The following is a 57348-nucleotide window of genomic DNA, read 5'->3' on the forward strand; positions in this document are numbered from 1 at the left end:
CCGCTACGAGAAACGCGCCTACATCTACCTCGGCACCGTCACACTCGCAGCCCTCGCCATCTGGCTCCGAACGTGATCCGAGAAACAGTGCCTAGGCCCGTCCCCCGTGGACAACAACTGGTGGCTCTTCGGCCTCACCGTCGGCGGCTTCCTGCGCGCGGCGGGCATCGAGACCGTCCGTGCGCAGGCCGCCATCGACCGCGCACTGACCCGTATCGAGGACTGGTACCGCGGCGACGGCTGGTACTCGGACGGCGACAACCGCGCTTTCGACCACTACAACGCCTGGGCGATGCACTTCTACCCGGTCCTGCACGCCCACCTCTGCGCCGACCGGACGCTCCTGGCCACCTATGGCGCCCGCCTGCACGCGCAACTGGACGGCTACACCCGCCTCTTCGACGCCAACGGCGCCCCCCTGCCGTTCGGCCGCTCCCTCACCTACCGCTTCGCCGCCACCGCCGCCCCGTGGCTGGGTGCCCTCACCGACCACACCCCGCTCACCCCCGGTGCCACCCGCCGCCTCACCTCCGGGACCCTGCGCCACTTCCTCGACCGGGGAGCCGTCGCCCAGGAGGGCCTGCTACCGCTCGGCTGGTACGGCCCCCACACGCCGATGCTCCAGCACTACTCGGGTCCGGCCTCCCCCTACTGGGCGGCCAAGGGCTTCCTCGGCCTCCTGCTCCCCGCCGGCCACCCCGCCTGGACCGACCCCGAGGCCCCTCTTCCCGCCGAAACCGCGGACACCGCCCGGCCCCTCGGCCCCACCGGCCTGCTCCTGCAGTCCACCGCCTCCGACGGCCTGGTCCGCCTCCACAACCACGGCAGCAACTCCACCCTCGGTGCCCCCGACCCCCACTACGACCGCTTCGCCTACTCCACCCGCACCGGCCCGACCGCCGCCGACCAGCCCCCGTCCGTCGGCCAGCCCCCGCCCGTCGGCCAGCCCCCGTCCGTCGGCCAGCCCCCGCCCGACAACCACTTCGGCCTGCTCCTCGACGGCCGCCTCACCACCCGCGGCCCCGCCACCCCGCACACCACCGGCCCTGACCGGGCCTCCTCCACCCACACACCCCGGCACGCCGACGGCAGCGCCCTCCCGGGCATCCGGATCCTGTCCGCCACCCTCGTCCACGGCCGCGCCGAACTCCGCGTCCACCTGGTCACCGGAGCCGCCCCCGGCACCCGCGTACGCCAGACGGGCTGGGCCACCACGCCCGACGGCCCCACCGCTCAACTCCACCCCGTGCACGGCTACGACACCCCGCCCCGCCTCACCCCTACGGGGAGCACCCTCATCGGCCCCGGTACCCGGACCGCCGTCCTGGAGGGCAGCACCACCCCGGACCCCGGGGGCGCCCTCTTCGTAGCCCTGGCATCCCTGACGGGGGACCCGGACCCCGCCCCCGTACACACCCTGGCGACCACACACCTCACGGGCCACGGCATCCAGGTCACCTGGCACGACGGGGCCCGCGCCCAGCTGGCCCTGCCCCGCCCGCCCACGGGAGAGGACGGGCGGGAGGGACCGGGGCGCGGGAGCTGAGGGACCGGCACCGGCCCCCGGCCCCCGGCCCGCAGGACGTCACACCGCGTCAGCGCGGCCCGTACTTCCGGCCGGTACGGGACGTCAGGCCGCCCAGCACCCCACGGGGCGCCAGCTTCACGGCGCCCATGAGCGCCTTGTACCGCGGGTCCGGAATGGAGAGGGACTTCCCCCGCGTCAGGTCCTTCATCGCGGCGTCGACCAGCTTGTCCGCGTCCAGCCACATCCACCCGGGGATGTTGTCCGTCCCCATCCCGGCCCGCTGGTGGAACTCGGTCCGTACGAACCCCGGACACAGCGCCATCAGCCGGACGCCGCTGCCCGCCAGATCCCGCGCGGCGCCCTGGGTGAACTGCACGACCCACGCCTTGCTCGCGCCATAGGTGCCGCGCGGCACGAACGCCGCCACCGACGCCACATTGACCACCGCGCCCCGCCGGCGGTCCCGCATCCCGCGCACCGCGGCCGTGGTCAGCCGCAGCACCGCCTCGCAGTGCACCTTCAGCATCGTCAGCTCGTCGGCCATCGGGACTTCGAGGTATTCGCCCTTGTTGCCGAAACCGGCGTTGTTCACCAGCAGATCCACCGGCTGCTTGGGGTCCGAGAGCCGCGCCTCGACGGCGGCGATGCCCTCCTCGGTGGACAGATCGGCGCTCAGCACCCCGGCCTCGATGCCGTGCCGGTCGTGCAACTCGGTGGCCTGTTCGCGCAGTCGCTTCTCGTCGCGCGCGACCAGCACCACGCTGTGGCCGTCACTCGCGAGCCGCCGGGCGAACGCCGCCCCGATGCCCGCCGTCGCTCCCGTGATCAATGCAGTCGTCATACGGGCACGCTATCCGCCCGGGGCACGTCGCCCGGGCCCCTCCCCCCGGCGACGCGGCCGCCCGCGCGGACGAGCAACCCGCCCTCCGGCAACCGGGCCAAAGGGACCGCCGCTCCCGGCCCGCACGGCCCGCTGCCGCCTGGCTCCCTGCGGCCGGCGCGACTCCCGCTGCCGCCTGGCTCCCGGGGGCCCACCCGACTCCCCCTGCCACCCGGCTCCCGGGGCCCGCGCGACTCCCGCTGCCGCCCGGCTCCCCGGCCCCCGGCGTCCGGCGCCCTGACCCCTTCCCCCGGGGGACCCCCACGCCCCCCCCGCGGACGCCTCGCACCGCCCCCGCCGACGCCTCGCACCACCCCCACGGCCACCCCGCGCCGTCCCCCCGCGCCGCCCCCGCAGTCAACCGCCCTGCCGCTCGACGTACTTCAGCGCCTTTTCCCGGGCCTCCTCCCCGAGCGCCCCGCCCGCCTCGAGCAGCCGCGGCAGCAACTCCCGCCGGATGGTCAGCGCCTGGAAGGACAGCCCGATCGTCACCTCGTGATCCGGGCGGTGCACCACCTCCACCGCGTCCCCCGCGCGGATCTCGCCCTCCTCGACCACCCGGAGGAACGCGCCGGGCACCGCGGCCTGGGTGAAGCGTTTGATCCAGCCGTGCTCGCCCATCCACCCGTGGAACGTACGGCAGGGGATCCGCGGTGCACTGACCTCCAGCAGCAGCTGCGGGCCGACCCGCCAGCGTTCGCCGATGAGGGCGCCGGTGACGTCGACGCCCGACGTGGTGAGGTTCTCCCCGAAGTACCCGTTGGCCAGCTCGCGGCCCAGCTCCCGCTCCCACTCGTCCAGGTCCTCGCGCGCATAGGCATAGACGGCCTGGTCGTCACCGCCGTGGAAGCGCAGGTCGACCACCGCGTCACCGGCCAGCCCGCTGCCCCCGGTGCCCTGGGGACCGGGGGCGGTGACCCTCACCGGGCCGTCCACGGGCCTCTTGTCGATACCCGTGCCGCCCTCGGCATCGGTGTGCTCGGACGGGACGGGCCGTCCCACATTCACGGTCAGCAGCTTCATGCGGTGCTCCGTTCTCGATCGGCGTGGTGGCGGGAAAGGGAAAGGGGGACCGTCGGGGTGTCCCCTCCTCACGCATGCCCTCGATCCGGGGCGGCGCCGGCCCTCCTGTCCAAAAGGATGAACTCCTATTTCCCCGGTCAACCCAAGACTCGCTTATGCTCGAAGCATGATCGAGGCCCGTCATCTCCGTGTGCTGCGTGCCGTCGCCACGACCGGTTCCTTCTCCGCCGCCGCGCGCGAGCTGGGCTGCACCCAGCCGGCCGTCAGCCAGCAGATGAAGGCCCTGGAGCAGTCCGCCGGCACCCCGCTGCTGGTCCGTGCGGGCCGCGAGATGAGGCTGACCCAGGCGGGTGAGGCGCTCGTACGCCACGCCGTGGGCATCCTGGCCGGGCTCACCGCCGCCGAGGAGGAGATCGCCGCCATCGCGGGCCTGCGCGCGGGACGGGTGCGGCTGGTGTCCTTCCCCTCCGGCAGCTCGACGCTGGTGCCGACCGCCCTCGCGAAGATGCGCGCCGACCACCCGGGTACCCGGGTCTCGCTGGTCGAGGCCGAGCCGCCGCGCTCCATCGAGATGCTGCGCAACGGCGACTGCGAGATCGCGCTGGCCTTCCGCTATCCGGAGGTGCGCGGCGCGGACCCGGCGGCCGGGGCGGAGTGGGACGACCTGGTGGTCCGGCCGATCCTGGCCGACCGGCTGATCGGCCTGGTGCCGGACGGCCACCGGCTGGCGAAGGCGGGCGCCGCGCGGTTCGCCGAGCTGGCCGACGAGGCCTGGATCGCGGGCTGTCCGCGCTGCCGCAGGCATCTGGTCGAGGTCTGTGAGAGCGCGGGCTTCACCCCGCGCATCGACTTCGCGACGGACGACTATCCGGCGGTGATCGGCCTGGTCGGCGCGGGCCTGGGGGTCGCCGCGCTGCCGGAACTCACCTTGGAGTCGGTACGCCCCAAGGGGGCCACGGCCATACGGATGGAGCCCGCCGTGCACCGCGAGATCGTCGCGCTCACGCTGCCGGATCTGGCGAAGGTCCCCGCCGTCGCGGCGACCCTCGACCGGCTGGCGGATGCCGTGGGGCGCTGAGGGAACGGAGCGCGCCCCGGCCGGCTGTCGCCGCCGGGCATGCAGAAACGTTTCTTCAGGGGCGATGCGCTCCTGAAGGTCAGGCGCCGGAGACGCCCGCGGGACCGGTCATGGAGGACGCGGGGATCAGCCGGTGGCGGGCCCGGCCCATCAGCTCCTCGCGTTCGTCCTCCGTCAGGCCGCCCCACACCCCGTAGGGCTCGCGGACGGCCAGCGCATGCGCCGCGCACTGGGCCCGTACCGGGCAGCGCATGCAGACCTCCTTCGCCGATGTCTCACGCGCGCTGCGGGCCGCTCCGCGTTCACCCTCGGGATGGAAGAAGAGGGAGCTGTCCACGCCGCGGCAGGCGGCGAGCAGCTGCCAGTCCCAGAGGTCTGCGTTCGGGCCCGGGAGGCGGGAGAAATCTGCCATTGCTTGTCCCCTCGAAGCGGTGCTGATTCGGCCTCGGTGCTCACGACGGTACATCTACTGTCGAAGTAGATGTAAATATGACTCATTGCGAATCTAGTCATAGTCACCATGAAAATGGAAGAAAGAGAGCCAAATAGGGCATAGGGTGCACGCGCGGATGCCGGTCGCCCGATGAGTCGTCTGCGTATCCGGCTCCTCACGGAGCGTGCTGAACTCGGTCGCCGAAGCCGTAACTCTTTCGGGTGACCGTCGTTGAGAGTGCGGAGGCGATTGGCAGAGGTAGCCGTCGGGCAGATGTCCGAGGCCGCCAATCGCACAGGTGACGATACGTACCAGCCTGGAGGCTCAAGGTGACGCGCATCAGCTGCGGAGGGCGGTCATGACATCCGTCCTCGTCTGCGACGACTCCCCGCTTGCCCGAGAGGCGCTCCGTCGGGCGGTGGCAACCGTGCCCGGCGTCGAGCGTGTGACGACCGCGGCCAACGGCGAGGAAGTCCTCCGCCGCTGGGGTGCCGATCGCTCGGATCTGATTTTGATGGACGTACGGATGCCCGGTCTCGGCGGTGTCGAGACCGTGCGCCGGCTGCTGTCCGCCGATCCGGGCGCCCGGATCATCATGCTCACGGTGGCCGAGGACCTGGACGGTGTCGCGCTCGCGGTCGCCGCCGGTGCCCGCGGCTATCTGCACAAGGACGCCTCGCGCGCCGAGCTGCGGGCGACGGTGACCCAGGCGCTGGCCGACCCGACGTGGCGGCTCGCCCCGCGCCGGCTGCGGTCCGCCGAGATGGGTGCCGCGCCGACGCTGACCGCGCGCGAGATCCAGGTGCTGGAGGGCATGAGCCACGGCCGTTCGAACGCCGAGATCGGCCGTGAGCTGTTCTTGTCGGAGGACACGGTCAAGACCCACGCGCGGCGCCTTTTCAAGAAACTCGGCGCCTCCGACCGGGCGCATGCGGTGGCGCTCGGCTTCCGCTGGGGACTGGTCCGCTAAGGCGTTGTGACGTGCAGCGATGCGGGGGAGTGAAGATCCCCGCCCGCCCTGCGGCGGGCGGGGCCGTGGGATGCCCCGCAGGCCGCCGCGTCCTGTGGCGGTCCGATTCCCCGCGCGGTGCCGCATCCTTGAGGTATGGAGTTCCTCGGGGACGGGTCGATCGGGCACGAGGGGAGGGCGCAGGACATGACAGCCGGCGCACCTGCCGCGCATAACGCTTCAGCGCACAAGTTCGGACCTGATGCCGCGGATCGTGCGGCTCCAAGGCACCATGGTCCGATGCGTGATGACGGGAAGCAGGAAATCGGCGCTCTCGTCGCACGTGCTGTCGAGGGGGACCAGCGGGCCACCCACGATCTGCTGGCCCATGTGCACCCCCTCGCCCTGCGCTACTGCCGCACCCGGCTGTCGAGGCTGCCGGGTGACGCACGGCACTTCGTCGAGGACCTGGCGCAGGAAGTCTGTGTCGCGGTGCTCTGCGCGCTGCCGCGCTACCGCGACACCGGCAAGCCCTTCGAGGCGTTCGTCTTCGCCATCGCCGGCCACAAGGTCGCCGATCTGCAGCGCGCCGCGATGCGGCATCCGGGCAGCACGGCCGTGCCGTCCGACGAGATGCCCGAGCAGCCGGATGACTCCCTCGGCCCCGAGGAGCGGGCGCTGCTGAGCAGCGACGCCGAGTGGGCCAAGAAGCTGCTGGCGAATCTTCCGGAGAACCAGCGTGAGCTGGTCCTGCTGCGGGTCGCCGTCGGGCTGACGGCCGAGGAGACCGGGCAGATGCTGGGGATGTCGCCCGGCGCGGTGCGGGTCGCCCAGCACCGGGCGCTGAGCAGGCTGCGGGCGCTCGCCGAGCAGTAGCAGATCCCCGCTGTCCACGGCGGAATATCGCCGTAGAAATACACAAGTGACAAGGCCCTCATCGCTCGTGGATTGGGACACTTCCTTAGGCCGTTAGCATGGGAGTCCGCGCTGAGGCAAGAGCATTGGGGAAGGTGTCATGAGTGACAACGTCGACGGTATGCCCGCCAAATTCGCCATGCTCGGGCTGACATACGACGACGTGCTGCTGCTGCCCGGCGCGTCGGAGGTGCTGCCCAACGCGGTGAGCACCGCTTCCCGGGTCTCGCGCAACGTCGCGGTGAACATCCCGCTGCTGTCCGCGGCGATGGACAAGGTCACCGAGGCCCGGATGGCCATCGCCATGGCCCGGCAGGGTGGCGCGGGCGTCCTGCACCGCAACCTGTCCATCGAGGACCAGGCCAACCAGGTCGACCTGGTCAAGCGCTCCGAGTCCGGCATGGTCACCGACCCGATCACGGTCCGCCCGGACGCCTCGCTCGCCGACGCCGACGCGCTGTGCGCCAAGTTCCGTATCAGCGGGGTGCCGGTCACCGATGCCGCGGGCAAGCTGCTGGGCATCGTGACCAACCGCGACATGGCCTTCGAGATGGACCGCAGCCGTCAGGTCCGCGAGGTCATGACGCCGATGCCGCTGGTCACCGGCAAGGTCGGCATCTCCGGTGAGGACGCCATCGAGCTGCTGCGCCGCCACAAGATCGAGAAGCTGCCGCTGGTCGACGACGCGGGCGTGCTCAAGGGCCTGATCACGGTCAAGGACTTCGTCAAGGCCGAGAAGTACCCGAACGCCGCCAAGGACGCCGAGGGCCGGCTGGTCGTCGGTGCGGCGGTGGGCGTCGGCGGCGAGGCGTACGACCGGGCGCAGGCGCTGGTCGAGGCCGGTGCCGACTTCCTCGTCATCGACAGTGCGCACGGCCACAGCCGCGGCATCCTCGACATGATCGCCAAGGTCAAGTCCAACATCAACGTCGATGTCGTCGGCGGCAACGTCGCCACCCGTGACGGCGCCCAGGCGCTGATCGACGCGGGCGCGGACGGCATCAAGGTCGGCGTCGGCCCCGGCTCCATCTGCACCACCCGCGTCGTCGCCGGCGTCGGCGTGCCGCAGGTCACCGCGATCTACGAAGCGGCGAAGGCCGCGAACGCCGCGGGCGTGCCGCTGATCGGTGACGGCGGCCTGCAGTTCTCCGGCGACATCGCCAAGGCCATCGCGGCCGGTGCGGACACCGTCATGCTGGGCTCGCTGCTGGCCGGCTGCGAGGAGTCGCCCGGCGAGATGGTCTTCATCAACGGCAAGCAGTTCAAGTCGTACCGCGGCATGGGCTCGCTCGGCGCGATGCAGTCCCGCGGCCAGGCCCGCTCCTTCTCCAAGGACCGCTACTTCCAGGACAACGTCCTCTCCGAGGACAAGCTGGTCCCCGAGGGCATCGAGGGCCAGGTGCCCTACCGCGGCCCGCTCTCCTCGGTCGCCCACCAGCTCGTCGGCGGCCTGCGTGCCTCCATGGGTTACGTCGGCTCCGCCGACATCCCCGAGCTCAAGGAGAAGGGCCACTTCGTCCGCATCACCTCCGCGGGCCTCAAGGAGAGCCACCCGCACGACATCCAGATGACCACCGAGGCGCCGAACTACACCCGTCGCTGAGATCCCCGGATCGAGGCGCCGGATGACCACTGAGGCGCGTCACTACACACGTCGCTAGCACGGCCCTACCGTGAAGCCCGCGGCCGCTCCCCGGCCGCGGGCTTCGGTGTGTCGGGGATACTGGAGCCGCAGACGTAGAGGGAAAGGCCACACACGTGACTGAGATCGAGATCGGGCGCGGCAAGCGCGGCCGCCGGGCATACGCATTCGACGACATCGCCGTCGTACCCAGTCGCCGCACCCGCGACCCGAAGGAGGTCTCGATCGCCTGGCAGATCGACGCCTACCGTTTCGAGCTGCCGTTCCTGGCCGCTCCCATGGACTCGGTGGTCTCCCCGCAGACCGCGATCCGCATCGGTGAGCTGGGCGGCCTGGGCGTCCTCAACCTGGAAGGCCTCTGGACCCGGTACGAGGACCCGGAGCCGCTGCTCGCCGAGATCGCGGAGCTGGACGGCGCCACCGCCACCAAGCGGCTCCAGGAGATCTACGCCGCGCCGATCAAGGAAGAGCTGATCGGGCAGCGGATCAAGGAGGTGCGGGACGCCGGTGTGGTGACCGCCGCCGCGCTCTCCCCGCAGCGCACCGCACAGTTCTCCAAGGCCGTCGTGGACGCCGGTGTCGACATCTTCGTGATCCGCGGGACCACCGTCTCCGCCGAGCACGTCTCCTCCGCGGCCGAGCCGCTGAACCTCAAGCAGTTCATCTACGAGCTGGACGTCCCGGTCATCGTCGGCGGCTGCGCCACGTACACCGCCGCGCTGCACCTGATGCGGACCGGTGCGGCCGGTGTGCTGGTCGGCTTCGGCGGCGGCGCCGCGCACACCACGCGCAACGTCCTCGGCATCCAGGTCCCGATGGCGACCGCGGTCGCCGATGTCGCCGCCGCGCGCCGTGACTACATGGACGAGTCCGGCGGCCGCTACGTCCACGTCATCGCCGACGGCGGTGTGGGCTGGTCCGGCGACCTCCCCAAGGCGATCGCCTGCGGCGCCGACGCCGTGATGATGGGCTCCCCGCTGGCCCGCGCCACGGACGCGCCCGGCCGCGGCCACCACTGGGGCATGGAAGCGGTGCACGAGGACGTGCCGCGCGGCAAGCGGATGGACCTCGGTGCGGTCGGCACCACCGAGGAGGTGCTGTTGGGGCCGTCCACGGTTCCGGACGGCTCGATGAACTTCTTCGGCGCGTTGCGCAGGGCGATGGCGACGACGGGGTACTCGGAGCTGAAGGAATTCCAGCGGGTCGAGGTGACGGTCGCGCCTCGGCGGTGACTTCCCACGTTGCCGGGTGACCCGCCGTTGTTCCTTCTGTTGTTTTTTCCCGCCTTCGGCGGGAGCGGGGTTGGTTGTGTGGGGTGGGGCCCCGGCTGGGTGGTGGGTGTCGGTGGCGCAGCCTCCGGGGTGGGTTGTCGGACTGCTTCGCTTTACGTCCGACAACCCACCCCTCCGGCCCCGCCCCCTCCCGTTCGTTGTGGGCCCCACCCCGGTGGGGGAGCAGGAGAAAACAAAAGACCAGTAGCTCGGCCCGCACCACGATGCGGGTCGAGCTACTGGTTTTTAAGAACTCTCACCCCACCGGGCGGGGGCCCCTCACCGGGCGGGAGGTGGTGGGCCGGAGGGCCTGTGTTGTGGACGTAAAGCGAAGCAGTCCACAACACAGGTCCCGGAGGTCCGCCACCGGCACCCACCACGAACAGCAAGCGGCCCCCGCCCAAACCCCGCCCCCCCCGCCGGAGGCGAGACGCGGCCCCCGCCCAAAAGCCACCCCGCCGGAGGCGAGAGGCAAGGTGCGGTTACAGACGATGGGCGGCGCCCGTCGGAGTCGCCCCCCGCGTGTCCAAAAGCAACTGCGCCTTCACGGACAGGCCCTGAAGGTCATACGTGCGGTGCGCCTGCACCAGCACCGTCAGGTCCGCGGCGGCCGCGGCTTCGTACAGGGAGTCGGCCCTGGGGACGGGCCGGCCCAGCACGTTCCACTGGGGGACGTAGGGGTCGTGGTAGGTCAGGTGCGCGCCGAGTTCCGTCAGGCGGGAGGCGATTTCGAGGGCCGGCGCGCCGGTCTGGTCGGCGATGTCCGGCTTGTAGGTGACGCCGAGCAGCAGGACGCGGGCGCCGCGGGCGGATTTGCCGTGTTCGTTGAGGAGGGTGGCGCAGCGCTGGATGACGTAGCGCGGCATCCGGCCGTTCACCTCCTGGGCGAGTTCGACCATGCGCAGCGGGTGGCGGCTTGGGGAACGGCCCTTGTGGGAGAGGCAGTTGGGGTCGACGGGGGCGGCGTGGCCGCCCACTCCGGGGCCGGGGCGGAAGGACTGGAAGCCGAACGGCTTGGTCTCCGCGCAGCGGATGACGTCCCACAGGTCGACGCCGATGTCGTGGCAGAAGACCGCCATCTCGTTCATCAGGGCGATGTTGATGTGGCGGTAGTTGGTCTCCAGGAGCTTGGCGGTCTCGGCCTCGCGGGGGCCGCGGGCGCGCACGACCTTGTCGGTGAGGCGGCCGTAGAAGGCGGCGGCGGCCTCCGTGCAGGCGGGGGTGAGGCCACCGATGACCTTGGGCGTGTTGGCGTACCGGTGGGTGCGGTTGCCGGGGTCGTGGCGGCCGGGGGAGCAGGCGAGGTGGAAGTCGCGGCCGGCGGTGAGGCCCGAGCCCTCCTCCAGGAGGGGGCGCAGGAATTCCTCCGTGGTGCCCGGGTAGGCGGTGGATTCGAGGATCACCGTGGTGTGTGGGCGCAGCTGTGCGGCCAGGGTGCGGGCGGCGTCGGCGAGGGCGGTGAGGTCCAGTGCGCGGTCCTCGCCGAGAGGCGTGGGCGCGCAGAGGACCGCGGTACGGACCCGGCCCAGGGTGGTGGGATCGGTGGTGGTGCGGAAACCGGCGGAGAGCAGCCGGCGGAGTTCGGTGGCGGACAGCGGCCCGTCGGCGCCGGAGAGGGCGGCGGTGTGCGGGTCGGGGTCGTATCCGATGGTGCCGATGCCGGCGGTGGTGGCGGCCTGGGCGAGGGGGAGGCCGAGGTGACCGAGTCCGATGACGGCGAGGTCTGCGGGCATGCTGCGGCCGTCCTTCCCGAGCGACTGCGAATGACGTGGGCGCATGACGTAAGCGGCTGGCGATCACGCATAAGTAGACTAAGCGGATATTTGACCCAGAATAGGGATTGATGGATCAAGGCGGCGGGGTGTTGTCGCCATGAGCGGAGGGTGGATACCGGAACGCGGCGCGGACAGAATCGACAGACGGGGGGTGTGGCCCCGATCACAGCGGGAGGCAGCGGTGAAGACAGCGATACTGGGACCGGCACAGCGGGCCGAGGCGCTCGCCCGAATGGCGGAGCGGGAGCTGGACGTTCTGGTGGTCGGCGGCGGAGTCGTCGGCGCGGGGACGGCCCTGGACGCCGCGACCCGCGGCCTGTCCACCGGACTCGTCGAGTCGCGCGACTGGGCCTCGGGGACCTCCAGCCGGTCGAGCAAGCTCATCCACGGCGGTCTGCGGTATCTGGAAATGCTGGACTTCGCGCTGGTGCGGGAGGCGCTGAAGGAGCGGGGGCTGCTGCTGGAGCGGCTGGCGCCGCACCTGGTCAAGCCGGTGCCGTTTCTGTATCCGCTGCAGCACAAGGGCTGGGAGCGCTGGTACGCGGGCAGCGGTGTGGCGCTGTACGACACGATGTCCATCTCGTCGGGCCACGGCCGCGGACTGCCCCACCACCGGCATCTGTCCCACAAGCGGGCCCTGCAGGTGGCGCCCTGCCTGAAGAAGGACGCGCTGGTCGGCGCGCTGCAGTACTACGACGCGCAGATGGATGACGCGCGCTATGTGGCGACGATGGTGCGGACCGCGGCCGCCTACGACGCGCACGTCGCCAACCGGGCGCGGGTGGTGGGCTTTCTGCGCGAGGGCGAGCGGGTGGTCGGCGCGCGGGTACAGGACGTCGAGGGCGGCGGCGAGTACGAGATCCGGGCCCAGCAGGTCGTCAACGCCACCGGGGTGTGGACGGACGACACCCAGGCGCTGATCGGGGAGCGCGGGCAGTTCCACGTCCGGGCGTCGAAGGGAATCCACCTGGTCGTCCCCAAGGACCGGATCCATTCGACGACCGGGCTGATCCTGCGGACGGAGAAGAGCGTCCTGTTCGTCATCCCGTGGGGGCGGCACTGGATCGTGGGGACGACCGACACGGAATGGAATCTGGACAAGGCGCACCCGGCGGCCTCCAGCGCGGATATCGACTATCTGCTGGAGCATGTGAATGCGGTGCTGGCGACTCCGCTGACCAGGGACGACGTGGAGGGGGTGTACGCGGGTCTGCGTCCGCTGCTGGCCGGGGAGTCGGATGCCACCAGCAAGCTGTCGCGGGAGCACACCGTCGCCCATCCGCTGCCGGGACTGGTGGTGGTCGCGGGCGGCAAGTACACGACGTACCGGGTGATGGCGAAGGACGCGGTGGACGAGGCGGTGCACGGCCTCGACCAGCGGGTCGCGGAGAGCGTCACCGAGGACATTCCGCTGGTCGGAGCCGAGGGCTACCGGGCGCTGTGGAACGCGCGGGCCCGGATCGCGGCGCGCGCCGGACTCCATGTGGCCCGCATCGAGCATCTGTTGAACCGGTACGGCTCGCTGACCGAGGAGCTGCTGGAGCTGGTGGTGGCCGATCCTTCGCTGGGTGAACCGCTGGCGGCCGCGGACGACTATCTGCGGGCCGAGGCGGTCTACGCCTGTACGCACGAGGGCGCCCGCCATCTCGACGACGTGCTGACCCGGCGCACCCGCATCTCCATCGAGACCTTCGACCGGGGCACCCGCAGCGCCCGCGAGGTGGCCGAGCTGATCGCCCCCGCGCTGGGCTGGGACGACGACCAGATCGAAAAGGAGATCACGCACTACCGGAAGCGGGTCGAGGCGGAGCGCGAATCGCAGCGGCAGCCGGACGATCTGACGGCGGATGCGGCGCGGCTGGGGGCTCCGGACATCGTGCCGCTGTAGGCAGCCTGTGGATCCCCTGAGGGCTGTGGATCCCTTAAGTGCTGCGGATCCCCTGAGGGCTGTGGATCCCTTAAGTGCTGTGGATCCCCTGAGGGCTGCACATCCCCTGAGGGCTCGTGGAGACTCCCTGAAGCCTGTGTGGACTTTCTAGGGGCGTCGGGGTGCGCAGAACTCCGCGGTCAGCACCGCGGTGCCGTGGGCCGGATGGGTCAGGGCGTCGGTGTTGAGGCGGTAGCTGACGATGTGGCGGCCGTCGGCGGTGCCCGCGGTCCGGGCGTAGGAGCCGTTGATGTCGCCGTTGTGGCCCCAGACCGTGACGCCGCAGGGCAGCCTGGTCGCGTACAGGCCGAGGCCGTATACGCCGTCGGTGCCCTTCTCGCTGCGTATCTGGGCCATCTGGCGCGGCGCCAGGAGCCTGCCGCCGAGCAGGGCGGCGAAGAAGCGGTTGAGATCGCCCAGGGTGGTGACCATCTCGCCGGCCGCGCCCGCCCGGCTGGGGTCCAGCGAGGTGGCGTCCACCCGCCGGCCACCGGCCTGGGAGTAGGCGCGGCCGTGCGGCTCGGGCAGTACCGGGTCGGTGCCGGGGAAGGAGGTGTGATCGAGCCGAGCGGGGACGAGGATGCGGCGGCGGATCTCCGTGGCGTACGGGTTTTTGGTGACCGCCTGGATGACCAGGCCGAGCACCAGGTAGTTGGTGTTGGAGTAGGCGTAGTGGCTGCCCGGAGGGGCCGTCGGCGGGTGGCTGAGGGCGATCCGCAGCAGTTCGGCCGGCGTGTGGCTGTCGTAGCGGTGGGCACCGAAGCCCTTGCCGAAGAGCTGCCGGGAGAGCCGGGGGTCCTGGGTGTAGTTGAACAATCCACTCGTATGGTCCAGCAGCTGGCGGATCGTCACCCTGCGTAGTTCGCTGCGGTCGCCGTCTCCCGTGGCGGGCACGCCGGGCGGGAGGTGTGCGACGGCGCTGTCGTGCAGGGACAGCCGGCCCTCGGCGACGAGTTGCAGGATGACCGTCGCGACCAGGGTTTTGGTGAGGCTGCCGGCCCGGAAGTGGTCCGGCGGGCGCATCGCGCGGCCGCTGCGCAGATCGGCCACGCCGTCCGCGGCGTAGCGCGCGTCGGGGTACCCCGCGCGGGTGGTGAGGGAGGCCGCGCCCGGGGCTCCGTCGTCGACCAGCCGGTGCAGCGCATGCCGTGTCGTCGCGGGCGGCCGGGCGGCGGCCTCGTGCGCGCGGGCGGCCGGGCGGGGCGTGGCGGTGCAGGCCGTCAGGGCGAGTACGGTCAGGGCGGCGAGGGCACCCGAACGGAGCAGCGCGCGGCGGCGGCCGGCGACCGGCGGCGCGGGGGGAAGCGCGGCGGTCGTGGCCGGGCGAGGCGAGCGCTTCGGCATCGGGACTCCCGTTCGTCGGGGCCATCATGACGGGTACGAGGTGTCGTCCGGCATAGACCCGGGCCTTCCGCATGGCCGCGGATGAGGGAGAATGAAGGCTCTGCCAGGGTGGGTTGTCCGAGTTGGGCCAGTTTGGTGATCGATGGGACGTCGAAGCTGCCAACTCGGCTGGATTGCAGAGGGGATTCAGTGGGCGACGAGGTCGAGATGGACGGCAAAGGGGGCAGGCTGCTCGCCGGGCGGTACCGGCTCGCCGATGTTCTCGGCCGGGGCGGCATGGGCACCGTGTGGCGGGCACGCGACGAGGTCCTGGGCCGCACGGTCGCGGTCAAGGAGCTGCGCTTCCCGGGCGGGGTCGAGGAGGACGAGAAGCGTCGTCTGATCACCCGCACACTGCGCGAGGCCAAGGCGATCGCCCGGATCCGGAACAACGGCGCGGTGACGGTCTATGACGTGGTCGACGAGGACGACCGCCCCTGGATCGTGATGGAGCTGGTCGAGGGCCGCTCGCTGGCCGAGGTCGTCCGCGACGACGGCCCGCTCACCCCGCGCCGCGCCGCCGAGGTCGGGCTGGTCGTGCTCGATGTGCTGCGCGCCGCGCACGCCGAGGGCATTCTGCACCGCGATGTGAAGCCGTCCAACGTCCTGATCTCCGATGACGGCCGGGTCGTGCTGACCGACTTCGGTATCGCCCAGGTCGAGGGCGACCCCTCCGTGACCTCGACCGGCATGCTCGTCGGCGCCCCCTCCTACATCTCCCCGGAGCGCGCCCGCGGCCACAAGCCGGGCCCGCCGGCCGACATGTGGTCGCTGGGCGGCCTGCTGTACGCCTGTGTCGAGGGCGTTCCGCCGTACGACAAGGGTTCCGCGATCGCCACGCTGACCGCGGTGATGACCGAGCCGGTCGAGCCGCCGAAGAGCGCCGGCGAACTGGAAGAGGTCATCTACGGCCTGCTGGTGAAGGACCCGGCCGCCCGGCTGGACGACGCCGGCGCGCGGGTGCTGCTGGAGGACGTGGTCCACGCCCCCGAGGCGAAGACGCCGGAACCCCCGATGGACGCGACCCGGGCGATGGCGCTGCCGACGGTGCCCGTGGAGCGGTCGGAGCCGAAGGCCGGGCCGAAGCCGAAGTCGAAGCCGAAGAACACGCCGAAGTCGAAGGCCGCGCCGAAGTCGCGGGTGGTGCGGGGGACGCGGTCCGCCGCCGCGCCGGTGGCGGAGCCGGCGGCCGGGAACGCGAGCACCGGCGGCGGTGGCAAGGCGGGTGCCGGCACCTCCGCGGGTGCCGGTACGTCCGCGGCTGCCACGGCTGCCACGGCGGGCAAGAGCAAGGCCGGTGGAAGCACGGCCGGTGGAAGCACGGCCGGCGGAAGCAAGACCGGCGGAGGCAAGGGGGGCAAGGGCGCCGGTGCCGGCGAGGCTGCCGCGGCGGGTGCGCCGGCGCGGACCGGGCGTCCGCAGTCCGGGGCGGCCGGTTCGACGGCCGGGGAGGCGACCGGTCCCGACGCGGCGGACGCCGGCGGTAGGGCGGGTTCGGCCGGTCCGGGCGCGGCCCGTCCGGCGGGCACCCGGCCCGGGTTCGACGCCGAGGCCGCCAAGGAGAAGGTGCGCGGCGCCCTGCAGTCCGTCCGCAGCGCCGCCGCCGCGATGGCGGCCCGTCCGGACTCCAGATCCGGCGACGGGAGCCGTCCGCCGGCGCGCGCGTCGGTGACCGACGTCGTTCCGCGCCGCACGCTGATCATCGTGGCCGTGGCCGTGGTCGTCGTCCTGGCGGTGCTGGGCACGGTGCTGGCCGCCACCCTGGGCGACGACTCGGGGAAGACGAGCGGCAAGGCGTCCGGCAAGCCGGACACGTCGTCGTCCGCGAGCCGGGCGAAGCCGTCGACGGACGCGGCCGATGCGGGTGGGGACCAGGCAAAGGACCGGACGAAGGACCAGGACCCGGCCGACCCGCAGCCGCCGAATCTCACCCCGGCCGAGGACACCGGTGGCAAGGACGACAGCGGCGGCAAGGGCGGCAAGGCCGTGCCGGGCGGCTTCACCGAGCTCTCCAACGACAAGTTCCACTTCCGTATGGCGATGCCCAAGGGCTTCCACCAGACCGACACCGCGGGGGAGGGCTCCGGCGCCATATACAGCGCCTCGGGCGGCTTCCCGCGCATCCAGATCGACTACAACGCCGAGCCCGGCACCGATGCGGCGGCCTCCTGGCGCAGCCTGGAGCCGGCCGTGCGCTCCTCCAGCGACGACTACCACCTCATCGGCATCAAGTCGGTGAAGTGGCGGGACTATCCGACCGTCGCCGACTGGTCGTTCACCCGTCGGCAGAGCGGCGAGAAGGTACGGGTCCTCGACCGCGGCTTCCGGGCCGACGACCACCACGGCTACGCCATCATGATCACCTGCAAGGCGGATGCCTGGTCGGACAAGCCGTGCCAGCAGATGATCAAGACTGCGTTCAAGACGTTCGCGCTGAAGGACTGAGCGCTGAAGGGCACTGAGTGCTGAAGGGCTACGTGCTGAAGGGCTGAGTGCTGAAGGGCTGAGCCGGGGACGGGGGACGGGCCGGTCGGGGGACCGGGGCGCGGGCCGGACGAAGCACCGAGAGGATGCGCGCGGAGAGGTTGCGCGTCGTTGCGCCGAGCGGGCCGCAAGCTCCGATGCGGGCACGTATCGTGAGACGGCGAAGACCGTACGCATCCGCAATCGGCGGGAAGACGACCGGAAGTGACCGGAGGCGCCAGCGCCGACGGGCGGCTCCGGCGCGACGGTAGACAGTGCGCGCTGCGGGGAGGCGTCGTGGACGAGTACGCGGGAAGGGTGCTCGCCGAGCGTTACCGCCTGCCGTTGCGGCCCCTCGGCGACGACGACTTCACCGAGACCCGGGCATTCGACACCTTCAGCGGACAAGAGGTGCTGATCCGTCAGGTGCCGCTGCCGGAGGTCGTCGAGGCGGAGGTGGTCGGGGCTGAGGCCGTGGGGGCGGCGACGGCAGGGCCCGGTGAGCGCAGGCCCGGCGAGCCGAGGCCCGGCGGCGGCCGCTTCGGCGCCACGCGGGGCACGGTGAACGGCACGGCCGGGGTTGCCGACCGCAGTCCCCGCGATCCCGCCGTACGACGCGCGCTGGAGGCCGCGACCACGGCCGCGCAGCTGGCCGACCACCCCCGGCTGGAGCAGGTCTTCGACGCCTTTGCGCAGGACGGCAGCCTCTGGATCGTCGCCGAACTCCTCACCGCCCGCCCGCTGTCCGCGCTGCTCGCCGCGCGGCCCCTGTCCCCGCACCGCGCCGCGGAGATCGCCGCGGACCTGCTCACCGCGCTGCGGGTGCTGCATACGAACGGCTGGCTCCACCGCAACATCACCGCCCGCACGGTCCTGGTCTGTGAAGACGGCCGGGCCATCCTGACCGGCCTGGCGGTGGGTGCGGCGCAGGAGGCGCTGTGCGGAGGCGAGGCGTCCGGCCTGGGCGGGAGCGCTTTTGGTGAGTCCGCGGCGGACCGGCCGGAGGGCGGGGAGACCGCTGCGGACCGGCCGACCGGTGAGGAGACCGCAGGGGACGGGCCCGCGTCCGACGGGCCCGCGTCCGACGGGCCCGCGTCCGACGGGCCCGCTTCCGACGGGCCCGCTTCCGACGGGCCCGCTTCCGACGGGACCGCGTCCGACGGGACCGCGGCGGACCGGCCCGCCTCCGACGGGTCTGCAGCCGGCCGGCCCGCCTCCGCCTCGACCTCGCTGACCAAGCCCGCGGCTGACGGCGCCGCCACCACCACCTCCGCATACGGCCGGCCCACCGCCGGGCTCGCCGCCGAGCGGGCCCGGCAGACGCGGCTGACCGTCATCGGCCCGGTCACCGAGCGCTGGGCACCGGAGCAGGCCGGACCGGTCCACGAGAACTGGCAGTTGGCGCCGCCGGTCGGCCCGGCCACCGACCTGTGGGCGGTCGGTGCGCTCCTCTACCGGAGCGTGCAGGGGCAGCCGCCGTTCCCGGAGGACAGCGCCGTCGAACTGGCACAGCTGGTCTGTTCGCAGCCGCCCGCGGTCGCCGAGGAGTGCGGGGCGCTGCGTCCCGTCGTCGAGTCCCTGCTGCGTCAGGACCCCGCCGACCGCCCGGCTTTCGAGGAGCTGAACGGCTGGCTGCGCTCGTTGATCCGTACGGCACCGGAGCCGGAGGCCGGGAGCCGGCTGGTGACGATGCCGGCATCGCAGGGCGCCGATCCCCGGCGGCTGCCGATCGTGCGGCGCCGCGGTGAACTCGTCAGGAAGGGGCGCCACAAGAAGACCCGGGCGTCCCGGCGGGCGCGGCCGCGGCCGGCGCCGGCCGTCGCCGGGGCGGACGGGGCGACGGCTGCCGCTGCCGCACCACCCGTCCCACCGGCGCCGGACCCCGAGCGGTCCGCCCCGCTCGCTGCCGCGCCCCGTCCGCCCCGTCCCCCGAAGCAGCCCAAGCCGCTCCGGCCGCCCAGGCAGGCCCGGGCGGAGCGGCGTGCCGAGCCGGCTGAGCCCTGGGGGTACGGCGGGGCCGCTGACGGGGAACCGTACGAGCAGCAGACGCTCGGCCAGGTCGGCCAGGTCGGCCAGGTAGGCCAGGTAGGCCAAGTCGGTCAGGGGGGCCTGGGCGACGCGCCGCTTCCCCCGGCGCGCCCGGCGCGTGCGCCGCGACCGCTCGGCCGGCTGCTGCTGACCGTCATCCTGCTTCTCCTCGTCGGCGCGGTCATCTATGCGATGGCGTTCCTGCCCAAGTCCGGTGAGGACGCCAAGACCGGCGGGGGAGGCGCGGACCGTGCGGGCACCTCGGGCGCGGCGCCCGCGTCCCCCACTCCGTCCAAGGACCGGAGCGAGGGGGACGGCGCCTCGTCGGGTACCGGCGCGCCGCGGGCCACCAGCCCGGCGGGGGCCGCCGAGGGCTTCGAGGTCCGCACCGACCCCGAGGGCTTCCAGGTCGCGGTCCGCAAGGGCTGGCAGCGGCGCGGGGCGAACGACCGGGGCCAGGTGCGGTACGTCGGCGGGGACTACGAGCTGGTGGTGGTGCCCGGCCGCGACACGACGGCACACTCCGGCACCGATCCGATGGCGTATATGCAGAACAAGGAAGCCGAGCTGGCGCCGTACCGCTCCTCCGGCTGGGCCTCGGCCTCCGGTCTGCAGCGGATCGACGTCGGGAAGACGGCGATGGCCGAGGGCACCTTCTCCTGGCGTGACGGCAGCGGACGCGAGGTGTATGTGCGTAACCTCGCGATGATCCATAACGGCCGCTACCACCTCGTACTCGTCATCGGCCCGGACAGCGGGCGGCACGAGGTGGACGAGCTGTACGAGCAGGCGACGAGCGCCTACCGGCCGCGCTGAGGCTGCCGGTGTGCTGAGGCCGGCGTCAGGGCTGAGGCGGCCGGGCGGCGGCAGGGGCCGTCACCCGCTCAACTCCCGTCACCCGCTCAACTCCCGTCACCTGCTCAGCTCCCGTCACCCTCTCAACTCCCGTCACCCGCTCAACTCCCGCTCCAGCGGAGTCCGTATGCGCGGGGTGACCCGGACGTCCCCGAGCCAGGCCGCCAGCCGGGCCGCCTCGGCCGTCACCGCCGCGGTGGCTTCGCTGCGTCCCCCGAGCTCTCGGCTTCGCCCGGGCAGGGTGGTGCCCCCACCATCCGTCAGCAGCCGCCAGACGATCTCGCCGTCCGCGCGCTGAGCCCAGCCGCCGATGATCCGGCCGTTCCACCACACCGTCGGCCCGATGTTCCCGTTGCGGTCGAAGAGCTGCGGTACATGGTCCGGGTCGAGGTACCAGTCGCGGTACTTCCAGCCCATCGCGGTGGGGTCGAGGGCCGGCAGCAGGGCGGCCCAGGGTTCGGGTGCGGCGACCGGTGCGAGGTCACCGGGCAGCGCGACGCCACAGATGCCGCCGTCCAGGTCCACCTCGACGGCGCCGACGGCGGCCAGCGCCTGCCGGGTGGCCGTGAGCGTCCAGCCTGTCCACCACTTGAGATCGTCCACGGTCGCCGGGCCGTACGACGCGAGCCAGCGTCCGGCGAGGGCGGCGCGCGCCTCGGGGGCCGGCGGCGCGGGCAGCTCGGCGAACGCGGTGCCAGGCCGCCAGCGGTAGGAACTGCTGGTCCAGCCGCCGCGCGGCCGCCCGCGCCGGATGCGGCCCTCGGCGGCCAGTACCCGCAGGATCCGGCTGGAGACGGCGACCGTGGCCTGGTACGGCTTGCCGGGGGAGTTCACGATGGTGTCGCGCAGGTCGGGCACCTCGGCGGCGAGTTCGGACGCGGTCGCCTCGCCGTGTGCGTTCAGCGCGGCCAGCGTCCGCGCCTCGACCTCGGCCAGCCGCCGTTCGTCCCACCCCGGGGCGCCCTCGGTGAGCCACTTGACCATCCCCGCCCGCTCCCTGGCGGCGATCGTCTTCGCGGTGGACGAGGCGACGACCGGTGCGACCGCGGCGCCGACCGCGAAGAGCGTGCGGCGCATGCACAGCAGCCGGACCAGCGACCCCTCGTCGTACAGCGCGCGCTCCACATCGGCCGGGTCAGGAGCGGTCAGCCGGGCGCAGGCCGCCAGATGGACGGTCGCCGGATCGGTGGCATGCAGCCCCACGACCGCATCCGCCACCTCCTCCGTACGGTCCGCCCGGTACGCGGGCGCGAGCAGGTGCCGCCGCCCGAGGCGGGCACGGCGCGCGGCGGTGTCGATACGGGGTCGCGAGTGACTCATGGGGTGACCGTAGGCGGTGTGGAGGACAGCAGGTGTCCGCATTGCGGGGCTCACGGCGGCCGGGCGCACCCGAAGAGCCGGGCGCACCCGAAGAGGGGGCGGGGTTACGGGGCTACCGAGGGCGGCGGGACAAGGCGGCGTTCGCCTTCATCAGCGCGGGGATGAAGGCGTAGGCGGCGGTGGGGACGACGATCGCGGTGAGGATCAGCGTGCGCAGCAGCAGCGGCAGGTGGGCGGTGGCAGGACCCAGCAGCCCCAGGGCGACGGTGATGGTCGGGTAGACGGCCAGCCAGGTGATCAGCGCACGGCGGTGGACGGACGGGGCGGTGGGCGTGTTCGCGGCCATGGAATCACTCCTGGTCAAGGTGGCTGGATCCCTGATCTCCAACCAGACGGTTGGAGTCTGGCACGCCCCCTCCGAGAAGTCCAACCATTTGGTTGGGGATCGGGGTAGGGTTGCCGCATGGCCTGGGACACCGCACGCACGAAACAGCTCCTGCTGGATGCCGCCGTCGAGGAGTTCGCCGAGTGCGGCGCCGACGGCGCCCGCATTGCCCGCATCGCGACCCGGGCGGGCGTCAACAAGGAGCGGATCTACCAGTACTTCGGCAGCAAGGAGAAGCTGTTCGCCGCGGTCCTCGCATCAGAGCTGGAAAAGATCGCCGCGGCTGTTCCCCTCACCGCGGGCCAGGCCGGTGACCTGGGCGACTATGCGGGCCGGGTCTTCGACTACCACCGCCGGCACCCGCATTTCGTACGCCTGCTGGCCTGGGAGGGGCTGCAGTGTTCCGACCGGATCGCCGCCGAGAGCGAACGCACGGACCACTACGCCGAGAAGATCGCTGCCGTCGCCCGCGCCCAGCAGGACGGCAAGCTCACCGGCGCCGTCGAGGCGGGCCAGCTGGTGCACGCGGTCATCGCCCTCGCGGCCTCCTGGTTCACCCTGCCCCAGCTCACCCACATGCTCCTGCCCGCCGGCACCGATGCCGCCCCGGACGGTCAACGCCAGGCCCTGGTCACCCTCGTCCGCCATCTCACGCGGTCATGACCCGCCTCGGCCGGGAGTGCGGCGGGCGCGCCGGGCGGCCAGGTCCCGGAGCGTGGTGTGGGCCATCAGTCCTTCCCGGAAGGGGGTGCGGTGTCGGCCGTGCGCCCCGTCTCCGTCATTGCTGACGCTGCGTCAGGTCCCGTACGGAGAGTGGAGGTCGACGCCTTGCCGGTCCGGCGGCGGCGGGGCTAGCCTTTTCTGACGATCCATCAGAATCTCGGGTGAGGGGACCACGATGGGGAACGTGATGGAGCCGCCGCGGGGCGGGGTGCGCGAGCCGGTTCCCGAACCACCCGCCGCCTGTGCTCTCCCCGGCGGCGATCCGCCCGGCCGGCGGCCCCTCTGCCGCCTCTTCCACGGGTAGCCCCCATGGACCTCACGTACTCACCGGAAGAGGAAGACTTCCGGGCCAGGCTGCGCGCCTGGCTCGGCGAGGTGCTGCCGCGGCTCCCCGCGAAGCCCGCCGCGACCGACTGGCCGGGACGGCGGGCGTATGACACGGCCTGGCAGCGGATGCTGTACGACGCCGGATACGCGGGCCTGCACTGGCCGCGGGACGCCGGCGGGCAGGGTGCCACCCCCACCGAGCACCTGATCTTCCTGGAGGAGACCGAGCGTGCCGGGGCGCCCTACGTCGGCGCGAACTTCGTCGGGCTGCTGCACGCGGGGCCGACCCTCGCCGTCGAGGGCAGCGCCGCACAACGCGCCCGCTGGCTGCCGCCGATCCTGCGCGGCGACGAGATCTGGTGCCAGGGCTTCAGTGAACCGGACGCCGGCTCCGACCTCGCCGCGCTGCGGACCAGGGCCGTGCGCGACGGGGACAGCTACGTCGTCAGCGGCGCCAAGATCTGGACTTCGCACGCCGAGGTCGCCGACTGGTGCGAACTCCTCGTCCGCACCGACCCGGCCGCGCCCCGGCACCGCGGCATCAGCTGGCTGGCGATGCCCATGGACGCACCGGGCGTGACGGTCCGGCCGCTGCGCACCCTGGCCGGCTCGACGGAGTTCGCCGAGATGTTCCTCGACGAGGTGCGGGTGCCGGTCGGCAACCGCGTCGGCGCGGAGAACGACGGCTGGCGGGTGACGATGGTGACGCTGTCCTTCGAGCGCGGCACCGCCTTCGTCGGCGAGGTGGTGGCCTGCCGCCGGGTGCTCGGCGCGCTGGCCCGGGCCGCGCGCGCCAACGGCCGCTGGGACGACGCGGTGCTGCGCCGCAGGCTGGGCCGGCTGCATGCGGAGTTCGCCGCGCTGTGGCGGTTGATCCAGTGGAATGTCAGCGAGGCGGCGGGGGGCCCGCCGGGCGGCGGGCGGCGGGGGAGCGGCGGTGGTGTGCCGGGGGTCGGCGGTTCGGTCTTCAAGCTCCGCTATTCGCACGTCCGCCAGGAGCTGTACGACGCGGCGGCGGAGGTGCTCGGGGCCGGCGCGCTGGACGCGGACCACGAGTGGGCCGGGGACCGGCTGTCGTCCCTCTCCTACACCATCGCGGCCGGTACCTCGCAGATCCAGCAGAACATCGTCGCCGAGCGGATCCTCGGCCTGCCGAAGGGGCGGTGACCGGGCCGGTGGATTTCCAACTCACCGCGGACCAACGGGCGTTGCGGGACGGTACCCGTGCGCTGCTGGCCGGACGCTTCGGCCGGGAACGGCTGCGGGCCGCGGTGGAAGAACCGGCGCTGGACCGTGCGCTGTGGCGCGAGTTGGGCGAGGCCGGGTTCTTCGCGCTGCGGCTGCCGGAGGCGGCCGGCGGAGTGGGGCTCGGACTGCCGGAGGCGGTGCTGGTCTTCGAGGAGGCCGGGCGGGCGCTGCTGCCGGGGCCGCTGGTGGCGTGCCAGCTGCTGGCCGGGACGGTGGACGGTGTCGCGGCCGGCGAGAAGATCGTCGGGCTGTGCGAGGCGGAGCGGGAGCCGGTGCTGTGGGAACACCCGGCGGAGTGCGATGAGTTGATCTTGGTGGAGGAGGGCGCGGGGCACGGGGATGGCGGGCCTGGGGGCGGACTCAGGGGCGCATACGGGCGCACGGGGGGCGCCTACTGGAGCGCGCAGGACCGGGTGGTCTGCGCCCCGTTCGCCTCCATCGATCCCCTCACTCCGCTCGCCCGCGTCATGGACCTGCCGCGCACCGCGCCTCTGGCCCTGGACGTCCCCCGGCTCCGCCGCGAGGCGGCGCTGCTCACCGCCGCACAGCAACTGGGAAGCGCGGCCCGCACGGTCGAGATGGCGGTGGGCCACGCCCGCGAGCGCGAACAGTTCGGTGTGCCCATCGGCTCGTTCCAGGCGGTCAAGCATCTGTGCGCGCAGATGCTGGTACGGGCGGAAATCGCCCGAAGTGCGGTATATGCGGCGTCACTCACGGAGTGTGTCCTCGATGTCACGGCCGCGAAGCTGTTGGCTGACGAGGCCGCGGTGGGTAACGCACGGGACTGCCTGCAGGTCCACGGCGGAATGGGCTTCACCTGGGAGGCCGATGTGCATCTGCACCTCAAGCGGGCCTGGTTGCGGGCCGAGCACTGGGGAGTGGCGCGCGAGGCGGAAGAACTGCTGGCGGCGGGCTTGATCGCCTGACGGCGGCGGCGCGAGGGTCGTGGTGGTGCGGGGTGGTACGCGGGTGTGTGTGGCGGCGCGTGACGCCGTGCGGTGCCAGGTCCTGGCGATGCGTATGCGATATGTCGGGCTCGCCATGCGGAAATGGTCACGGAGGGTCGATATCGGGTTGTGTCCTAGGCGTGACTCGTCACAGGGGGGAGTCGGCGTTCCGCTCGGGTACCCTCCGTGGGGTGCGAGTGGTTCTGTGGCGCAACGGGCCCGGTGTCGTCGGAAAGACGGCTCCGGGGTACGGACTGCGCGCCGCTCGCCCTTGGGCAGGGCCCGATCGCCCCCCTTGTTCGACTCCCCGCAAAGTGCGTCGCACAGTATGCAGGATGCATACTCCCTTGCGCTGGAATATGCCCGAAGCGCTTGTTGGGGTGACTCAACGTCAACCATGCTGTGCTCCACCGGGGTCACGCACCGTGACTCCGTGGAGGCGCGAGGCGATGTTTCCGCCGGTTCGGATGGTGTGAGCGGTGCAGGTGCTTCAGGTTCAGTTGGATGTACGGCCCGACCCCGCGGAGGTGGGGAGGGCCCGGCGATGGGCCAGGTCGCGGCTCGTGGGTTCCGGTATAGGGGCCGATGAGCCACTTGCGGAGACGCTGGTCCTTTTGATTTCCGAGCTCGTCACCAACGCCGTGGTGCACACCGGCGCGGCGGCCGAGCTGCGGATGTGCTTCTCCGGCTCGGGCGCCGTGGTCGGGACCGTCCGGGTCGAAGTGGTGGACGCCAGCGCCCGCCCGCCACGCCAGCGGCACGCCGACGGCGACGACACCAACGGCCGCGGCCTGGAACTGGTCGACGGCCTGGCCGACCGCTGGGGGTGGCAGCAGGATGGCGGCGGCAAGCGGATCTGGTGCGAGGTGGACCGCGGCCAGCCTCTGCTGCTGGCGTCAGGGTCCGATCTGGGGGCTTACGAACACTCTCGCGCGACGCCACGCGCCGTGACGCATCAGGCCTGATCCGCTCCGGGCGGTAACGAAAGCAGTCCAGACCAGGTGTTGACGTGGCGTGGCCAGTTGATCACCCTTGGGTGAAGCGATGCGCCGCGAGGGGACGCCGAGGTTGTGGGGGGCCGGTCATGTGGCCCGGGTCTTGGCGAGTGCGGATCGCGGCCTGGTAGGGCCCCCGTGGCAGCGGGGATGGGTGGCGGTCCGCGGTGCCGTGCTCGGGGCGCGCACGCGCGCATCGCCACCTGGCCGGCCGGGCGCCGTCGGGCCGTCGGCCGTCAGAGTCGGCGGCCCGGCGCGACCCGGCCCGGGCAGGTGGCCGAGGGTTGCCGCGGCCCGGCCGGGGACCGTCAACGGCCCGGTCAGAGGATCGCCACGGGTGCGACCGGCGCCCCGGAGCCTCCGACGAACGGTTCGGCCACCGCGGACAGCAGGAACGTCCAGCGTCCCGCCTGCGCGCAAGCCGTCGCCAGCTCCTCCAGATTCCAGTTCTGGCCCTGCGGCATGCCCATCTCGACGAGATCGAGCGCGTGCACCGGCATCCACAGGTTCTCGATCTCCGGCGGGAAGATCTCGAAGGTCAGGGTGTCGTTGGCGACCGCCGCGACATCGCGTGCGTGGAACCACTCCGGGGTGCGCAGCGACAGGCCGGGTGACGGGAACGCGTAGGCCTGGCGGTCGCCGGCGAGGTAGTGCCGCAGCTGCCCGGTCCGTACGAGGACGATATCGCCGGCCCGTACCGCCGTCCTGGCCCGTTCTTCGGCGGCGTCCAGGTCCTCCGGCGTGATGGCGTAACCGCCCGGCAGTTGCTCGGTGCGGTGGGCGCGGGCCACGTCCAGGAGGACCCCGCGGGAGACGAGGGGGGTGGCCTTCTCCACGCCGAGGCAGGTGGCGCCGTGGTGGGCGGTGACCGAGTCGGCGGGGCGGTTGTTGTAGAGCCGGCCGGAGTGGGAGACGTGGGCGAGGCCGTCCCAGTGGGTGGCGGCCTGGAGGCCCATCGTGACCACGTCGTCCGTCGTCGCGACCGTGCCGGGACCGAAGATCTCCTGGTTGATGGCGGTCATGGTGTGCAGCGGGTTGACCCGGCCGGGGATCACGCCGGTCTGTACGCCGTCCTGCCGGAGCGGGAGGGCGAGCGGGATGCGGCGGCCGCTGCGGACGCAGCCGGCGGCCTCCCGTACGACCCGTTCGGTGATCAGGTTGAGGGTCCCGATCTCGTCGTCCGGGCCCCAGCGTCCCCAGTTGTTCACGCGTCCGGCGATGTCATGGAACTCCTGCGGCAGGGGCACGGGCCCTCCTCGGGATGGCTGGGTTCGGTAGCCCCGGGGTCTTGTGTTCGTCCGGTGTCTGCTCAAAAATCTAACGGTCCGTCAGAAACTGCGGGAAGGGTCACGGCATGGGGAACTTCTTGGCCGGCAAAGTGATCGCCGTAACGGGGGCGGGCCGCGGTATCGGCCGGGCGGTGGCTCTCGCCTGCGCGGACCAGGGCGCCAAGGTGATCGTCAACGACTACGGGGTCGCCGTCGACGGCGCCGGACCCAGCAGCGAGGTCGCCGAATCGGTGGTGAAGGAGATCGAGGCGGCCGGGGGCCTGGCGGTCGCGGTGGCCGACGATGTGTCCACCATGGCCGGCGGGCAGCGGATCGTGGACACCGCGCTGGCGCAGTACGGACGGATCGACGGTGTGGTGTGCGTGGCCGGGATCCTGCGGGAACGGATGCTCTTCAACATGTCCGAGGAGGAGTGGGACCCGGTGGTCGCCACCCACCTGAAGGGGACGTTCACGGTCTTCCGGGCGGCGTCGGCCATCATGCGCCGGCAAGGTACGGGCACCCTGGTGGGCTTCACCAGCGGGAATCACCAGGGCTCGGTGTCCCAGGCCAACTATGCGTCCGCGAAGGGCGGGATCATCTCGCTGGTGCGGAGCGCCGCGCTGGGCCTGCACAAGTACGGAGTGACGGCCAACGCCGTGGCGCCCGTGGCGCGGACGCGGATGTCGGCGAGCGTGCCGGTGGAGCTGACGGAGATCGGCGAACCGGAGGACGTGGCGGCGCTGGTCGTCTATCTGCTGAGTGACCAGGCCAGGGAGGTCACCGGGCAGGTGTACACGGTTGCCGGGCCCAAGATCGCGGTGTGGGCCCAGCCGAGGGAGCTCCGCTCCGTGTACGCCGACGGGGGCGGCTGGACGCCGGAGCGGGTGGCGGAGGTGCTGCCGGGGTCGGTCGGGTCCGATCCCATGCCGATGTTGGCGCAGCTTTCGGAGATGGCGAGGGCTGCGGGGGCGAAGGCGCGGCCCAACGCGTAGGGGCTTTCCGGCGTTCTCGGCTTTCCCGCCGTGGGGGCTTCTCGCCGTTGCTCCCCCACTGCCTGAAGGGCGTGGGAGGTACCTCCAGCGGCGGGCCGGTCCGCTGCGCTTTGCCTCGGGGCGCTTTTGGCTTTCCCGCCGTGGGGGTTTGCCGCTGTTGCGCCTGCGGCGGGCCGGGTCCGCTGCGCGGGGCTGTGGGTGCGGTGACGGGCCTGCGGGGCCTGGTGCGTGGACTGCTGCGCTTTACGTCCACACACCAGGCCCCTCCGGCCCGTCCCCTCCCGTGGGTGAGGAAGTGAACGTGGGTGGGGGCGGGCGTGGGAGGTCTTCGTGGACTTTGGGTTCGGGAGTGGGGACGAGGGGTTTCGGGCGGAGGCTCGTGACTGGCTTGCGGGGCATCTTGTGGGTGTATACGCCTCGTTGGCGGGGCGTGGGGGCCCGGGGAGCGAGCACGAGGGCGCCGAGGAACGGCGGGCGTGGGAGCGGGAGCTGGGGGCCGATGGGTGGATCGGGCTCGGGTGGGAGGGCGGGGAGGGGGCGTACGGGAACCGTACGGCGAGCCTGACCCAGCAGGTGGTGTGGGCCGAGGAGTATGCGCGGGCCAGGGCGCCGGGGCGGGTGGGGCACATCGGGGAGAACCTGCTGGCGCCGACGCTGCTCGCCTACGGGGACGAGGCGCAGCGGCGGCGGTTTCTGCCGGCCATCGCCCGGGGTGAGGAGCTGTGGTGCCAGGGCTACAGCGAGCCGGACGCGGGGTCGGATCTGGCGGGGCTGCGGACGGTGGCGGTCCGGGAGGGTGCCGGCTATCGCGTCAGCGGGCAGAAGATCTGGACGTCACTGGCGGGCGAGGCCGACTGGTGCTTTGTGCTGGCGCGGACGGATCCGGCCGAGCGGCGCCATCGCGGGCTCTCGTTCCTGCTGGTGGCGATGGATCAGCCGGGGCGCATCGAGGTGCGGCCGATCCGGCAGATGTCGGGGACGGCGGAGTTCAACGAGGTGTTCTTCGACGGTGCGGTGGCCGCGCATGTGGTGGGCGGGGAGGGTGCGGGCTGGCGGGTGGCCATGGGGCTGCTCGCGCGGGAGCGCGGGGTGTCCACCCTCGTCCAGCAGATCGGGTTCGCGGCGGAGCTGGCCGAGGTCGTCGGGGAGGCGGTGCGCTGCGGTGCGCTGCGGGACCCGGTCCTGCGTGACCAACTCGTCGGCCAGTGGGCCGAGTTGAAGGTCATGCGGTGGAACGCGCTGCGCACGCTGGGAGCGGCCGGGGACGCCGGTGCACCGAGTGTGGCGAAGCTGCTGTGGGGTGGCTGGCACCAGCGGCTCGGGGAGCTGGCGATGCGGGTGCGCGGGGCCGCCGCGGCGCTGGGCCCCGCCGACTGGGCCGCGCAGGCGCCGTACGAACTCGACGCGTTGCAGCGGCTGTTCCTGTTCACCCGGGCCGACACCCTTTACGGCGGCTCGGACGAGATCCAGCGCAACATCATCGCCGAGCGGGTGCTCGGCCTGCCCAGAGTGGAGCGGATATGAGGGGCGTCATCTTCGACGGCGAACAGCCCCGGGTCGTGGACGATCTGGAGGTGCGCGATCCGGGCCCGGGCGAGGTGCTGGTCGGTATCCGGGCCGCGGGGTTGTGCCACAGCGATCTGTCGGTGGTCGACGGGACGATTCCGTTCCCGGTGCCGGTGGTGCTGGGGCACGAGGGGGCGGGGGTGGTCGAGGCCGTGGGCGCGGGCGTCGGCCATGTGGTGCCCGGCGATCACGTCGCGCTGTCGACGCTGGCCAACTGCGGGGCGTGCGCGGAGTGCGACCGGGGGCGGCCGACGATGTGCCGGAAGGCGATCGGGATGCCGCAGAAGCCGTTCCGCCGGGGCGATACCGAGCTGTTCAGCTTCGCGTCGAACTCGGCGTTCGCGGAACGTACGGTCGTCAAGGCGGTGCAGGCGGTGAAGATCGCCGAGGATATTCCGCTGGCGTCGGCCGCGCTGATCGGGTGCGGGGTGCTGACCGGGGTCGGGGCGGTGCTCAATCGGGCGAGGGTGGACCGGGGGGACTCGGTCGTGGTGATCGGGGCGGGCGGTATCGGCCTCAATGTGCTCCAGGGGGCACGGATCGCCGGGGCGTCGGTGATCGTGGCGGTGGACGCCAACCCGGCGAAGGAGACGGTGGCGCGGCAGTTCGGGGCGACCCACTTCATCGACGCGTCGGCGGTGGCGGACGGCGTCAAGGCGGTGAAGGAGATCCTGCCGACCGGCGCCGACCATGCCTTCGAGTGCGTGGGCAGCACCCGGCTGATCCGGCAGGCCGTCGACCTGCTCGACCGGCACGGCCAGGCGGTGCTGCTCGGGGTGCCGCCGGCCACCGCGGAGGCCTCGTTCCGGGTGTCGTCGATGTATCTGGACAAGTCGATCCTGGGCTGCCGTTACGGGTCGGCCCGCCCGCAGCGGGACATCGCGCTCTACGCCCGGCTCTACCGTGAAGGGCGGCTGCTGCTCGACGAGTTGGTGACGAAGACCTACCCGGTGGAGGACTTCGCGAAGGCGGCGGACGATGCCCACCACGGGCGGGTGGCGCGGGCGGTGCTGACCTTCGAAGAGGAGCGCTGACCGGTCCGAGGACGACAACGGCGGGCAGGAATGAGCGTCAGGAGCCGACCGGATCACTCCGTTACGGGCAGGCACTCGGCGAGCAGGTCGACGATGTCGCGCCAGGCTCGCTGCGCGTGCCGTCGGTGGTAGCCGACGCCGGGGCGCACGGGGTGGTCGACCGGTGGGTGGTGGAAGGCGTGCAGGGCTCCGCCGTAGACCGTGAGGCGCCAGTCGACGCCCGCGGCCTGCATCTCGGCGGTGAACGCGTCCCGCTGCGCGGGTGGCATGATCGGGTCTTCCGACCCGACCCCGGCCCACACCGGGCAGCGTATGCGTGCCGCCTCGCCGGGCCGGCCCGTGGTCAGTGCGTTGACCGTCCCGATCGCGCGCAGGTCGGTGCCGTGGCGCCCGAGTTCCAGCGCGATGGCACCCCCGGTTCCGTAGCCGATGGCGGCGATCCGGTCGGGGTCGGTCCGCGGTTCGGCACGCAACACGTCGAGCGCCGCGTGGCCGATGCCCCGCATCCGGTCGGGGTCGGCGAGCAGCGGCATGCAACGGGCCAGCATCTCCTCGGGGTCGCCCAGATAGCGCCCGCCGTGGAGGTCAAAGGCCAGTGCCACGTATCCCAGCTCGGCCAGGGCATCGGCCCGGCGGCGCTCGACGTCGCTGAGCCCCGTCCCCTCGGGCCCGATCAGGACCGCGGGCCGGCGGTCGACACCGGTGGGGAGTGCGAGGTGTCCGGTCATCGTGAGGGCGTCTGCCGGGTAGGCGACCGTGCGCGTGGTGATCGTCGTCATGAGGCCGGACTGTAGTGACCGTCCGGCCCGGCCGGGCCGGTGTTCACTGCCGGCAAACGGTGGACCGTCCCGGCTGCACCACCCGGGCACGGGCCGCCGCCGCGCCGATCAGCTCCGCGAGCCGTTGCGGAGCAGGGGACCCCGCGTAGCCGCCGCGCGCCCGGTGCTTCCGGTGCTTCCGTGCGCCGCGGGGCCGGCCGTGCTCACTCGCCCAGCTGCCCGAAGGTGCCCCGGTGGAAGAGGAGCGGGCCGGCCTCGGCGGCGGCCGGATCCGTGCCGAGGGCGTCGACCCGGCCGACCACGATCAGATGGTCGCCGCCGGTGTGCACGGCCTGGACCGTGCAGTCGATCCAGGCGGGAACGTCCGCCAGCCGGGGCGAGCCGGTCGCGGGGGCGGCCCCGTAGCGGACCCCGGCGAACTTGTCGCCGCCGCTGACCGCGAACCCCCGGCAGAGCTCGCCCTGTCCGGCGCCGAGGATGTTGACGCAGAACACCCCGGCACGGGCGATCCGCGGCCAGGTGGCCGACGTACGCGCCACCATGAACACCACCAGCGGCGGGTCGAGCGAGAGCGAGGTGAAGGACTGGCAGGCGAAACCGGCCGGTTCCGGCTCCCCGGGGGAGGTGATGACCGTGACGCCGCTGGCGAAGTGGCCCAGGACGAAGCGGAATGCGGCCGGATCCAACGGAGCACGCTCGTCGTCGCGTACGGCCCGCAGCGCGGGGCGCGGGCGTGGCCCGGCGGGTGGGGTGGCGGGTGCGGCGGCCGTGGTGGGCGCGCCGACAGAACGCAGGTACCGCACGGCCGTGGCCGCCATTGCAGCGTGTCCCATCATGCTTCCATTGAATCTGATGGCTCGTCAGATGGAAAGGTGCGCGGGCGCCGGGCGCGGAGCGCCGGCCGCGCGGGTGCCGGCCGCGCGGAGCGTCGGTCGCGCGGAGCGTCGGTCGCGGAGCGCCGGCCACGGGTGTCGGCCACCCACACGTGTGGTTTGCCGGGAGATCGGGGGCGATCTCGGGGGATTCGCGGGAGATTGAGGAGCAGATTCCTGATTGCGTGTCGATCGCACGGGTAGCGTCCATCTGGGCCGCGTCCGTAGCCGAACACGGGGGAGAGTTCCGGTACATGGCCGATGCGACACCGTCGTCAGCTTCGTCTGCCGCGTCACCACCCAGCTTCGATGAGGTCTTCTGCGGGCTGTTGCCCCGGCTCTACCGACGGGCGGTGATGCTGGCCGGATCGAGACAGTCCGCGGAGGATGTGGTGCATGAGGCGTATCTCAAACTCGCCGCCCGTCCTCAGCGCTTCCTCGCCCATCCTGAGCCGTACGCCTACGCCTTCACCGCCGTACTCAACGTCGCCCGGGACGCCTACCGCAAGGACCGGCGCCAGGTGCTGGTCGACGAGATGGACGGGGTCGAGGAATCCGGTGCGGGCGGGGTGGGCGGTGGCGTCGGTGCGGGGGCCGGCGGGGTGCCCGGCGGCTGGGACGGCGGGGTGGAGCGGCGGCAGGCCGAGATCGAAGCGGTGCGGCTGCTGGGGAAGCTGTCGCACCGGCAGGCCGGCATCGTCATCCTCGTCGATCTCGACGGCTACACCATCGACCAGGCCGCGAAGATCATGAAGGTGCATCGTGGTACTGCCGCCCGCCATCGCGCCCGTGCGCTGGACAGGCTGCGCGCCTACCTCGTTGCCTCGGAGCACGGGCAGGCGGGGAGGTGAGCGGCGTGGTGGGAGTCGGACCACGGTACGACGGCGGTGCGGGATCGGCGGGCGGCGGCCGGGACTTCGGCGGCGGCCGGGGTGACGGGGCCGGGGACGATGCCGAGGCGCTGCTGCGGGCACGGCTCCGGCTCGCGGACGAACAGATCGAGACACCGCCCGGCCTGTGGGACCGCATCAGGGAATCCGGCGCCCCGGCGCCCGCCGTGGTCGCACTGCCCCGGAGGCGGCCGTACGCGGTCGCGCTCGTGGTGGCGGCGGCGGTGGCCGTGGTGGCGCTGGGGGTGTGGTGGCTGGTGCGTCCCGGGCCCGTCACGCTCCAGCCTGCCGGCCCGACCCCGACGGTGAAGGTCACGGTCTACAACAGCGAACAGGCCTGCCGTACGGGCCGCTCCCTGGAGTGCGCCTTACGGCTGGCCAGGGACCCGCGCGCCGAGTACGCCGCGCGCGGAAACTCCGCCGGCCGGGTCTGGCACGGCGACGACCTGGCCGCGCACTGTGTGGTGACCGACGGCCGGATGGTCCGCGACGAAGCGGGCGTCACCTCCACCCGCTGGTATCTGGTCACCAGCGGGCAGGGGGTGCGGGGATGGCTGCCGGGGGTGCGGACACGGAACACCCGTGAGGTGCGGGAGTGTCCGGCGGGGCAGAAGTAGGTGGGGTTGCATCCGGCGCGGCCGGGCTCGTGGCTCGCGCCGGGCTCGGGGCTACGGTCCCTGGGCGGCGGGCCCGGGATGCCCCGCCCTGGCGCGTCGGGCTCGGCTCTCCCGGCGGGTCCGGCTCTCCCGGCGGGTCAGGCTCGGGTGTTCAGGCCCGGCGCGCCCGGCTGGGGCTTCGGCCTTGGCGCGTCCGGGACGGGTCACCGTCCCCGGTAGGCCGGGGTGCGTCGCTGCACGAAGGAGACGACCCCCTCCTGTGCGTCCGCCGTCGTCATATTGATCTCCTGGGCAGTGGCCTCGGCGGCGAAGGCCGTGGCGCGGTCGGCGTCCAGTGAGGCATTGACCAGCTGTTTGGTCAGGGCCAGCGCCCGGGTCGGGCCGGCCGCCAGCCGCTCGGCCCACCCCCGGGCGGTCTTCGCCAGCTCGCTGTCCGGGACCACGCGGTTGACCAGTCCCAGCCGCGCCGCCTCGGCTGCCGGCACGGCGTCGCCGAAGAACATCAGCTCCTTGGCACGCTGCGGGCCGATCAGCCGGGGCAGCAGGTAGGCGCCGCCGCCGTCCGGGACCAGGCCGCGCCGAACGAACACCTCGATGAACGAAGCCGATTCGGCGGCCAGCACCAGATCGCAGGCGAGCGCGAGATGGGCGCCGAGCCCGGCCGCGGTGCCGTTGACGGCGGCGATGACCGGCTTCTCGCAGTCCAGCACCGCCGTGATGAGCCGCTGGGCGCCGTCGCGGATCATCCGGGCGACATCGCCGGCGACCCGTTCACCCGACGACGGCGATCCGCGGAGATCGGCGCCCGCGCAGAACCCCCGCCCGGTCGCGGTGAGGACCACGGCCCGTACGTCCGGGTCGGCGGAGGCCTCGGCAAGCAGCCCGATGAGGCGTTCGCGCTGCTCGCGGGTGATGGCGTTCATCGCCTCCGGCCGGTTGAGGGTGATCCACGAGACGCCGTTGTCAGTGGCGTGCAGTATCAATGAATCGACGGGGTCAGGTCGGTCGGAGAGATCCGCGTGGTCGGAAGGATCCGCGTGGTGGGGGGGATCCGCGTGGTCGGGGGGATCGGCAGGGGCGGTGCCGTCGTCGGGCCGGCCGGGCCCGGCGGGGGCGACGGGGCCTGCGGGACCGGCGGCGGGGGGAACGGAAGCGGGGGACGGTGAGGGCGTCATGGGGGAACGGCTCCCAACGGTGTGGTCATGGTGTGGACGGCGGGCCGCGGCGTGGCGGGTGCGTTTGCGGGTGGAGCGGCGGTGGCAGTGGCCGTTACGGCTGCGCCCGCGCCCGCGCCTGCGCCCGCGGTTGGGGTTGGGGTTGGGGTCGCGTGTGAGGTCAAGGGCAGATGGCCAGCGCGTCGAGGGCCACGGCGCCCTCCCCGCGCGGCAGGACCACCAGCGGATTGATGTCCAACTCGGCAAGCTGACCGTCGAGTTCGAGCGCCATCCGCTGCACCCTGAGCACGACCTCGACCAGCGCATCGATATCCGCGGGCGGTGCGCCGCGTACACCGTCGAGGAGGGCGCGGCCGCGGAGCTCGCCGAGCATCGCGCGCGCCTGGTCCTCACCGAAGGGCGGGATACCCACCGCAACGTCCTGCAGGACCTCCACGAGCACCCCTCCGAGGCCGACCGTGACGGTCGGCCCGAAGAGGCTGTCGTGGGTGATGCCGACGACCGTCTCGACGCCTCGCTCGATCATCTGGCAGACCAGCACACCGTCCAGCGGAACGTCCTCGTAACGGGCGATGTCGGTGAGCTCGCGGTACGCGTCCCTGACCTGGCTGGCCGAGGTCAGTCCGACCTTGACCAGGCCGAGTTCGGTCTTGTGCGCCAGCTGCGGCCCGGAAGCCTTCATGACGACGGGGTAGCCGACCAGGCTCGCCGACCGTACGGCCGCCGCCGCGCTGGTCACCAGCTGCTCGCGCGGGACCCGGATGCCGTAGGCCCGCAGCAGCTGCTTGGCCGCGTGCTCACTGAGCGGCTCGCCCGGACGCATCAGGGCCTGTGCCTTGCGCGCGGACGGGGACGGTATGCGGGGGGCGTCGTCGAAGGGGGAGCGGTAGCCGGCCGCGAAGCGGTGGTGCTCCAGATAGGCGCGGACGGCGGTGATGCAGTTGGCGAAGGTGCGGAAGGTCGCCACCCGCGAGGAGCCGAGGAGGGTGCTGCGATAGGCGTCCTCGGTGCCCACGGGCGAGCCCCACACCACACACACCAGCTTGTCCGTCTGCTCCGCCGCGTCCACCAGATCCTGGGCGAGCTTGTCGCTCATGGGAGGGAAGGGGCCGGTGATCGGGCAGATCAGTACGCCGATGGACGGGTCGGCCAGGATCGAGTCGATGATCTTGCGGCCGCGCCAGTCGCCGACCGGGTGTCCGCCGTTGTCGATCGGATTGGCGACGCTCAGGTAGCCCGGTATCCACTGGTGCAGTTCGGCCTGCTTGGCGTCACCGAGGGTGGGCATCGGCAACCCTGCCGCCGTCGCCAGGTCGGAGAAGTGGGCGCCGGTGCCGCCGGAGATCGAATAGACGGCTATGCCCTCCGCGGTGGGCTTCTTGGCGCGGGCCAGCAGGGCCGCGGTGTCCTGCAGCTCGTCGAGCCCGTCCACCCGGATGACGCCGAACTGCCGCATCGCCGCATCCACGACGCTGTCGGCGCCGGTGAGCTTGCCGGTGTGCGAGAGGGCCGTGCGGGCGCCGGTCTCGGTACGGCCGACCTTGACGGCGACGACGGGCACCCGGTGGCGGGCGGCACGGTCGGCGGCCAGCAGGAAGCTGCGGCCGTCCTTGAGGCCTTCCACATACGCGGCGATGGCGCCCACCTCGGGGCGGCCGGCGAAGTAGGAGAGGAAGTCGGCGGTCTCCAGATCGGCCTCGTTGCCGGTGGGGGCCCAGTGCGAGAGGCGGATGCCCAGTTCCTGAAGGCTGAAGACGGGGCGGCCCTGGTGGCCTGACTGCGTGATCAGGGCGATGGCCGGGCCGTCCAGGTCCTCGCGGAACCGCTCGAAGGCATTGAGGTTGGTGTTCGGCCCGAGCAGCCGCAGACCGGAGCGCTCGACGACCTCGGCCAGCCGGGCCTGGGCGGCCGCGCCGCGCTCGCCGGTCTCGGCGAATCCGGAGGCGAAGGCCACGGCGAATTTCACCTTGGCCTCGCCGAGTTGCTCGATGACCGGGAGGGGGTCGCCGACGAGCAGTACGGCGAGATCGACGGTCTCCGGCAGCTCGGCGACGGCTGCGTGGCAAGGCCGCCCGAAGACCTGGGCGCGTCCCGGGTTGACGAGGTGGAGCCGGGCACCGACACGCTCCGCCCAGGCGATCAGCTGGCGGGTGATCCCCGTGTTGGGGCGGCCCTCGCTGTCCGAGGCGCCGATCACGGCCACGGACCCGGGCCGGAAGAACCGGTCCAGGTCGAGCGCCGGGGCGTGCAGCGGGCGCCCGCTGACATCGCGGTCGACCACCCCGGCGCTCTGTCCGCCGCCGCCGGGGTGCGGTTCACTGATGCCGTGGACGGTGTGTGGTGGTTGCTCCCCACAGGCCATGACGCGGGCCGGCCGGGAGTGAGTGGTGAGGGTGCCGTGAGTCGATCCAAGCATCGCAGACGCCCGCTCCTGTGTGAGGCCTCTCGTTCTCATCAACTGACGCATAGTCAGATTACTGAACTGACGCCATGTCAGGAATGGCCGTGCACGGTAAAGCTTGCGGGTGCGGGTGCGGGTGCGGGTGCGGGTGCGGGTGCGGGTGTGAGCGTGAGTGTGAGTGCGGGCTCGTGTGGGCTCGCGGGGGCCCCGGCGGCGGTTTCGGCCTTCAGGTCGTCGCGAGTCACCGCGCGCGTCCAGTCGCCGGCGAGCATGCCCTGCGGGAAACCGGGCTCGTGGGCCCCTTGCGCGATGGATGTCGCACCGGATGAACTGATGCATCGTCAGGTGTGGTGGAGGCGGAATCGGTGGGGGTGTTCGCGCAATGGCCGGAACTGCCGGGGCCGGGGCTGGGACTGGGACTGGGGCGAGAGGGACGCAGAGCGCTGTGCCGCGTGTGGCGCGGAGTGCGACGCGTTTCGATCTGCCGGAGGTGGATGCCTTCACCAGGCCGTACTGGGACGCGGCGGCCGAGGGGCGACTGCTGCTGCGTCGCTGCCGGGCGGAGGGGTGCGGCGCGGCGCATCACTATCCGCGTGAGTTCTGCCCGTACTGCTGGAGTGAGGATGTCGGCTGGGTACCGGCCACCGGCCGCGCCACCCTCTACACCTGGTCCGTCGTGCACCGTAACGATCTCCCGCCCTTCGGCGAGCGGGTCCCGTACGTCGCGGCCGTGGTCGATCTCGTCGAAGGTCCCCGGATGATGACCGAGATCACCGACTGTCCGGAGTCGGAACTGCGGATCGGGATGCCGCTCGCGGTGCACTTCCGTCGCGAGGGCGAGGGCGAGGGCCGGGGGCAGGGGCAGGGGCAGGGGCAGGGCGAGCGTGAAGGCGATGGTGTGAGCGGGAGGGTTGCCATTCCTGTCTTCCGGCCCGCGTGATGCCGACGCGTCCCTGAGTTCCCGCCCCTCGCTCCTGGGGGCCCGTGTCGTCGCTCCTGGGTTCTCGCGTCGTCGTCCCTGAGTCCCCGGCGCCGTTCCTGGGCTCACGCGTCCTCGTGCCGCCGTTCAGGGCCGCGGCGAATTCCGGTGGCGGGCCCGCCGGGTCCGCGGGATGCTGTGGCCGTGTTGATTCGTGAGGCGACCGCGGGTGACTGGCCCGCCATCTGGCCCTTCCTCCACGCCATCGTGGCGGCTGGGGAGACCTATACCTACCCGCGGGACCTCGATGAGGCCACGGCCCGCGAGATGTGGATGCTGACGGCGCCCGGCCGCACGGTCGTCGCCGTCGACGAGTCCGGCACGGTACTCGGAACGGCCAAGATGAACCCCAACCACATGGGCGGCGCCGCGCATATCGCCGGTGCGAGCTTCATGGTCGATCCGCAGTCCGGCGGACGCGGGGTCGGCCGGGCCCTGGGAGAGCACGTACTGGACTGGGCCCGCGCCGAGGGCTATCGCGCGATGCAGTTCAACGCTGTCGTGGAGACCAACACCGGCGCCGTCGCCCTCTGGGAGTCCCTGGGCTTCCGGATCATGACGACCCTCCCCGAGGGCTTCCTGCACCCCACCAAGGGTTATGTGGGGCTGCACATCATGTACCGGCAGCTGTGAGGGCGAGCGGCCGGCTCGCTCCGTTGCTCACGGCCAGAGGAGTTCCTTCAGCCAGCCGTCCCCCTCGTAGCGGTAGTTGAGACGTACATGGCGGCGCTGGGCATCGCCCTGGAAGAACTCGACCGCCTCGGCCCGCAGTACGTACAGCGTCCAGCTCGGCACCGGCGCCTCCGGCTCGCGACGCGCGCGCTCCCATGCGGCCTCCGAGGCGCGCGCCAGCTCCGCCGTCGAGCCCAGCACCTCGCTCTGCCTCCCGACCAGCGCCGCGGCCAGCGCGCCCGTGGAACGATGGTGCAGATCGGCCGCGCTCTCCTCGGGACCCGCCACGGTCACCGACCCCCGGACCCGCACCTGACGGCCGACCGCCGCCCAGTAGAAGCCGAGCGCCGCCCGCGGCCGTACGGCCAGTTCGCGGCCCTTGCGGCTGCCGCGATGCGAGGCGAAGTGCCAGCCGCGCTCGTCGGCGTCGTGCAGCATCAGGGTCCGCACGGAGGGGTCGCCGTCCGCGTCCGCCGTGGCGAGCGTCATGGTGTGGGGCTCGGGGACACCGGCCTCGGCGGCCTCCCGCAACCACTGCCGGAACAGTGGCAGCGGGTCGTCCGGCGCTGTGGCCAGGTCGAACGCCGGCAGTTCGACGTCCCAGACCCGCAGCCCGCGCAGCAGCTCCCGGAACGCGCGGGCGTCCGCGGTGTCCGCGGTGTCCGCGGTGTCCGTGGCGTCCGTGGCGTCGGAGTGGTGCGCGGTGGCGTCGGCGGGAGCGGCATCCGGCGTGTCCTGGTGCCCGGGCTGATCAATCATGTCAGGCAGCGTACGCGGGGGCGTACGGCGGCCGGAGCGGACCGGCGGCCCCGTCCGATACCGGTGCGGCCGGATGGTCCTTGAGCGTGATCGCGTTGGCGCCACGCTGCACGTCCTCGGCGATCTTCTTCGCGATCAGGCTCTTCCACGGCATGTAGGGCAGGATCCGGAGCATCAGATGCCGGAAGCGGATCTGCCGCCGGGTGTCCGCCGTCATTTCCCGGGCGAATTTCGCCGCTTGCGCGTGGTTGACCGCGACATAGCCGCGCATCTCGCCCTCGTAGCGGCCGAAGGCCTCCTCCAGGTCACCGCCGGCTGTCGCGAGTTCCCCGGCCAGGACGTACGCCCCGACCAGCGCCATCCCCGTGCCCTGTCCCGACGCGGGTGAAGAGCAGTACGCGGCATCGCCGAGCAGCACCACCCGGCCGCGCGACCAGCGGTCCATCTCGATCAGCTGCATCCCGTCGAAGTAGAAGTCGCTCGCCTCGCGGGCCGCCGCGAGCAGCCGTGGGACCTCACGCCAGCCTCCGGCCGGGGGGACTCCGATGCCCTCGAACGCGGCCTCCAGCAAGGCGAGTTGCTGCTCCTGGTTCCGGTGGTCGTAGCTCAGCTTCGGCGAGCGGAAGCTGAGCCAGGCCTTGGCGGCCGGGTCCCCGGCGGAGCTGTAGGCGCAGATCAGCCTGCCGGGCTGGGCGTGGTACAACTCCTCGCGTTCCAGGCCCGGTTCGTTCGGCAGGGAGAAGGCGGAGATGTATGCCCCGAGGTGCCGCAGGAACTGCTCTTCCGGGCCGAAGGCCAGTCTCCGGACGGTGGAGTGCAGCCCGTCCGCGCCGACCACGAAGTCGAAGGCAGTTGTTCATGTCTGTTGCTCGCGACCGAACGGGGCAAGGAGGACACATCCTGACCTCGACCCTCACTAGCGTCGGCCCGGGCAGTGTCACTGCGAAGGAGCAGAAGTTGAGCAAGGTCAGCATCAATCAGCCGCTCGGAACGCCGGCCTGGATCGACCTCGGGGTCCCCGACCTCGACCGCGCGAAGGCGTTCTACGGCGCGCTGTTCGGCTGGGAGTACGAGGAGCGGTCGGCGGCGAGTGGCCCCTACACCCTGTGCCTGCTGCGCGGCCGGCGGGTGGCGGCGCTGCGGTCCGCCTCCGCCGCCGACGTCGAGGGCGAGTCCTGGTGGCACGTCCACGTCGCCACGGACGACTGTGACGGGACGGCGGAGCGGATCGCCGTCAGCGGGGGACGTGTGCTCGCACCGCCCGCGGACGTGGCGGACCTGGGCCGTACGGCTGTCGTGGCGGACCCCACCGGCGCCCGCTTCAGCCTCTGGCAGGGACGTACGCTGCCGGGCTGCGAGCTGGTCAACGAGCCCTGCACGCTGGTCCGCAACGACCTCGCGTGTCCGGACCCCGGCCCCGCCCGCCGCTTCTACGCCACCGTCTTCGACTTCACTCTCGACGGGAACGACGACCTGCCCGACTTCGACTTCACCTTCCTGCGCCGCCCCGACGGCCATGAGATCGGTGGCATCTTCGGCGATCCGGCGGCCACCGCCTCCCGTTGGCAGACGGTGTTCGAGGTCGCGGACACCGACGAGCTGGTGGCCCGGGCCCCCGCCGCGGGCGGCGCCGCCGGCACCCCGGAGGATGCTCCCTACGGGCGCATGGCCCCGCTCACCGATCCTTTCGGGACGGCGTTCAGCGTCATCACCCGTCCGTCGGCCGCCGGATAGCCACCGTCCGCCGCCCGGGCCCGCATTCCGGGCCCGGGGTCCCGGCCCGGGCCCCTGTCACCATGCCGCCACCGTGCCCCCACTCTGGTCCTGCCCTGCCCTGCCCTTGCTCCTGCCCCCCTTCTCCGGCCCCGCCGTGCCCTTGCTCCGGCCCCTCAACCCCGCCCCAGCACCACCGTCCCCGACGAACAGAACCAGCCACCCGTACCCGAGGCGACCGCGAGCTGGGGTAATGCGCCGCCGGGCTTGCGTACCTGGCGGTCCGGGCCGGCCTCGCCGCGGAGCTGGCGTACCGCCTCTACCAGCAGGAACAGGCCGCGCATGCCGGGATGGCAGGCGGCCAGCCCGCCCCCGTCGGTATTGACCGGCAACTCCCCGTCCCGCAGCAGCCGCCCCTTCTCGACGAAGGCGCCGCCCTCGCCCTTGGCGCAGAATCCCAGGTCCTCCAGCGTCACCAGGGTCATGTACGTGAAGGCGTCGTAGAGCTCGGCGAGGTCGATCTCGGAGGGGCGGACACCGGCGCGTTCGAAGGCCAGCCGGCCGGAGACCGCCGCGGGCGAGACGGTGAAGTCGTCCCACTCCGACATGGTGGTGTGCGAGACCGAGGTGCCGGAACCGAGTACCCATACCGGGGGCTTGGCGAGGTCCTGGACATAGTCCTCGGCGACGAGCAGAACCGCGCAGCCGCCATCGGAGCGGATGCAGCAGTGCAGCTTGGTGAACGGGTCGGCGATCACCGGGCCGGAGAGGACGTCATCGACGGTGATCGGGTCGCGGTACATGGCGTCCGGGTTGGCCGCGGCATTGGCGCGTGCCTGGACGGCTATCTGGGCCAACTGCTCCAGGGTGGTGCCGTATTGGTGCATATGGCGGCGTGCGGCCATGGCGTATTTGGCGATCAGGGAGTGCCCGTAGGGGACCTCGAACTGGAGCGGGCCACGCGCCCCGAAGGAGAGGTTCGAGGTACGGCGCCCGGCCTTGATGTCGGCGCGGGCGGTGGAGCCGTAGACGAGGAGTACGGCGCTCGCGTGGCCGGCGGCGATCGCGTCGGCGGCATGCGCGGCCAGCACTTCCCAGGTGGATCCGCCGACCGAGGTCGAGTCGACCCAGGTGGGGCGCAGTCCCAGGTATTCGGCGACTTCGACGGGGGCGAGGGTGCCCAGGCCGGCCGAGGCGAAGCCGTCGATCACCGAACGGTCCAGGCCGCTGTCGGCGAGTGCCCGGCGGGCGGCCTGGGCGTGCAGGGCATACGGGGTGGCCTCGTCCACGCGCCCGCAGTCGGACAGGGCCACTCCGGCGACGGCGACCTTGCGATTTCCGTAACGGGTCCCTGGAGTCATGAACCTGACGGTACATCAGATTTGGCGCCAGGTTCGAGGGTGCGGGCAGGGTGCGCAGGGCGGCCGGTCGCTGCCCGTCGCCCGCGCGGCCGCCGTGGATCGTCGCCAGCGGGCGCCCGGGTTCGCCCTGCCCGCCCCGCCCTGCCCACCCTGCCCGCCCCGCCCTGCCCACCCTGTCCGTACGGCCCGCCCCGCCCGCCCTGCCCAGCCTGTCCGTACGGCCCGCCCCGCCCGCCCTGTCCGCACGGCCCTGTGGCGACAGGGGAGGTGAAGTGGAATCGGAAGGTGAAGTGGAATCGGGAGTGGGAGTGGGAGTGGGAGTGGGAGTGGAATGATTATCCGAGAATCGGAGGTATGGGCGCGGGCTTCAAATGCTTTCGCTGGGAGGGTATTCTCCATCGCTGTGTGTATTTATCCGGTGCGACTTCGGCCGGTTTACTGCTCGCTGTTGCCCATGCGGTGAAGCAGGCATTTCCGTGTGCGGGGCAAGATCGTCCCGTCTGCCTCAGGGAGTGTCATGTTCGCCTATGCTCAAGAAATTCCGGCGCCCGGCCAGGCACGCAACTCCGGATTAAGTGCCGCTTTCTCGGCGGAGGCTGTGATTCCCGTTGGTGTCACACCCGGGGGGATTACCCTCGCCCCCGGCGGCGCCCGCGCACATGTGGCCAACCAGGGCTCGAATACGGTGAGCGTGATCGATACCGCCAGCCATGCCGTCGTCGAGAACATCGGCGTGGGGGACGGCCCCACCGGCATCGCGGTCTTCCCCGACGGAACACACGCCTACGTGACCAACTCCGGCGCCGGGACCGTCGGTGTCATGGCGGCGACGGTGATTCCCGACCAGGGGCGCACGGCAGGCGGCGCGGTGGTGACTCTCACCGGCACCGGCCTGTCCTCCACCGACCAGGTCACCTTCCACGGCGTCCTGGCGCCCTTCGAGATCGTCTCCGACACCATGCTGACCGCCGCGTCCCCGCCCAGCGGCACCCCCGGCACCTTTGACGTCACGGCCTCCTGCCCCGGAGGCATGCCTTCCGGATCGTTCACCTACGTCTCGGGTCCCGATATCTGATCCTCTCGGGCCAGAGGCCAGAGGCCAGAGGCCAGAGGACAGGCGCCAGGCGCCAGGAGTCAGAGGCAGGGAAGCGCGGCGTCATGGCATCCCTGCGATTGATATCGGTCCGGTAATTACTGCTCCATTACCGCATTTCATGGCCATAGCCAATGCATCTCCCTTCCAGTCCCAGAGGAGAAAACTGTGCGTCACTTCAAGAAAGTCGCCCTGAGCGCGGTCACCGGATTTGCCGCCCTCCTTTTCTGTGCACCCTCGGCATCGGCGGCCACCGGCAGCGGACCCGGGCCCGACCACCCGAGAGAGGAAGTCTTCCAACTGGTCGCGAAGCAGACCCAGGGCGGCTTCGTCGACGTGGACGGGTCGGGCGGGCCGAGTCTGGGAGACGAATTCGTCGTCAGCGGCAATCTCCTCCGCGGCAACAGCACGGTCGGCACCTACAGCGAGATCTGCACGCTGACCCGGTTCGACCCGGTTGATCAGTTCGACCTGCAGTGCGCGGCCGATCTGTCCCTTCCTCAGGGGCAGCTCACCGTGCAAGGCCGGTTCAACGTCACCACCGCCGGCCCCGGCAACATCGACCTGGCGATCACCGGGGGCACGGGCCGCTACCGCACCGCTCACGGCTACATCCACGCCGTCAATGTCACCGACACGGAAACGCACTTCACGGTCCATCTCGTCCTCTGACGGGCGGGGCGCCTCACCTCGTCCTCGCACTCATCTCGTCCTCGTCCTCGCCCTCGCCCGCGGCCTCGGCCGCACGGCGAGGGCGAGCGCCGTCATGGAGCCTCGTCGTCGGGCCTTGCCGTCGGACGTTGCCATCGGGTGCTGTTACCGGCCGTCGTCACCGGCCGTCGTCACCGGACGCAGTCATCGGGCGTTCGCCGTCGCGCCTCGCCGTCGTCGCGCCTCGCCGTCGGCCGCCGTCTTCGGCTCTCGTCATCGTGGGCCGTGACGAAGCGCGTGCCCCTGGGGTCCGGCGACTTGCGGACACGGCCTAGGAAAGTGCACCCCCCGTCCCTACTATGACGGCCCGTCAGATCGATAGCGGGAGCGAGCCAGCCCGTCGTACCGGACGGGGGTGTCGCACGGCCGGGAGGAGCCCGCGATGGATGCCGCGTTCACCGAGGAGCAGCACGAGATCCGCCGCACCCTGCGCGAACTGCTGCTCAAGCGCTGTGGTCCGGACCAGGTCAAGGCGGCGGTACGCACCCCGTCCGGGTACGACGCACAGCTGTGGCGCCGACTCGCCGCCGAGCTCGGCCTGCCCGGTCTGGCGCTGCCCGCCGCCTACGGCGGGGTGGACTGCGGGCCCACCGAACTCGCCCTGGCTTGTGAGGAGACCGGCCGCGCCGTCCTTCCCTCGCCGCTGATCGCCACCGCCGCGCTGGCCGCGCCGCTGATCCTCGCGCTGGGCAGCGAACGCCAGCGCAGCGAACTGCTGCCGGGCCTCGCCACCGGGGAGCTGACCGGAACACTCGCCGTACCGGGCGGGCAGCTGTCCACCGCACTGGGGCTGACCGGGCCGAATGACGGCGATTGGGCGGGTGGCGGCCGGGCCGGCGGGATGCAGGCGCGGATGCGGGACGGAACGTGGTGGCTGTACGGGGAGGCCGGGCAGGTGCTGAACGGCCACACCGCGGAGGTGCTGGTGGTGGCCGCACACACCGGTGGGTTCGCGCGCAGCCGCACCCTGCTCTTTCTGGTGCGGGCGGCGGCACTCGGTCCGGCGGCCCGGCCGGACAGCCGGCAGGCGCACGCCGAGGGAGCGGCCGAGGGGGCAGGTGTGCCCGGCCGAACCGGTCTGCTGCGGTTCCGGCAGACCGCGCTGGACGAGACCCGACCGCTGGCACGCCTCGAACTGCGCGAGGTTCCGGCCGAGTTGCTCGGGGACATGGACGGGGAGGGGAACCCGTACGGGGAGGGTTACCCGTACGGGGAGGGTTACCCGTACGGGGAGGGTTACCCGTACGGGACGGCGGTGGCCGCCGCGCTCGCCGCGACCGGGGTGACGGCGGCCGCGGCGCTGGCCGCCGAGGCGGTCGGGGCGGCCGATGCGGCGCTGGCCCGTACCGTCGCCTACGTCCGCGAGCGCGAGCAGTTCGGCCGCCCCATCGGCTCTTTCCAGGCGGTGCAGCACCGGCTCGCCGATCTGTACGTGACGCTGCAGGCGGCGCGCTCGGCGGTGTACTACGCGGCCTGGGCGGCGGGCGTCGGGCGCCCCGGGAGCCGGGGCGCCCCGGGATCGTACGCAGGGGCCGGCCCCGGGGTAGCCGAGCCCGGTGCTGCGGGGTCCGGCGCAGCCGAATCCGGTGTGGCCCGGCCGGGTGCGGTCCGGCCCGGTGCGGCCGAGCCCGGTGTGGGGGCGCTGGCGTTGGCGCAGGCGCTGGAGGCGTTGCGGGCGGTGGCGGCCGAGGCCGTGCAACTGCACGGCGGCATCGGCTTCACCTGGGAGCACGAGGCGCATCTGTACTTCAAGCGTGCGGCCGGTGATGAACTGTTGCTGGGGCCCGTGCACCGGCTTCGGGCGCGGGCCGCCGAGGAGGCGGGGCTGTTCACGCACGGGGTGGGGGAGGCCGACGGAGGCAGAGGACTCAGCGGTAGCCGTGGGGCCGGGCGAGGCGGAGACCAGCTCATCGGTAGCCGTGGGGCGGGTGGAAACGGGGGGACGCCCACGCGCCGGGACACCGGCGATGCACCGGCGGGAGCCCGTACGCCAGAGCCGGAGCCGGAGCCGGAGCCGGAGCCGGAGCCCGAGCCAGAGCCAGAGCCAGAGCCCGAGGCGGTGGAGGCCTGATGCCGCGGGGTGAGCGATGGCTTCAGAAGGTCTCCGCGACCCGTACGTTCGCCCGGATCGCGCCGCACGTCATCCCCGCTCTGGACCGTGCCGTGCACCGGCTGACCCGCGGGAAGGTACTGCTCAGCGCCCGGATGCTGCCCGGTGTGGTGTTGACCGCGACAGGGGCCAGGAGCGGGCTGCCGCGGCGTACTCCGCTGGCGTGCCTGCCGGAGGAGGGTGGCTGGCTGCTGATCGGCAGCAATTTCGGGCGGCCCGGGCATCCGGTCTGGACCGGCAATCTGCTGAAGAACCCGGAGGCCGAGGTGAGTTGGCGCGGCCGGGACATCCCGGTGCGGGCCCGGCTGCTCACCGGTGAGGAACGGGCGCGGGCCTGGCAGGCGGCGCTGGCGTTCTGGCCGCCGTACGCCACGTACCAGGCGCGGGTGGCCCGGGAGATCAGGCTGTTCCGGCTGGAGCGTCGGTGAGCCGGCCGATGCGCGGCGGCGCTTCACCCCTGCCCACCTGCTTCACTTCGCTCCTCCGGTTCCCCGTGCACGCAACGGGCGTCGCGGCGATCCCCTGAGCGATCGCGCGACGCCCGCTGCGTGTGGGATACAGCTATGGCAGGACGGATACAGGACAGACGGCGACGGCGAACCACTCCGGGAGCTCCGGGATTTCGAGGCGCGGCAGTCTCGGCAGCAGTTTCTCCGGCCGCTTCCTCTTCCTCGGATGCTTTCTCGGTGGCTTCGCTATTTCGCTATTTGGTCGGCTTCTTGCCGGTGACGCCGAGGTGTACCACCAGCGCCAGGTTCGGCTTGAGCTCGGCCTGCTTCACACCCCAGCTCTGGAAACCCTTCTGGTGCCCGGCGACCGCCGCCAGCATCGCGACAAGTGAGCCGGCCATCGCGGGCGCACTCACGTCCTTGTCGACCTTGCCCTTGCTCTGCAGTTCCTTGATCGAATCCGTAAGGGAGTTGGTGACGGCATTCAGGATCTTCATGCGGATCTTGTAGAACCGCTTGTCGCCCTCGGCTGCGCCCAGGTCGATCACACGCAAAATCGCGTCGTGCTTCCGCCAGAAGGAGAGGAAGCCCTCGACCAGATCCTCTGCCGCCTGCCATGCGGACTTGCCCACCCAGGAGCGTCCGGCGACAAGATCGGTCAGAGTGGCGCCTTCTTTGGCCATCTCCTCGGCGATTTCGAGGACGGCGCCCTCGACGTCAGGGAAGTACTGGTAGAACGTTGCGGGTGAAGTCCCCGCTTTTCGGGCTACATCGATGACCTTGACGTCCCGGTAGGGGGACGAACTGAGCATTTCACTGAGGCAGTCCAGAAGCTTTTGCCGCGTCGCCTGTCCGCGGCGGCCGGCAACTCTGCCGTCGACGGTTCGAACTTGTCCTGTCATGCCGTCAGCTTACCGAGGGGTGATCGGAGCGCGATTTGGCTGCCTGCAAATGGGGATGGGGGAGTTCGGGGTGCGCAGCCCCCGTGAGTGTGCTGGTGACGGGCCCGCCCGTGACCGTGACTCGCGCCGCCCCGCTTGGTCCGAACCGGTGAAGAGTGTTATCAACAGGCTGTGGACAACCTTGGTGGATAAGTGGTCACCGTCCGTGCGGCAAGTGGTCCGCGATGGCCGCCAGTTGAACATTGACTCCGCCGCTCACACGCCCGCGGGCTCCGACGAAATCGTTCGCGTGTGCGAATTCTCGGCGGGTGAATCGTACGAAACGGCGCTAGCGTGGATATCTGGCCGCCGCCGCGGCCGCCTCTCCCGCCTGCCCGGATGCCTGATAGGGCGCCACGCCAGGTGTCATGACGCCGAAATGGCCTTCGAACGCGCAGAATTGAGCCGTTGGGCCAGGAGGGGCGACGGGGGGAAGGCGTGACCGGGACGGGGCGGTGTGACCGGTGGGGATGGCGTGACCGGCGGAGACGGCATGACGGGTCGGGGAGGGGTGTGCGCAGTCGGAGGGACAGTATGGTTTCGGCCACCACGGCCACCACGGAAACCGGTCGGCCGGGAGGGCGAACCACTTCTTCGGTGGTCCCGTCAAACGGAGCGGTGAATGTCCGCACTTCGGGCGGTGTCGCGCGTGGCAGATCGGTAACTTGCCGGTAACCCGCCCGGTAACCACCCGTCAGGGGACGTATCGCAGCACGTCAGGCGTGGTTGGGTTACGTCGGGTAACGGGTCCGGTGCGGGTCGCGGAGGGTATGCCGTGACACGACGGACAGGCCCCGGGTTCGCAACCGTCGGCCCGGCCAGGAACAATCAGCACGCGTACGGCCGTTTCGGCCAGGCGGTGAGACGCTGCACGGGGCAGTGGCTCTCGGCGGCTCGTGGCTTTTGAGAGTCTCTTTTTACGCCCCACGGGGAGGTGGCAGGCAAGTGGTGGAGCAGCTGAAGCAGCTGACGCAGCACGATCCCCGGCGGATCGGCCCGTTCGAGGTGCTCGGCCGTCTCGGGGCCGGCGGCATGGGACTGGTCTATCTGGCGCGCTCGGCGTCCGGCCGACGTGTGGCGATCAAGACGGTGCGTACCGAGCTCGCCGAGGACCAGCTGTTCCGGGTCCGCTTCACACGCGAGGTCGAGGCGGCCCGCGCGGTCAGCGGTTTCTACACGGCCGCGGTGGTGGACGCCGATCCGCGCGCGGCGGTGCCCTGGCTGGCGACGGCCTATGTCCCCGCGCCCTCCCTCGAGGAAATAGTCAATGAGTGCGGGCCGCTCCCGGCCCAGGCGGTGCGGTGGCTGGCGGCCGGGATCGCCGAGGCGCTGCAGTCGATCCACGGCGCGGGCCTGGTGCACCGTGATCTGAAACCGTCGAATGTGCTGGTCGTCGAGGACGGCCCCCGGGTGATCGACTTCGGCATCGCCTCGGGGGTCTCCAACACCCGGCTGACGATGACCAACGTCGCCGTGGGCACGCCCGCCTATATGTCGCCCGAGCAGGCCCGTGACTCGCGCAGCGTGACGGGCGCGAGCGATGTCTTCTCCCTCGGCTCGACGCTGGTCTTCGCCGCCACCGGTCATGCGCCGTTCCACGGCGCCAACCCCGTCGAGACGGTCTTCATGCTGCTGCGTGAGGGGCCCGACCTGGCCGGGCTGCCGGACGAACTGCGTCCGCTCATGGAGTCCTGTATGCAGATGGAGGCCGGCCAGCGGCCGTCCCCCGCCGATCTGCAGTCCCAGCTCGCGCCGCACCTCTTCGGCTCCGGCAACGACGACAGCGGTACCGCCTCGGCCTGGCTGCCGCCCGGAGCGGTGGCGCTCATCGAAGGCCGCCGCGGCGGCCGCTCCACCGTGGCGAACGGCAGCCAGCGGGCCGGCTCCGGGCGCGGCACCGGCCGTGCGGCTCCGGCCGCGCCGCCGCATCCGCCCGTCCCGTCGTCCCCGCCCGCGGCGCCTCCGGTGTCCGCAGCGCAGCCCGCCCAGGCGCCGCCGCGGCCGGAGAGCGCACCGGCCGCGGCGGAGTCCGGCTGGCCCGGCCGTGTCGGCGCGGGCCCCGGTGCGCACCGGGGCACCGACCCGCGCGGTGGCAACCCCGGCCCGATGCCGCAGCCCGCGGCGCTCGGCCCGGACGCCTCGGCGGCCCGGGTGACCCCGGTCTCCGCGGCCCCGCCCACCGCCGTGCCGTCGCCCACCGCCCCGCCCTCGTCCGCCGCTGCGCCGTCCCCCGCCGCCGCACTGTCCACCGCGCCGCCGGGCGTCTCCGGAGATGGTGCCGCCGGCCCCGTACACCTGGGTGGCTCGGCCGCTCCGATAGGGCCGGGACCGCGCGCCGACGCTCCGGGCCCGCAGCCGCGTGGGCAGGCCGGTGCCGCGACGAACTGGGTACGGCCGCCCGGTACCGGCCCCGTGACCGGTGTGCCGGCACAGGGCCCGGCCGGCGGTGCCGTGACCGGGGAGAGCCCGGGCCGCGGCGAGGCCGCGCCGCCCCCGCCGCCCGAGGCGCCGCCCGCCGAGCCCGGCCGCTGGCGCCCCTGGCGCTTCCGGATGTCGAACGATGTGTGGGGCACCCCCGCCGTCGCCGACGACCTGCTGTACGTCACGTCCTTCGAGGTGCATGCGCTCGATGTGGCCAGCGGGCGCCGCAAGTTCAAGACCCGTGACGTCGCCTGGGCGATGGCGGTCGCGGACGGCCGGATCCATGCCTCGGACGGCCCGAGCCTGTACGCGCTGAACGCCGACGACGGCGCCGAGCGCTGGCGGCTGCACACCGAGGGCTGGGTCTACGCCCTCCAGGTCGACCGCGGGACCGTGGTCACCAGCACCCGGGGTGGCGGAGTCCAGGCCTGGGAGGCGGCCACCGGCGAACTGCTGTGGGAGATCGGCGGCGTCCAGACCGACTTCGAGACCGCCGAGGCCGCACCCGTGGTGCACGACGGCACGGTCTTCGTCTGGGCCGACGCACGGCTGAAGGCGCTGGAGGCGCGGACCGGCGCCGAGCGTTGGTCGTACCCGGTGGGCGACGCCGCGTCCTGCGGAGGGGTGCCGGTACGGCTGCTGCCCGCGTCGGACGGTGCGGTCTACGTCGTGGCCGGCACCCGGGTGCTGGCGATCGACATCGCCCGCGGCGAGGTGCGCTGGCACTTCGAGGCGCCCGCGGTGTTCCTGAGCCCGCCCGCCTTCGCCCCGGGCCCGGCCGTCACCGGCGGCGGGGTCTATCTGGCGGACTACCTCGGCACGGTCTACGCGCTGGACCCGGCGGACGGCCGTGACCGCTGGCGGATCGCCACCGAGGCGCGGCAGTCCACCGAACCGGTGCTGGTCGCCCACGGCGCGGTCCACCTGGGCAGCGGCAAGGCGCTCTACACACTGGACGCGGTGACCGGCACCCCGCGCTGGCGGTTCCAGGCCGGCGCGGAGGTCATCGGCGCACCGGTCGTCGCGGAGGGCCGGGTGCACTTCGGCTCGGCCGACCACTGCCTCTACACGCTCGACGCGATGGGCGGCCAGCTGCGCTGGAAGCTGGCGACCGGCGGCGAGATCACCGGTTCACCGGTGGCGGTCGGCGGTGTGGTGTACGCCTGCAGCAAGGACCGCTGTGTGTACGCGCTGGACGCGGCCAAGGGGACGGGGCTGGCGCGGCGGGCGTGATGTGACGCGGCGGCTGCGGCTTGGCGTGGCGGCTGTGGCCTGACGTGTTGGGCGTGACGTGTCCGGCCTCTACTCCCGGTCCTCCGGAGGCTGTTCGGGCCCGTCGGATCGTTCGGGCTGTCCGGGCTGCCCGGGCTGGGAGGGGCGCGGCGGCTGCCGTTGTTCCTTGGCCCACTCCACGGGAGGCGTGGGGGGCTGCTGATGGGCCGGCATGGTCGGCGGCGGGGGTGGCGCCTGCGGGTGTGGCTGCTGCGGCCGTTGCTGTTCCCGCGGTTGCTGCGGTTGTTGAGGCTGTTGCTGTTGCTGGGGCGGCTGTTGGTGTTGCGGTGGGGGTGGCTGCTGGTGCCGCGCCGGCGGCGGTGGCGGCGTGACCGGCAGGGGAGCGGTGGGGGTGTCCTCGTACGGGCCGTGGGCGCCGTGGTCGGGTCCGCCGGGCGCCGCGGGGCCCGCCGGGTGGCCGGCGGGGCCGGGGCCGGTCGGGTACGGCTCGGGGTTCCACTCCTCCGCCCCCGGGCGGCCCGCGTCCCATGGCTCGGGTGTCCCCGGGGGGTAGGGCGTGTGCGGGTCGTAGGGTGCGCGCCGGCCGTAGGGGTCGTCGTGCGCGGAGGGCCCGTAGCGCCCGTCGTCGTACTGCCGCTCGTCATAGCCGCGGCCACGGACCCGTCGGCCGCGGCCGCGCATGATCATGGCGCCGAGCAGCAGCAGCGCGCCGCCGCCCAGTGCGCTGGCCACGCCCACTCCGAGGCCACGGGCACCGGCCGTGAGCTCGCTGGTGGCCTGCCCCTGGCGGACCATCCACAGGATCGTGAAGCCGAGTACCACCAGGCCCGCGACGGTGATCAGCGCCCGGGAGCGCAGGGCAACTCCGATCAGGGCCAGCAGGGCGGCGAACGCCATGGGCAGGAGGACGGAGCCGAAGAGCGCGGCGCCGTTGCGGGTGATGCCGTTGAAGAGGTCTTCGATCCGTACGTCGCTGCCGTGACGGCCGTCGTACCAGGGACGGAAGGGGCTCCATACGGCGGCCGCCGCTCCGGCGAGGGCGATCAGCGACCCCAAAACGTTGCGCACCACGGGCGTCGCCTCGCTTCGAGTCGTCCGGTCATCCTCCGTGACCGACGCTACGCCCGAGCCTCCGAGCTCGCGAGAGAAGTACGTCTGAGAGAAGTACGCCCGGGAGGAGCGCGTGTGAGCGGAGTACGCCTGAGGGGAGCGCGTGTGAGCGGAGTACGCCTGAGGGGAGCGCGCGGGAGCGGAGTACGCCCGCCGACGTATCCGCCGGCGTAGGGGTCATCTGACCAGTGGCCCGCCGTCCCGCCCGCCTTCCTGGCCGCCGTCGCGCGTGCGGGCGGCGAACAGTCCGGCCTGGCGCTCCGGAGGCAGGTTGCCCAGCGCGATCAGCTGGGGGGCGTGCGCCAGGGCGTGTGCCCGGGCCGCCTCCTTGGCCGCCCACAGGGCGCGTACGGTGCCCTGGACCGGCTCGGTCGGCTGGGCGGCGAGCACGGCCGCGCGGCGCAGCGCCACCTCGGCCGCTTCGCCGGGTGCGGTCAGCTCGGAGACCAGGCCGATCGCGTACGCGCGGGCCGCGCCCAGCCGCTCCGCGGTCCCCATCAGGGCCATCCGGGCGACTTCCCCCAGGGGCATCCGCTGCGCCATGAAGACCGACTCGTACGCGCTGACCATCCCGTAGGTGGTGTGCGGGTCGAAGAAGGTGGAGTTCTCGGAGGCGATGAGGAAATCGGCCTCGCCCAGGAGGTAGAAGGCGCCGCCGCAGGCCATTCCGTCGATGGCGGCGATGACCGGCTTCCACAGGTCGTTGGCCTTCGGGCCGATGTGGAGCAGCGGGTCGTCGATGCAGTAGGGCGAAGGCGGCTGGGGGACGTCGGCAAAGCGGTCGAGGCCGGTGCAGAAGGCCCGGCCGCCGGCGCCGGTGACCACCGCGGCCCGTACGGTGTCGTCGAAGCGGAACGCCCGCCAGGTGGCGGCGAGTTCGGCGGCGGTGTCGAGGTCGATGGCGTTGTGCCGCTCGGGCCGGTCGAGGGTGACCAGGGCGACCCCGTCCTCGGCCTGGGTGCGGATCGTCATGGGCGCTCCAGGAGCCAGCGGGGCACGGTCACGCCTTGGGGCATGGTGTGGAAGGCGGCCTTCACCGGGGCACCGATGCGCAGCCGTGCCGGGGCGACGGAGTTGAGGGGGGCGTCGGCGTCGGCGACGAGATTGCCGACGAGGCGGATGCGCGGGGCGTCGGCCAGCTCCACGACGATCGCGTTGTAGCCCGGCAGGGCGGCGTACGCGGGCAGCAGCGGGGGATGCGGCAGCACATAGGACCAGATGCGGCCTCGGCCGCTCATCCGCTGCCAGTGCGCGGCGAACGACTGGCAGTGCGGACAGCAGGGCCGGGGCGGGAAGCGCAGTTCGTGGCAGCCGGAGCAGGCCTGGATGCGCAGTTCACCCTTGGCGGCGTACTCCCAGAAGGGCGCCCCGTCGTCATCGGCGACGGGAAGCAGCAGGCCGGAGCCGCTGTCGGGCCGGTTGTCAGTGCCGGATGTCACGCTGGGTGACATGACATCGCGAACGGATTCAGCGGACTCGGCGGTCTCGGTGGACTTGGAGAACTTGGTGGACTCGGCGGTCTTGCCGGACTTGGTGGACTCGGCGGTCTCGGTCGACGGGGCCGACGCGGCGGGCCCAGCCGGTCGGCCAGGCTCGGCGGAGGGGGCGGACATAGTGGGCTCGACGGCTTCACGGGCGCTCATGGCGTATCAACTCCTCAGCAGCAGGGCCGAGGTGGGGACGCCCTCGCCCGCGGTGACCAGGCAGGTGGCGGCGCCGGGGACCTGCGCGGTGCTGGTGCCGCGCAGTTGTTTGACGCCTTCGGTGATGAGGTTGAAACCGTGGACGTACGCCTCGGAGAGGCCGCCGCCACCGGTGTTGAGGGGGAGCCGGCCGCCGGTCTCCAGCGCGCCGCCCTCGGTGAAGGCCGCTCCCTCGCCGCGCCCGCAGAAGCCGTATCCCTCCAGGGAGAGGGGGATCAGGGGGGTGAAGGCGTCATAGATCTGTGCCACGTCGACGTCCTGCGGTCCGAGGTCGGCGCCCTTCCACAGCTGCCGGGCGGCGGTCCAGGCGGGGCCGGTGAGCGGGTCGTCGTTCCAGTAGTTGACCATGCCGTGATGCTGGGCGGGCAGGCCCTGGGCGACGGAGTGGACATAGACGGGCCGCTGCCGGCAGTCGCGGGCCCGCTCGGCACAGACCACGACGCAGGCCAGCGCGCCATCGGTCTCCAGGCAGTTGTCGAAGAGACAGAGCGGCTCGCTGATCCAGCGGGCGGTCATATACATCTCACGGGTCAGCGGGCGCTCGTACATCATCGCGGCCGGGTTCTGGTTGGCGCGGTTGCGGCAGGCGAGCGCGACGTTGAAGAGGTGGTCGCGGGTGGCGCCGTATTCGTGCATATAACGGCGGGCCAGCATGCCGATCTCGTCGGCGGGGCGCAGCAGTCCGAAGGGGCGGGTCCACTGCCCCGGGGTGGGCAGCTGGACCTGGGTGTTCTTCCAGGGGCGCGGTCCCGAACCGCGCTTGCGGGACCGCCAGGCGACACCGACGCTTGCCTGGCCGGTGGCGATGGCGGCTGCCAGGTGGGCCACCGTCGCGCAGGAACCGCCGCCGCCGTAGCCGACCTTGGAGAAGTGGGTGACGTCCCCGGCGCCGATGGCCTTGGCTATCTCGACCTCGTCGGTCTCCTCCATGGTGTAGGAGGCGAAGGCGTCCACCTCCGAGGGGGCGATCCCGGCGTCGTCCAGCGCCGCGACGATCGCCCGGCAGGCCAAGGTCTTCTCGGAGGCGCCGAGTTGTCTGGCGAACGGTGTCTGCCCGATGCCGGCTATCGCCGTAGCGTCCTTGAGGGTCGCCCCCATCGCCACCTCCACGGTCGGTTGTCACTGCTGACAGCGGAGGAGGCTACCGCTAATCTGACGGGCAGTCAGCTAGTGGCGCAGGGCTCTTCGGCGGGAGGCGACGCGATGCGCGACGACCTGGAGGCGCGGGCGGATCTGGAGGCGGGGACGGACCTGAAGGCGCAAGGGGGTCTGGAGACGCAGGCTGATCCGGAGGCTCAGGGGAGTCCGGAGGCGCGGGCGGATCTGGCGTACGGCGCCATTCCCCGGCTGGTACGGGCGGCCGCCCGGCGGTACGGCTCCAGGGAGGCCGTGGTCGAGGGCCGTACCCGGGTGTCGTACGCCGAGCTCGGCGCGCGGGTGGAGGAGGCCGCGGCCGCCTGCATCGCCTCCGGGGTGGCGCCCGGTGACCGCGTGGCCGTATGGGCGCCCAACACCCTCGACTGGATCGTCTCCGCCCTCGGAGCCGTCACCGCGGGAGCCGTCCTCGTCCCCCTCAACACCCGCTTCAAGGGCACCGAGGCCGCCTACGTCCTGCGCCGCACCCGCGCCAAGCTCCTCTTCGTCACCGGCACCTTCCTCGGCACGTCCTACGTCGCCTCGCTCCGCCGCGCCGCCCAGGAGGGACCCGGCCGCGGCCCGCTGCCCGGACTGCCGCGGCTGGAAAAGGTCGTGGTGCTCTCCGAGGACGCCCCCGCCGACTTCGCCACCTGGCAGGACTTCCTCGCCGGCGGCGCGGCGGTGCCCCCGGAAACGGTCCGCGGCCGGGCCGATGCGCTGCACCCCGACGCCCCCTCGGACATCGTCTTCACCTCCGGCACTACCGGCCGCCCCAAGGGCGCGGTGATCACGCACGCCCAGACCCTGCGCGCCTACGCCGTGTGGAGCGAACTGGCCGGCCTTCGTGAGGGCGACCGCTATCTGATCGTCAACCCGTTCTTCCACACCTTCGGCTACAAGGCCGGGATCATCGCCTGTCTGCTGCGCGGCGCGACGATGGTGCCGCAGCCGGTCTTCGGTGTGGAGACCGCGCTCGCCAATATCGCCGCCGAGCGGATCTCCGTACTCCCCGGCCCGCCCACCCTCCACCAGCAGCTTCTCGACCACCCCGCCCGCGCCCTGCACGACCTCTCCGCGCTGCGCGTGGTGGTCACCGGCGCCGCCGTGGTCCCCCTGGAGCTGGTCGAACGGCTGCGCAGCGAGCTGAAGGTCTCCACCGTGCTGACGGCGTACGGCCTTTCCGAGAGCTCGGGCGTCGTCACGATGTGCCGCCGCGGCGATCCGCCCGAGGTCATCGCCACGACCTCGGGCCGGGCCATCCCCG

46 protein-coding genes and 1 pseudogene (1 of these 47 only partly in view) are annotated in these 57348 nt (G+C 72.3%); 27 read left to right on the forward strand and 20 right to left on the reverse strand.

Going from position 1 to position 57348, the window contains the following annotated elements; translation table 11 throughout:
- Positions 1 to 91: 91 nt before the first annotated feature.
- Positions 92 to 1546 (forward strand): annotated as a pseudogene (locus tag ACGFR7_RS30515) (DUF2264 domain-containing protein); the annotation flags it as partial.
- 49 nt (positions 1547 to 1595) lie between these two features.
- Here ACGFR7_RS30515 and ACGFR7_RS30520 read toward each other — a convergent pair.
- Positions 1596 to 2369, reverse strand: coding sequence for an SDR family NAD(P)-dependent oxidoreductase (locus ACGFR7_RS30520; protein WP_393325429.1), 774 nt, complete (start codon positions 2367 to 2369; stop codon positions 1596 to 1598).
- A 396-nt stretch (positions 2370 to 2765) separates the two neighbouring features.
- Positions 2766 to 3431: an MOSC domain-containing protein gene (locus ACGFR7_RS30525; protein WP_393325431.1), complete on the reverse strand. Its 666-nt coding sequence runs from the start codon at positions 3429 to 3431 to the stop codon at positions 2766 to 2768.
- 166 nt (positions 3432 to 3597) lie between these two features.
- Here ACGFR7_RS30525 and ACGFR7_RS30530 point away from each other — a divergent pair, with 166 nt between their 5' ends.
- Positions 3598 to 4509, forward strand: a complete 912-nt coding sequence (locus tag ACGFR7_RS30530; protein ID WP_393325433.1) for a LysR family transcriptional regulator — start codon at positions 3598 to 3600, stop codon at positions 4507 to 4509.
- Positions 4510 to 4588: 79 nt separating this feature from the next.
- Here the strand turns inward: ACGFR7_RS30530 and ACGFR7_RS30535 are convergent, their stop codons facing one another.
- Positions 4589 to 4921 carry a WhiB family transcriptional regulator gene (locus ACGFR7_RS30535; protein ID WP_393325434.1) on the reverse strand — a complete coding sequence of 111 codons (333 nt, stop codon included), beginning with the start codon at positions 4919 to 4921 and terminating at the stop codon, positions 4589 to 4591.
- Positions 4922 to 5300: 379 nt separating this feature from the next.
- On the opposite strand from ACGFR7_RS30535, the gene ACGFR7_RS30540 reads away from it, so the two are divergent.
- From ACGFR7_RS30540 to ACGFR7_RS30555, 4 genes are all read left to right on the forward strand, one after another.
- Entirely contained in the window at positions 5301 to 5912 is a 612-nt protein-coding gene (locus ACGFR7_RS30540; RefSeq protein WP_003948568.1) for a response regulator transcription factor, read from the forward strand.
- Between the two features lie 279 nt (positions 5913 to 6191).
- Entirely contained in the window at positions 6192 to 6767 is a 576-nt protein-coding gene (locus ACGFR7_RS30545; protein WP_043264857.1) for a sigma-70 family RNA polymerase sigma factor, read from the forward strand.
- A gap of 139 nt (positions 6768 to 6906) precedes the next feature.
- Positions 6907 to 8409: an IMP dehydrogenase gene (gene guaB, locus ACGFR7_RS30550; RefSeq protein ID WP_393325436.1), complete on the forward strand. Its 1503-nt coding sequence runs from the start codon at positions 6907 to 6909 to the stop codon at positions 8407 to 8409.
- Positions 8410 to 8564: 155 nt separating this feature from the next.
- Positions 8565 to 9680 carry a GuaB3 family IMP dehydrogenase-related protein gene (locus ACGFR7_RS30555; RefSeq protein ID WP_096213564.1) on the forward strand — a complete coding sequence of 372 codons (1116 nt, stop codon included), beginning with the start codon at positions 8565 to 8567 and terminating at the stop codon, positions 9678 to 9680.
- A 521-nt stretch (positions 9681 to 10201) separates the two neighbouring features.
- Here the strand turns inward: ACGFR7_RS30555 and ACGFR7_RS30560 are convergent.
- Positions 10202 to 11452: a nucleotide sugar dehydrogenase gene (locus tag ACGFR7_RS30560; RefSeq protein WP_393325438.1), complete on the reverse strand. Its 1251-nt coding sequence runs from the start codon at positions 11450 to 11452 to the stop codon at positions 10202 to 10204.
- A 223-nt stretch (positions 11453 to 11675) separates the two neighbouring features.
- Here ACGFR7_RS30560 and ACGFR7_RS30565 point away from each other — a divergent pair, with 223 nt between their 5' ends.
- Positions 11676 to 13382 (forward strand): glycerol-3-phosphate dehydrogenase/oxidase, encoded by a 1707-nt coding sequence (locus ACGFR7_RS30565; protein ID WP_393325440.1) that lies wholly within the window; start codon positions 11676 to 11678, stop codon positions 13380 to 13382.
- Positions 13383 to 13529: 147 nt separating this feature from the next.
- Here ACGFR7_RS30565 and ACGFR7_RS30570 read toward each other — a convergent pair whose 3' ends face one another.
- Positions 13530 to 14765, reverse strand: coding sequence for a serine hydrolase domain-containing protein (locus ACGFR7_RS30570; protein WP_393325442.1), 1236 nt, complete (start codon positions 14763 to 14765; stop codon positions 13530 to 13532).
- Positions 14766 to 14954: 189 nt separating this feature from the next.
- Here ACGFR7_RS30570 and ACGFR7_RS30575 point away from each other — a divergent pair, with 189 nt between their 5' ends.
- Complete coding sequence (locus tag ACGFR7_RS30575) at positions 14955 to 17249, forward strand: protein kinase (protein WP_393325444.1); 2295 nt, start codon at positions 14955 to 14957, stop codon at positions 17247 to 17249.
- A 315-nt stretch (positions 17250 to 17564) separates the two neighbouring features.
- Positions 17565 to 20111, forward strand: coding sequence for a protein kinase (locus ACGFR7_RS30580; protein WP_393325446.1), 2547 nt, complete (start codon positions 17565 to 17567; stop codon positions 20109 to 20111).
- Positions 20112 to 20243: 132 nt separating this feature from the next.
- Here the strand turns inward: ACGFR7_RS30580 and ACGFR7_RS30585 are convergent, their stop codons facing one another.
- Positions 20244 to 21470, reverse strand: coding sequence for a winged helix DNA-binding domain-containing protein (locus ACGFR7_RS30585; RefSeq protein WP_393325447.1), 1227 nt, complete (start codon positions 21468 to 21470; stop codon positions 20244 to 20246).
- Between the two features lie 112 nt (positions 21471 to 21582).
- Positions 21583 to 21816, reverse strand: coding sequence for a hypothetical protein (locus tag ACGFR7_RS30590; RefSeq protein ID WP_393325449.1), 234 nt, complete (start codon positions 21814 to 21816; stop codon positions 21583 to 21585).
- A 117-nt stretch (positions 21817 to 21933) separates the two neighbouring features.
- Here ACGFR7_RS30590 and ACGFR7_RS30595 point away from each other — a divergent pair, with 117 nt between their 5' ends.
- The 4 genes from ACGFR7_RS30595 to ACGFR7_RS30610 all read left to right on the forward strand — a co-directional run bounded on the left by ACGFR7_RS30595 (position 21934) and on the right by ACGFR7_RS30610 (position 26065).
- A complete protein-coding gene (locus ACGFR7_RS30595; RefSeq protein ID WP_393325451.1) occupies positions 21934 to 22518 on the forward strand; it encodes a TetR family transcriptional regulator in 585 nt (194 codons plus the stop codon).
- A gap of 369 nt (positions 22519 to 22887) precedes the next feature.
- Positions 22888 to 24072, forward strand: coding sequence for an acyl-CoA dehydrogenase family protein (locus ACGFR7_RS30600; protein WP_393325453.1), 1185 nt, complete (start codon positions 22888 to 22890; stop codon positions 24070 to 24072).
- Between the two features lie 8 nt (positions 24073 to 24080).
- A complete protein-coding gene (locus ACGFR7_RS30605; protein ID WP_393325606.1) occupies positions 24081 to 25079 on the forward strand; it encodes an acyl-CoA dehydrogenase family protein in 999 nt (332 codons plus the stop codon).
- 500 nt (positions 25080 to 25579) lie between these two features.
- The gene (locus ACGFR7_RS30610; RefSeq protein WP_393325455.1) at positions 25580 to 26065 is read left to right on the forward strand and encodes an ATP-binding protein; all 486 of its coding nucleotides are present in this window, start codon (positions 25580 to 25582) and stop codon (positions 26063 to 26065) included.
- A 350-nt stretch (positions 26066 to 26415) separates the two neighbouring features.
- Here the strand turns inward: ACGFR7_RS30610 and ACGFR7_RS30615 are convergent, their stop codons facing one another.
- The gene (locus tag ACGFR7_RS30615) at positions 26416 to 27342 is read right to left on the reverse strand and encodes a cyclase family protein (RefSeq protein ID WP_393325457.1); all 927 of its coding nucleotides are present in this window, start codon (positions 27340 to 27342) and stop codon (positions 26416 to 26418) included.
- A gap of 107 nt (positions 27343 to 27449) precedes the next feature.
- Between ACGFR7_RS30615 and ACGFR7_RS30620 the strand changes: the two genes are divergently transcribed.
- The 3 genes from ACGFR7_RS30620 (at position 27450) to ACGFR7_RS30630 (ending at position 30958) form a co-directional block, all read left to right on the forward strand.
- On the forward strand, positions 27450 to 28358 hold the full coding sequence (locus ACGFR7_RS30620; RefSeq protein WP_393325459.1) for an SDR family oxidoreductase: 909 nt from the start codon (positions 27450 to 27452) through the stop codon (positions 28356 to 28358).
- A gap of 330 nt (positions 28359 to 28688) precedes the next feature.
- The gene (locus tag ACGFR7_RS30625) at positions 28689 to 29882 is read left to right on the forward strand and encodes an acyl-CoA dehydrogenase family protein (RefSeq protein WP_393325460.1); all 1194 of its coding nucleotides are present in this window, start codon (positions 28689 to 28691) and stop codon (positions 29880 to 29882) included.
- Positions 29879 to 30958, forward strand: a complete 1080-nt coding sequence (locus ACGFR7_RS30630; protein WP_393325462.1) for a Zn-dependent alcohol dehydrogenase — start codon at positions 29879 to 29881, stop codon at positions 30956 to 30958. The genes ACGFR7_RS30625 and ACGFR7_RS30630 overlap by 4 nt, the downstream gene beginning before the upstream one ends.
- A 53-nt stretch (positions 30959 to 31011) precedes the next feature.
- Here ACGFR7_RS30630 and ACGFR7_RS30635 read toward each other — a convergent pair whose 3' ends face one another.
- Positions 31012 to 31737, reverse strand: a complete 726-nt coding sequence (locus tag ACGFR7_RS30635; protein WP_393325464.1) for a dienelactone hydrolase family protein — start codon at positions 31735 to 31737, stop codon at positions 31012 to 31014.
- 203 nt (positions 31738 to 31940) lie between these two features.
- Complete coding sequence (locus ACGFR7_RS30640) at positions 31941 to 32555, reverse strand: flavin reductase family protein (RefSeq protein WP_393325608.1); 615 nt, start codon at positions 32553 to 32555, stop codon at positions 31941 to 31943.
- Between the two features lie 308 nt (positions 32556 to 32863).
- On the opposite strand from ACGFR7_RS30640, the gene ACGFR7_RS30645 reads away from it, so the two are divergent.
- Together ACGFR7_RS30645 and ACGFR7_RS30650 are read left to right on the forward strand one after the other, a co-directional pair.
- Entirely contained in the window at positions 32864 to 33460 is a 597-nt protein-coding gene (locus ACGFR7_RS30645) for an RNA polymerase sigma factor (RefSeq protein WP_393325465.1), read from the forward strand.
- Positions 33461 to 33465: 5 nt separating this feature from the next.
- Complete coding sequence (locus ACGFR7_RS30650; RefSeq protein WP_393325467.1) at positions 33466 to 34116, forward strand: hypothetical protein; 651 nt, start codon at positions 33466 to 33468, stop codon at positions 34114 to 34116.
- Positions 34117 to 34319: 203 nt separating this feature from the next.
- Here the strand turns inward: ACGFR7_RS30650 and ACGFR7_RS30655 are convergent, their stop codons facing one another.
- Both ACGFR7_RS30655 and ACGFR7_RS30660 read right to left on the reverse strand, forming a co-directional pair.
- Positions 34320 to 35291 (reverse strand): enoyl-CoA hydratase/isomerase family protein, encoded by a 972-nt coding sequence (locus tag ACGFR7_RS30655; protein WP_393325469.1) that lies wholly within the window; start codon positions 35289 to 35291, stop codon positions 34320 to 34322.
- A gap of 160 nt (positions 35292 to 35451) precedes the next feature.
- Positions 35452 to 37707 carry an acetate--CoA ligase family protein gene (locus ACGFR7_RS30660; protein WP_393325470.1) on the reverse strand — a complete coding sequence of 752 codons (2256 nt, stop codon included), beginning with the start codon at positions 37705 to 37707 and terminating at the stop codon, positions 35452 to 35454.
- Positions 37708 to 38137: 430 nt separating this feature from the next.
- Between ACGFR7_RS30660 and ACGFR7_RS30665 the strand changes: the two genes are divergently transcribed.
- Positions 38138 to 38632 (forward strand): Zn-ribbon domain-containing OB-fold protein, encoded by a 495-nt coding sequence (locus tag ACGFR7_RS30665; RefSeq protein WP_393325472.1) that lies wholly within the window; start codon positions 38138 to 38140, stop codon positions 38630 to 38632.
- Positions 38633 to 38815: 183 nt separating this feature from the next.
- Entirely contained in the window at positions 38816 to 39304 is a 489-nt protein-coding gene (locus ACGFR7_RS30670) for a GNAT family N-acetyltransferase (RefSeq protein WP_393325474.1), read from the forward strand.
- Between the two features lie 27 nt (positions 39305 to 39331).
- Here ACGFR7_RS30670 and ACGFR7_RS30675 read toward each other — a convergent pair whose 3' ends face one another.
- Entirely contained in the window at positions 39332 to 40102 is a 771-nt protein-coding gene (locus ACGFR7_RS30675; RefSeq protein ID WP_393325476.1) for a pyridoxal 5'-phosphate synthase, read from the reverse strand.
- Between the two features lies 1 nt (position 40103).
- Positions 40104 to 40940 (reverse strand): FAD-dependent monooxygenase, encoded by an 837-nt coding sequence (locus tag ACGFR7_RS30680; RefSeq protein ID WP_393325478.1) that lies wholly within the window; start codon positions 40938 to 40940, stop codon positions 40104 to 40106.
- Between the two features lie 119 nt (positions 40941 to 41059).
- On the opposite strand from ACGFR7_RS30680, the gene ACGFR7_RS30685 reads away from it, so the two are divergent.
- Positions 41060 to 41836 carry a VOC family protein gene (locus ACGFR7_RS30685; protein WP_393325480.1) on the forward strand — a complete coding sequence of 259 codons (777 nt, stop codon included), beginning with the start codon at positions 41060 to 41062 and terminating at the stop codon, positions 41834 to 41836.
- Between the two features lie 155 nt (positions 41837 to 41991).
- On the opposite strand, the gene ACGFR7_RS30690 is transcribed toward ACGFR7_RS30685, so the two are convergent.
- Complete coding sequence (locus ACGFR7_RS30690) at positions 41992 to 43176, reverse strand: acetyl-CoA acetyltransferase (protein WP_393325481.1); 1185 nt, start codon at positions 43174 to 43176, stop codon at positions 41992 to 41994.
- Positions 43177 to 43867: 691 nt separating this feature from the next.
- Between ACGFR7_RS30690 and ACGFR7_RS30695 the strand changes: the two genes are divergently transcribed.
- The 4 genes from ACGFR7_RS30695 to ACGFR7_RS30710 all read left to right on the forward strand — a co-directional run bounded on the left by ACGFR7_RS30695 (position 43868) and on the right by ACGFR7_RS30710 (position 47518).
- Positions 43868 to 44251, forward strand: coding sequence for an IPT/TIG domain-containing protein (locus tag ACGFR7_RS30695; protein WP_393325483.1), 384 nt, complete (start codon positions 43868 to 43870; stop codon positions 44249 to 44251).
- 186 nt (positions 44252 to 44437) lie between these two features.
- Positions 44438 to 44941, forward strand: a complete 504-nt coding sequence (locus ACGFR7_RS30700; protein ID WP_393325485.1) for a hypothetical protein — start codon at positions 44438 to 44440, stop codon at positions 44939 to 44941.
- Positions 44942 to 45362: 421 nt separating this feature from the next.
- Positions 45363 to 47051, forward strand: coding sequence for an acyl-CoA dehydrogenase family protein (locus tag ACGFR7_RS30705; protein ID WP_393325487.1), 1689 nt, complete (start codon positions 45363 to 45365; stop codon positions 47049 to 47051).
- Positions 47051 to 47518, forward strand: coding sequence for a nitroreductase family deazaflavin-dependent oxidoreductase (locus ACGFR7_RS30710; protein WP_393325489.1), 468 nt, complete (start codon positions 47051 to 47053; stop codon positions 47516 to 47518). The genes ACGFR7_RS30705 and ACGFR7_RS30710 overlap by 1 nt, the downstream gene beginning before the upstream one ends.
- Before the next feature lie 275 nt (positions 47519 to 47793).
- Here the strand turns inward: ACGFR7_RS30710 and ACGFR7_RS30715 are convergent, their stop codons facing one another.
- Positions 47794 to 48441, reverse strand: coding sequence for a TetR family transcriptional regulator (locus ACGFR7_RS30715; RefSeq protein ID WP_393325491.1), 648 nt, complete (start codon positions 48439 to 48441; stop codon positions 47794 to 47796).
- 984 nt (positions 48442 to 49425) lie between these two features.
- Here ACGFR7_RS30715 and ACGFR7_RS30720 point away from each other — a divergent pair.
- Entirely contained in the window at positions 49426 to 52134 is a 2709-nt protein-coding gene (locus ACGFR7_RS30720; RefSeq protein ID WP_393325493.1) for a PQQ-binding-like beta-propeller repeat protein, read from the forward strand.
- Positions 52135 to 52203: 69 nt separating this feature from the next.
- Here ACGFR7_RS30720 and ACGFR7_RS30725 read toward each other — a convergent pair whose 3' ends face one another.
- The 4 genes from ACGFR7_RS30725 to ACGFR7_RS30740 form a co-directional block, all read right to left on the reverse strand.
- Positions 52204 to 53205 (reverse strand): hypothetical protein, encoded by a 1002-nt coding sequence (locus ACGFR7_RS30725; protein ID WP_393325495.1) that lies wholly within the window; start codon positions 53203 to 53205, stop codon positions 52204 to 52206.
- A 216-nt stretch (positions 53206 to 53421) separates the two neighbouring features.
- Positions 53422 to 54216 (reverse strand): enoyl-CoA hydratase/isomerase family protein, encoded by a 795-nt coding sequence (locus tag ACGFR7_RS30730; RefSeq protein WP_393325497.1) that lies wholly within the window; start codon positions 54214 to 54216, stop codon positions 53422 to 53424.
- Positions 54213 to 54695, reverse strand: a complete 483-nt coding sequence (locus ACGFR7_RS30735) for a Zn-ribbon domain-containing OB-fold protein (RefSeq protein WP_393325610.1) — start codon at positions 54693 to 54695, stop codon at positions 54213 to 54215. Before ACGFR7_RS30735 ends, ACGFR7_RS30730 begins: the two co-directional genes overlap by 4 nt.
- 198 nt (positions 54696 to 54893) lie before the next feature.
- Entirely contained in the window at positions 54894 to 56045 is a 1152-nt protein-coding gene (locus ACGFR7_RS30740; RefSeq protein ID WP_393325499.1) for a lipid-transfer protein, read from the reverse strand.
- 105 nt (positions 56046 to 56150) lie between these two features.
- On the opposite strand from ACGFR7_RS30740, the gene ACGFR7_RS30745 reads away from it, so the two are divergent.
- Positions 56151 to 57348: the 5' portion of a FadD3 family acyl-CoA ligase gene (locus ACGFR7_RS30745; protein ID WP_393325501.1), read on the forward strand. Its footprint extends 530 nt past the window's final position; the window shows 1198 of its 1728 coding nt (coding positions 1-1198); its start codon is at positions 56151 to 56153; the stop codon falls past the right edge of the window.

The organism is Streptomyces sp. NPDC048516 (assembly GCF_043199875.1).
Classification (GTDB): Bacteria; Actinomycetota; Actinomycetes; order Streptomycetales; family Streptomycetaceae; genus Streptomyces.

Bases quoted from the DNA above. Each gene is read 5' to 3' on its own strand.
- ACGFR7_RS30525 (WP_393325431.1), bottom strand. From the start codon at position 3,431: ATGAAGCTGCTGACCGTGAATGTGGGACGGCCCGTCCCGTCCGAGCAC.
- ACGFR7_RS30710 (WP_393325489.1), top strand. From the start codon at position 47,051: ATGCCGCGGGGTGAGCGATGGCTTCAGAAGGTCTCCGCGACCCGTACG.
- ACGFR7_RS30645 (WP_393325465.1), top strand. From the start codon at position 32,864: ATGGCCGATGCGACACCGTCGTCAGCTTCGTCTGCCGCGTCACCACCC.
- ACGFR7_RS30540 (WP_003948568.1), top strand. From the start codon at position 5,301: ATGACATCCGTCCTCGTCTGCGACGACTCCCCGCTTGCCCGAGAGGCG.
- ACGFR7_RS30545 (WP_043264857.1), top strand. From the start codon at position 6,192: ATGCGTGATGACGGGAAGCAGGAAATCGGCGCTCTCGTCGCACGTGCT.
- ACGFR7_RS30585 (WP_393325447.1), bottom strand. From the start codon at position 21,470: ATGAGTCACTCGCGACCCCGTATCGACACCGCCGCGCGCCGTGCCCGC.
- ACGFR7_RS30535 (WP_393325434.1), bottom strand. From the start codon at position 4,921: ATGGCAGATTTCTCCCGCCTCCCGGGCCCGAACGCAGACCTCTGGGAC.
- ACGFR7_RS30520 (WP_393325429.1), bottom strand. From the start codon at position 2,369: ATGACGACTGCATTGATCACGGGAGCGACGGCGGGCATCGGGGCGGCG.
- ACGFR7_RS30635 (WP_393325464.1), bottom strand. From the start codon at position 31,737: ATGACGACGATCACCACGCGCACGGTCGCCTACCCGGCAGACGCCCTC.
- ACGFR7_RS30660 (WP_393325470.1), bottom strand. From the start codon at position 37,707: ATGCTTGGATCGACTCACGGCACCCTCACCACTCACTCCCGGCCGGCC.
- ACGFR7_RS30590 (WP_393325449.1), bottom strand. From the start codon at position 21,816: ATGGCCGCGAACACGCCCACCGCCCCGTCCGTCCACCGCCGTGCGCTG.
- guaB (WP_393325436.1), top strand. From the start codon at position 6,907: ATGAGTGACAACGTCGACGGTATGCCCGCCAAATTCGCCATGCTCGGG.
- ACGFR7_RS30595 (WP_393325451.1), top strand. From the start codon at position 21,934: ATGGCCTGGGACACCGCACGCACGAAACAGCTCCTGCTGGATGCCGCC.
- ACGFR7_RS30715 (WP_393325491.1), bottom strand. From the start codon at position 48,441: ATGACAGGACAAGTTCGAACCGTCGACGGCAGAGTTGCCGGCCGCCGC.
- ACGFR7_RS30530 (WP_393325433.1), top strand. From the start codon at position 3,598: ATGATCGAGGCCCGTCATCTCCGTGTGCTGCGTGCCGTCGCCACGACC.
- ACGFR7_RS30675 (WP_393325476.1), bottom strand. From the start codon at position 40,102: ATGATTGATCAGCCCGGGCACCAGGACACGCCGGATGCCGCTCCCGCC.
- ACGFR7_RS30740 (WP_393325499.1), bottom strand. From the start codon at position 56,045: ATGGGGGCGACCCTCAAGGACGCTACGGCGATAGCCGGCATCGGGCAG.
- ACGFR7_RS30570 (WP_393325442.1), bottom strand. From the start codon at position 14,765: ATGCCGAAGCGCTCGCCTCGCCCGGCCACGACCGCCGCGCTTCCCCCC.
- ACGFR7_RS30655 (WP_393325469.1), bottom strand. From the start codon at position 35,291: ATGACGCCCTCACCGTCCCCCGCTTCCGTTCCCCCCGCCGCCGGTCCC.
- ACGFR7_RS30620 (WP_393325459.1), top strand. From the start codon at position 27,450: ATGGGGAACTTCTTGGCCGGCAAAGTGATCGCCGTAACGGGGGCGGGC.
- ACGFR7_RS30560 (WP_393325438.1), bottom strand. From the start codon at position 11,452: ATGCCCGCAGACCTCGCCGTCATCGGACTCGGTCACCTCGGCCTCCCC.
- ACGFR7_RS30630 (WP_393325462.1), top strand. From the start codon at position 29,879: ATGAGGGGCGTCATCTTCGACGGCGAACAGCCCCGGGTCGTGGACGAT.
- ACGFR7_RS30705 (WP_393325487.1), top strand. From the start codon at position 45,363: ATGGATGCCGCGTTCACCGAGGAGCAGCACGAGATCCGCCGCACCCTG.
- ACGFR7_RS30600 (WP_393325453.1), top strand. From the start codon at position 22,888: ATGGACCTCACGTACTCACCGGAAGAGGAAGACTTCCGGGCCAGGCTG.
- ACGFR7_RS30730 (WP_393325497.1), bottom strand. From the start codon at position 54,216: ATGACGATCCGCACCCAGGCCGAGGACGGGGTCGCCCTGGTCACCCTC.
- ACGFR7_RS30735 (WP_393325610.1), bottom strand. From the start codon at position 54,695: ATGTCACCCAGCGTGACATCCGGCACTGACAACCGGCCCGACAGCGGC.
- ACGFR7_RS30690 (WP_393325481.1), bottom strand. From the start codon at position 43,176: ATGACTCCAGGGACCCGTTACGGAAATCGCAAGGTCGCCGTCGCCGGA.
- ACGFR7_RS30640 (WP_393325608.1), bottom strand. From the start codon at position 32,555: ATGGCGGCCACGGCCGTGCGGTACCTGCGTTCTGTCGGCGCGCCCACC.